Origin of the sequence: Streptomyces sp. Pv4-95 (genome assembly GCF_045782725.1) — a bacterium.
Lineage (GTDB): Bacteria > Actinomycetota > Actinomycetes > Streptomycetales > Streptomycetaceae > Streptomyces.
Genome location: NZ_CP127172.1, coordinates 5614270 through 5671940 on the forward strand (window position 1 = coordinate 5614270; position 57671 = coordinate 5671940).

Below are 57671 nucleotides of genomic sequence, written 5' to 3' on the forward strand. Positions count from 1 at the left end.
ACAGCGTCACCACCGCACCGCGACAGCAGGGGGTTACATGAGATCAAGCCGCTCCAGAACACTGCGCACCCGCGCCGGTCTGGCCTGGGCAGCCGCGCTGCCTCTGGTCGCCGGCGCGCTCGCGCTCGGCGCACCCGCCGCCGACGCCGCGGGACACGACGGCGGCCGGCACGCACTCCAGGGCACCAAGCCCCTGTGGGCCACCCGGCAGGCGGATCAGGGCGCCACCTCCGCCGCCACCGGCGTCACCGCCCGCGTGTACTTGGCCGGCCGTGACGCCAAGGGCCTCGCGGGCCATGCGCGTGCGGTCTCCGACCCGCACTCGGCGGCGTACGGGAAGTACCTGAGCCCTGCCCAGGTGCGCTCCCGCTACGGAGCCACCCGCGCACAGATAGCCGAGGTGACCCACTGGCTGAAAGCGTCCGGCCTGAAGGTCACCGGCACCACCAACCGCTATCTCGCGGTCAAGGGCGACGCAGCCGCTGCTGAGCGGGCCTTCGCCACGGACCTGCACAACTACCGCAAGAGCGGACACACCTACCACGCCCCGTCGGCCACCGCGTCCGCCCCGGCATCCCTGGCCGACGCGGTGCTGACGGTCACCGGTCTGGACAACGCGCCGCGGCTCGCCGAGCACCACTCCGACGAACTGCCGCCGCCGTCCGCGGTCTTCCGCAACTCCGGACCGTTCTCCTCGTACTACGGCTCCCGCACCGCCAAGGGCCTGCCCTCGGCCTACGGGAGCAAGGCGCCGTACGCCGTCAAGGGCTACACCGGCAAGCAACTGCGCGCGGCCTACGGGGCGAAGGGCTGGACCGGCAAGGGCGTCACCGTGGCGATCACGGACGCCTTCGCCTCGCCGACCATCGCCAAGGATGCCGGCAGGTACGCGGCCCGCAACGGTGACCCGAGCTACCGCAGCGGCCAGCTCTCCCAGGTGCTGCCGGAGAAGTACTCGCACATCGAGGAGTGCGACGCGGCCGGCTGGTACGGCGAGGAGACCCTCGACATCGAGGCCGTGCACGCCGTCGCACCCGCGTCCGACATCGTCTACGTCGGCGGCGCCTCCTGCATGGACGACGACCTGCTGGACTCCCTCGGCAAGATCGTCGACGGACACCTCGCCGACATCGTCTCCAATTCCTGGGGCGACATCGAGGCGAACGAGACCCCGGACGTGGCGGCCGCCTACGACCAGGTCTTCCAGCAGGGTGCCGTGCAGGGCATCGGCTTCTACTTCTCCTCCGGCGACAACGGCGACGAGGTCGCCAACACGGGTACCAAGCAGGTCGACACCCCCGCGAACTCCGCCTGGGTGACGGCCGTGGGCGGCACCTCGCTGGCGGTCGGCAAGCGCGACACGTACCGGTGGGAGACCGGCTGGGGCACCCGGAAGGCCGTCCTGTCCGAGGACGGCAACAGCTGGGACGGCTTCCCCGGCGCCTTCACCAGCGGTGCGGGCGGCGGCACCAGCAGGACCGTCGCGCAGCCGTACTACCAGCGCGGAGTCGTCCCGGACGGGCTCGCGAAGGCGGGCGGCGCGGGCGCGATGCGCACCGTCCCGGACATCGCGGCGGTCGCCGACCCCAACACCGGGTTCCTCGTCGGCCAGACCCAGACCCTGCCCGACGGATCGCTCGGCTACGACGAATACCGGATCGGCGGCACCTCGCTCGCCGCGCCGGTGATCGCCGGCGTCCAGGCGCTGGCCCAGCAGGCCCGGCACGGCGTCGCCATCGGCTTCGCCAACCCCGGCATCTACCAGCGCTACGGCACGGGCGCGTACCACGACGTCACCGACCACCCGCTGGGTGCGGGCCGTGATCTCGCCGTGGTCCGCGTCGACTACAACAACGGCATCGACGCAGGTGAGGGCACCACGACCTCCCTGCGCAGCCTGGGCAAGGACAGCAGCCTGCACGCGGTCGTCGGATACGACGACGTCACTGGTGTGGGCTCGCCGAGCACCGGATATGTGAGGTCCTACCGCCCCTGACGCGCGTCCGGGACGTCCCCGAGGCCGCTTGTCGGGGCCGTCCCGGAGCCGCGCCTGAGGCGCTCCGCCCCTCGTTCGCCGCTGCCGGGCCCGTGACAACCGGGCCCGCCGGCGGCGGACCGGGGCGAAGGTGCGGGCCCCGCCAGGGGGAGGAACCTGAGCGCGGGCGCCGCACGCCCTGCGGTACCCTGGCGCCATGCGTGCCGTACGCCTTCTGCTTAGCGGGCCGCGCTGATCAGTTCCGACCGGGCCATCCGCTGTGGCCGCCCGGGTCGGCATCGGCGCGGCGTCCCCTCCTGTGCGAGGGGCATTTTTGTTTCCGCAGAAACCGTGTCCGCAGCAGCCGCAGGCAGAGACGATCGATGGAGCTTTGAGGACGATGAGCGAGACGACCACCTCCCCCGCCGCTGACGGCGCGGGCGGTACCCCCACCGAGGTGGCGGCGCCGCACCGCTATACGGCGGCGCTGGCCGCAGACATCGAGGCACGCTGGCAGGACTTCTGGGAGTCGGCGGGGACGTACGAGGCCCCGAACCCCAGTGGTGACCTGGCCGGCGACGCCGCGCAGGTGGCCCGCCCCAAGAAGTTCATCATGGACATGTTCCCGTACCCCTCGGGTGCGGGCCTGCACGTCGGCCACCCGCTGGGCTTCATCGCCACCGACGTCTTCGCCCGCCACCAGCGCATGACGGGCCACAACGTCCTGCACACCCTGGGCTTCGACGCGTTCGGCCTGCCCGCCGAGCAGTACGCCGTGCAGACCGGCACCCACCCGCGGACCTCCACCGAGGCCAACATCGTCAACATGCGCCGCCAGCTGCGTCGCCTGGGCCTGGGGCACGACCAGCGCCGCTCGGTCGAGACGATCGACCCGGCGTACTACAAGTGGACGCAGTGGATCTTCCTGCAGATCTTCAACTCCTGGTACGACCCGGAGGCGGACGCCGCCCGCCCGATCGACACACTGATCGCGCAGTTCGAGGCCGGTAGGCGGCCGACCCCCGACGGCCGCCCCTGGGCCGAGCTGAGCAACGCCGAGCGGGCGGGTGTCCTGGGCGAGTACCGCCTGGCGTACGCCTCGGACGCGCCGGTCAACTGGTGCCCCGGGCTGGGCACGGTGCTGGCCAACGAGGAGGTCACCGCCGACGGCCGCTCCGAGCGCGGCAACTACCCGGTGTTCAAGGCCAAGCTGCGCCAGTGGAACATGCGGATCACCGCCTATGCCGACCGGCTGCTGAAGGACCTGGACGCGCTGGACTGGCCGGAAGCCATCAAGCTGCAGCAGCGCAACTGGATCGGCCGCTCCGAGGGCGCGCGGGTCGACTTCCCGGTCGGCGACGACAAGATCACCGTCTTCACCACGCGCCAGGACACCCTGTTCGGCGCGACGTACATGGTGCTGGCGCCCGAGCACGAGCTGGTCTCGGGCTCCGAGGACGGCAGCGGCTCCATCGTCCCGGCCGCCTGGCCCGAGGGCACCCACGACGTGTGGACCGGCGGGCACGCCACCCCGGGCGAGGCCGTCGCGGCGTACCGCAAGCAGGCCGCGTCCAAGTCGGACGTCGAGCGACAGGCCGAGGCCAAGGACAAGACCGGCGTCTTCACCGGCGCGTACGCGACCAACCCGGTCAGCGGCGAGCGGGTCCCGGTCTTCATCGCCGACTACGTGCTGATGGGCTACGGCACCGGCGCGATCATGGCCGTGCCGGCGCACGACAGCCGTGACTTCGCCTTCGCGCGAGCCTTCGAGCTGCCGATGCGCTGTGTCGTCGAGCCGTCGGACGACCGCAGCACCGACCCCTCCACCTGGGACGACGCCTTCGCCTCGTACGACGCGAAGATCGTCAACTCGTCCGGCGCGGAGATCTCGCTGGACGGGCTGGGCGTCACCGAGGCCAAGGCGAAGATCACCGAGTGGCTGGCCGCCGTGGCCATCGGCAGGGGAACCGTCAACTTCCGGCTGCGCGACTGGCTGTTCAGCCGGCAGCGCTACTGGGGCGAGCCGTTCCCGATCGTCTACGACGAGGACGGCGTGGCGCACGCGCTGCCCGAGTCGATGCTGCCGCTGGAGCTGCCCGAGGTCGAGGACTACTCGCCGCGCACCTTCGACGCCGACGACGCCGATACCCAGCCCGAGACGCCCCTGTCCCGTAACGAGGAATGGGTCAACGTCGACCTGGACCTGGGCGACGGCGCCGGGGTCAAGCGCTACCGCCGCGAGACCAACACCATGCCCAACTGGGCGGGTTCGTGCTGGTACGAGATGCGCTACCTGGACCCGAACAACGCCGACGCGCTGGTCGACCCGGGCATCGAGCAGTACTGGATGGGCCCGCGGGACGGACAGCCGGCCGGCGGTGTGGACCTGTACGTCGGTGGCGCCGAGCACGCGGTGCTGCACCTGCTGTATGCCCGTTTCTGGTCCAAGGTGCTGCACGACCTGGGGCACGTCTCGTCCTCCGAGCCGTTCCACAAGCTGTACAACCAGGGCATGATCCAGGCCTTCGTCTACCGGGACAGCCGCGGTATCGCGGTGCCGGCGGCCGAGGTCGAGGAGCGCGACGGCGCGTACTACTACCAGGGCGAGAAGGTCAGCCGCGTCCTGGGCAAGATGGGCAAGTCCCTGAAGAACGCCGTCACCCCGGACGAGATCTGCGCCGAATACGGCGCGGACACCCTGCGGCTGTACGAGATGGCGATGGGCCCGCTGGACGTCTCGCGCCCGTGGGACACCCGCGCGGTCGTCGGCCAGTACCGGCTGCTGCAGCGGCTGTGGCGCAACGTCGTGGACGAGGCGACCGGCGAGGTCACCGTCGTCGACACCGAGCCGGACGAGGCCACGCTGCGTGCCCTGCACAAGGCGATCGACGGTGTCACGCAGGACATGGAGAACCTGCGGTTCAACACCGCCATCGCCAAGGTCACCGAGCTGAACAACCACCTGACCAAGGTGGGCGGCCCGGTGTCCCGCACGGTCGCCGAGCGGCTGGTGCTGCTGGTCGCCCCGCTGGCCCCGCACATCGCCGAGGAGCTGTGGCGCAAGCTGGGCCACACCGACAGCGTGGTGCACGCGGACTTCCCCGTGGCCGACCCGGCGTACGTCGTGGACGAGACCGTGACCTGCGTCGTGCAGATCAAGGGCAAGGTCAAGGCCCGCCTGGAGGTCGCCCCGTCGATCTCCGACGCGGACCTGGAGGCCGCGGCGCTGGCCGAACCCGCCGTCGTCGCCGCGCTGGGTGACGCGGGCATCCGCAAGGTGATCGTCCGGGCGCCGAAGCTGGTCAACATCGTGCCGGCGTAACACCCGGGACATCGTGGTCCGCGGCCGCCCGCCACGCAGGTGGGGGGCGGTACGCACCGCATCGCGCACCTCAGCCATGGATGATTTCCATGGGTGCTTTCCCTTACGGGCAGGTTGGGGGTTCGAAGGGAACCCCTGACCTGCCCGAGCCGTTTACGGTGGAAGTACAGGGCACGGGCTGTGGACCGTGCCGCCGACACCTCTGGGGAGAGCCCATGGAAGCTGTTGTCGCCATCCTCGGGCTGCTCTTCGTGCTGTTCGTGGCGGCCGGGGTATTCGCCGCGGTCAAGGCGGTGCAGGTGACCAAGCGGGGCGTGGACAGAACCGTCGCCCAGGCTCGGAGAACCGTAGAGGACACCGGCCTGCGGGCGCGCACGCTCGCCCAGCCGGGTGTCGTCGGCGAGCTGGCGCAGTTGCGGCTGTCGCTGCGGACGTCCATGCGCGCCACCCAGGACATCCTGGCCACCGGCTCCCCGGAGGACGCTTCGCTCAGCGAGGCGGTCGGCCTCTTCGAGCGGCTCAGCGCACACGGCCATGAACTGGACGACGAGCTCAGGCGGCTGGAACGCGAGCCCGACAGGTCGACCATCGGCGCGAGGTTGCCGGACCTCCGGGAGCGCACCGAACAGATCACCCGCTCCGCGGAGGCGCTTCGGTGGGCGGCGCGCGACCGGGCGCGGAAGTTCGCCGAGGACGACCTCGCGGCGCTGAGCGACCAGATCGACGTCGAGGCCGGGGCGCTGCGCCACTGGACGCGGGATACGGCCGGGACGCCGATGGGGGAGCCGGGGGAGCCGTCGGTGGGCGGCGCCGCGGGCGTGAGCGATACCTTCGGCACCGGTGCCGGTGGCGGGGCTCGGCAGGGGGCGGCTTCCGGCGCGTCCGAGGGGCGCTCGTGGGGACCGTCGCCGGAGGAGCCGCAGGCGATCACCGCCCGCGATCCGCGCGCGGAGCGGTCCTACCCGTGGCAGAAGGCACGGCGGCCCGAGGAGACCACCTGAGAGTGCTCGGGAGCTACGGAGATCGGCGGAACGGGCAGCATTGTTCCGGCGTCCTTCCGGGTAGCGGTGGACGTTGGGGAGGGGCCGCGCTGTCGGGCTCCGGCAGCCCCGGATAATCTCCCAGTCATGTCCCGCCATGTCGCGATCGTCACCGATTCCACGGCCTACCTGCCACGGACGGCACTTGAGCGCCACCAGATCACGGCCGTGCCGCTGACCGTTGTCCTGGGGGACCAGGCCCTGGAAGAGGGCACCGAGATCTCCGCGAGATCGGTGGCGCAGGCGCTGCAGAAGCGCAGGCCGGTGACGACTTCCCGGCCGAGCCCGGCGACCTTCGCCGACACCTACCGGACGGTCGCGGAGTCCGGTGCGAGCGGCATCATTTCGCTCCACCTCTCCTCGGAGTTCTCCGGCACCTATGACGCGGCGGTCCTCGCGGCCAAGGAAGCCCCCGTTCCGGTGCGCGTCGTGGACACCGGCATGGTTGCCATGGCCCTCGGGTTCTGCGCCCTGGCGGCAGCGGAGACGGCGGAGGCCGGCGGGGACATGGACGAGGCCGTGGCGGCCGCGGAGAAGCGCGCGGCGGGCACCTCCACCTACTTCTACGTCGACACCCTGGACTATCTGCGGCGCGGCGGCCGGATCGGCGCGGCGCAGGCACTGCTCGGCTCGGCACTCGCCGTCAAACCCCTCCTTCAACTGACCGACGGCCGTATCGAACTGCTGGAGAAGGTCCGTACGGCGTCCAAGGCCATTGCCCGGCTGGAGGAGATCGCCGCGGAGCGTGCGGGGGAGGGGCCGGTCGACATCGCCGTGCACCATCTCGCGGCGGCCGAGCGGGCGGACGCGCTGGCCGAGCGCCTCCGGGAACGGGTCCCGGGGCTGCAGGAGCTGCATGTGAGCGAGGTGGGCGCGGTGATCGGCGCACACACCGGGCCCGGGCTGTTGGGGACAGTGATCTCACCGCGCTGAGCGGGGCGTGCGAGAGCCCTGTGAGTGACGGACTTATCCACAACTGGTCCGCTATCCACGGAATGTGACGCGGCTCAGCGGGATCCGGCCGGGGTGCCTAGCGTCGGGCGGTATGAACTCTGGGTTTCTTTCTTCGGGTGTATCAACTTCGGCTGATTCGGCTGATTCGGCTGATTCGGCGGCATCGGCGGCATCGGGGGATTCGGCGGGTGTAGCGGATTCAGCGGTGGGTTCGGCGAGTTCGGCGGGTTCGGTTGTGGGCGTGGGGGCCCGGCCCGGTCGGGCGGCGGGGTCCGGCCTGCGGAGCCGGGATCGCGGGCACAGTCTCAGGGAAGAACGCCTTCGAGACCGTGGGCGAGCGCGGTTGCTACGTCGGCAGCGTGCGGCGGGGCGTGCCGATTGCCTCCCGGACGCCGTTGCGGCGGTACGGGCACGGGCTGCCGCGCTTTTCGCCGACCCGGACACCGCGGGCCCGCCTCTTGGGCCGTTAGCACCGCCCGCCTCACCCGATCCTCCGCGTCCGGCTCCCGACCCGGCGGGACGGGGTTCGGATCCTGACCTGCCAGGACCTGGCTGCGACTCGGGCGGCCCAGGCTTCGAGTCGGAGGGCCTGAGCCCGGTTCTTGACCGGCCAAGTCCGGACTCCGACTTGGTGTATGCCGGCACTGGCACTGGCACTGGCACAGGTACAGGCACTGGCTATGACTCGGCGGCGCCGGCCTTTGGCACGACGAATCCGGACTCCGACCTGGCCGGCTCCGATCCCGATTCGGTGGGTCAGGCGAATCCGAACCGCCGTGTGGACTCGCGTCGCCGTTCGGACCCGAATCGCCGTTCGGACCCGAATCGCCGCGCGGACCCGCGTCGCCGTTCGGACCGGTATCGCCGTGCGGCCCCGTCACGCGCTGCGGACTCGTCACGCACTGCGGTCCTGTCACGCCGGGGCCGCGAACTGCCGTCCCCTGACGTACCGCACGGCTCGGGCGGCCGGTGGGAACGGGCGCGGCTGGCTGCGTCTGAACGGCTGCCGCTGTGGGTCCAATCGCGGTGCGGCACAGACCCGAGAGCGCTGGCTGCTCTGCTGCTGGTGCTCGTGGTGGGCGTGGGCTTCGCCGTCCAACACTTCTGGACCGGGCGACCCGAGCCGGTGCGGGCCCCAGCGGTCGAACGGGCCGAGGCGGCTCCCGGACCTCGCTCCGGGCCGCCACCGCTTGCGAAGTCTCCGCCTGCGACCTCTGCGGGGACGGGTGCCCCTGCCGGCACCGCGGGCCGGCAGCTGGTCGTCGATGTCGCGGGGAAGGTCCGGAATCCCGGTATTCACCGGCTGCCGATGGGATCGCGGGTGACCGATGCCCTCCGGGCCGCGGGAGGTGTGCTGCGCGGTGCGAGTACCCGTGGCCTGAACCAGGCCCGGCTGCTGGCCGACGGTGAACAGATCGTGGTCGGCGCTGAGGGTGCCCCAGGAAGTGCCGCGGGGTCTGGTGGTGCGGGTGGGGTAACCGGTGCCGGTGGAGCGGGAGTCGGTGCCGCCGGAGGCGGTGGCCAGGGGGCCGGCGGCGGCCCGAGTGCGCCGATCAGCCTCAGCACGGCGACCGAGGCGCAACTCGACACCCTCCCCGGTGTGGGCCCTGTGCTCGCTCGGCACATCATCGAATTCCGTAGCGCTCATGGTGGGTTCACCTCGGTGGATCAGCTCCGTCAGGTGACCGGGATCGGTGATCGCCGGTTCGCCGATCTGCGTCCGCTGGTGCAGCCATGACCGCCACCCGCGCCACGGTGCACGCCTCCGCGGCGTCCCCGCACGGCGCATCGGACCCTCGCCAGGAGGGCGCCGCCGATCTGCGCCTCGTGGCACCGGCTCTGGCGGCCTGGGCGGCCGCGGCGATCGCTCTGGGAGCCCCGGGCGGCGGAGTGGCAGCGGTCTGTGTCGTGGCTGTCGTCCTCGCAGCTGCGTCGTTACGAGCGGCCGTATGCAGGCGCAGGGCGGAGACCGGGGAGACGGACGCGACGGCAGCGGGTGCTCGGGTAACAAGACCACCGGGCGCCGGCGCGGCGGGAGTCACGACGCGGGGGCAGGCTGAGGCAGGCAGGGCGTCCCAGGCGGAGCTGTCGCAGGCCGAGCCGTCAGCGGGACGTGCCACGTCGGAGTCCTCACCAGGGCCTCATTCCCGTCCGCTACGCCTTTGGTCGGCGGGGACCCTAGTGGCTCTGGCGGCGCTGTTGTTGAGCGCTGCGGCCGGGGCGGCCTCGGCAGCGCTGCATGCGGCGGATCTGCGACGTGGGCCCCTCCCCGGCTGGGCGGAACGCTATGCACAGCTCACGGTCGAGCTGGAGGTGACCGGTGATCCGCGGGTGACCCGTCCCCGGGTGCGCGGATCCCAACGCACGCCTCCCGCCCTGGTCTTCACCGCCGACGCTCTCCGTGTCACGTCCCCTGACGGGACGATCCAGGCCGTACGGACGCCTGCCCTGGTCGTCGTTCAGCAGCACGGTGCCGGGGGCGAGGAGAGCGGCGGGAAGACAGGCAACACTGCAAGCCACGAGCCCTCCTCCGGCGACGCGCACTCCTCCGAAGACGAGCCCTCCTCCCGGAACGGACCGGGCAACGGGCCCAGTGCCGAGGTTCATGGTGGGTGGTCGCCGGCATGGCGTGGGCTGCTGCCGTCGACACGTATCCGAGTGGTGGCCCGGGCCGCGCCGCCGGCCTCGCCGGCAGACCCGGTCGCCGCGGTCCTACGGGTGACAGCTGACGCGCCGCCGCGCAAGGTCAGGCAGCCATCGGTCCTTCAACGGATGGCCGGAAGCCTGCGTGGGGGACTCCGCGAGGCCACCGACGGGCTGAGCCCGGACGCCCGTGCGCTGCTGCCCGGTCTCGTCGTCGGCGATACCTCCCGGGTGTCCCAGGAGCTGGACGATGCCTTTCACGCCACGGACCTGACGCATCTGCTCGCCGTATCCGGCAGCAACCTGACCATTGTCCTGGCTCTGCTGATCGGCCCGCCGCACCTGGCGGTACGCGCCGAACGCCGCGGACTGGCGCCACGCCTGGGCTTGTCGCTGCGGGGAACGGCTCTCGTCGGGGGTGCGCTCGCGCTCGGATTCGTGGTGGTGTGCCGGCCGGACCCGAGTGTGCTGAGAGCCGCCGCCTGCGGGCTGATCACACTTCTGGCGATCGGTACGGGGCGCCGCCGCTCCTTGCTCCCCGCGCTGGCTGCGGCGGTGCTGCTGCTGATCCTCTACGACCCTTGGCTCGCCCGTAGTTACGGCTTCCTGCTGTCCGTCCTGGCGACCGGCGCGCTGCTCCTCCTCGCCCCGCGCTGGAGCGCCGGGCTCCAGCGGCGTGGAGTGCCGCCCCGTCTCGCCGAGGTGCTCGCCGCTGCGGCCGCCGCGCAGGCCGTGTGCGCACCGGTCGTCGCGGTGCTCGCCTCCCGGGTCGGGCTGGTCGCCGTGCCCTGCAACCTGCTGGCCGAGCTGGCCGTGGCGCCCGCGACCGTCCTCGGCTTCGCCGCACTGGCCGCCGCTCCGCTCGCCCCACCGCTAGCCCACGCGCTGGCGTGGGGCGCCGGGTGGCCCACCGAGTGGATCGCCGGTGTCGCCCGCACCGGGGCGGCGCTGCCCGGAGCGGAGTTCGGCTGGCCCGGCGGCTGGGCGGGCGGTGTCCTGCTGGCGGCCGCCACAGTCGTGCTGGTACCGGTCGGGCGCAGACTCCTGCGCCGCCCCTGGGTGTGTGTGGTGTGCGCCCTGGCCCTGATCCTGGCGGTCTGGCGCCCGGCCCCGTTCACCCGTGTTCTGACGGGTTGGCCGCCGCCCGGGTGGCGCGCCGTGGTCTGCGATGTGGGGCAGGGGGACGGGCTGGTCCTCGCGGCCGGCGACGGCGCGGCGTTGGTGGTGGACACCGGCCCGGAGCCCCGCGCCATTGACCGCTGCCTGTCCGACCTGGGAATCCGCCGTATCCCCTTGCTGGTTCTGACGCATTTCCACGCCGATCACGTCGACGGTCTCCCGGGTGCGCTGCGCGGCCGTTCGGTTGGCGCGATCGAGACGACGACGCTCCAGGAGCCGCCGGGCCAGGCCGGATTCGTACGGAACAGGGCGGCGGCCGCAGGCGTGCCGGTGCTCCGCGCGGTACCGGGGGAGCGGCGCCGCCTGGGCCCTCTCACCTGGGAAGTTCTCTGGCCGCCCGCCCCCGTTGGCCCCTTCCCGGCGGGCCCAAGGGCTCTGGCCTCCCCTCCACCGCCCTTCACGGACGGCCCCAACGATTCCAGTGTCACCTTGCTCGTCAGGACGGGGGGACTCACGATCCTCCTGCTGGGTGATCTTGAACCTCCCGCACAGCAGGCATTGTTGACCGCTCACCCGGAGTTGGCAGCCGTGGACGTCCTCAAAGTGGCGCACCATGGCTCCGCCTACCAGGACCCGCAGTTGATGCGCCGGTTGGCGCCCCGCCTGGCGCTGATCTCCTGTGGCGCGGACAACCCGTACGGCCACCCGGCACCCCGCACGATCCGGGCGCTGCGTGCCCAAGGCGCCCGGGTCCTGCGTACCGACACCGATGGCGCCATCGCGGTCCTGGGCGCACGAGAGGAGCTGGCCGCTGCGCTGAAGGGCCGACGAGCCGTTACCCGGGCGGCAGGCAGGCACAGAGCAGGAAGCCCCCTGCCCGCCAGGGGACCAGCCAGAAGGCGCCCACGCGGGAGGCGTCTATCCGGGAGGCGTTCTGTCGGGGAGTGTCTGCCTGGAAGGCGGCTTCCCAGAGGCACTGCGTCCGAGAGGAGCGCACCCGCGAGGAGTGCGGCCGGGAGGAATGCACCCGCGAGGAGTGCGGCCGGGAGGAATGCACCCGCGAGGAATACGGCCGGGAGGAATGCACCTGCGAGGACTGCGGCCAGGAGGGCGCCCGCAAGGAGTCCTCCCAGGGGGCGTCGTCAGGGAGGGTGCCCGTCAGAGGGCCGTCGACCGGAAGGCGTCGAGCAGAGCCGGGGGGGAGGGGGCCAGGGCCTCCCGTACGAGCCCCTGTTCTGAGCACACCGGGGGCGCCGTGACCTGCTGACCCGCTGGCCTACTGGCCGGGCGTTGACCTGCACCGGAGCCTGCAAGCGCACATGCCCACGCCGCCCAGGTGTTGGTTCCTCTCCCCCACAATCAGGATATGTAGACTCCAGATTATGAGGATGAGTGAGGGCGTCGAGTGGGGGCTGCACTGCTGTGTGACCCTGGCTTGGCTGGATGGGGAAGGGCCCGTGTCGACAGCGCGACTCGCGGCTTCTCTCGACCTTCCGGCGGCTTACCTCAACAAGCGGCTGCAAGCGCTCGTACGCGCCGGCATCCTGAGCTCCACCCCTGGGGCACGCGGTGGATTCCGGCTGGCGCGGTCGCCGGAGCGGATCACCCTCATGGATGTCGTGGCGGCGATCGAGGGCACCGATGATGCCTTCCGCTGCGCGGAGATCCGCCGCCAGGGTGCCGGAGCCGACGCACCACGGAGGGAGTTCGCCCGGCCCTGCGGTATCGCCACGGCCATGAGCAGAGCCGAACTCGCCTGGCGCCGCGAGCTCGCCGCGCAGACCGTCGCCGACCTCATGACGGGCGTCCCCGCCTCGGCCGCCGACCGTACCCGCCGCTGGTTCGCCGCCGAGAGGACGCAGGGCTGATGGACTTCGCCGCCACCGAGGCATACCTCCGCCGCATCGATGCCGCCCGCCCGGCGTCGCCGGGCGCCGATGCGCTGCGCAGCCTGCACCTCAGCCATCTGCGTAGCGTCCCGTTCGAGAATCTCTCCATTCACCTCGGTGAGGAGATCGTGCTCGCCGAACAGCCGCTGCTGGACAAGCTGGTCGGTGCCCGACGCGGCGGTTTCTGCTACGAACTCAACGGAGCCTTCGCCGCCTTGCTCCGAGCGCTCGGCTACGAGGTCGAGCTGCTGTCCGCCCGTGTCTTCGGCCCTGAAGGGCCCGGAATCCCGTACGACCACATGGCGCTGCGCGTTCATACGCCCACCGGGCCATGGCTCGCCGACGTCGGCTTCGGCAGGCACAGTCACTATCCGCTGCGGCTGGGCGAGCGTGGCGAGCAGCCGGATCCCGGAGGCGTCTTCCGTATCGAGGAGACGTCCGAAGGCGATCTTGATGTCCTCCGGGACGGCGAGCCGCAGTACCGCATCGAACAGCGCCCGCGGGCACTTGCCGACTTCGAAGTCGGCTGCTGGTGGAATCGCACCTCTCCCACCTCCCACTTCACGCAGTCCCTGGTCTGCTCGCGGCTCACGGAAACCGGCCGGGTCACGCTCTCCGGCCGTACGCTCGTGATCACCGAAGCCGAAGCCGAAGCCGAAGCCAAGGCCGAGGCCGAATCCGAGGTGGGAGCGGGAGCCGGATCCGGAGCCGGCGGAGAGAGCGGATCCGGCGGTGTGCGTCATGAGCGCGAGTTGGAGGCGGCCGAGGTCCTTCCGGCGTACGCCACCCACTTCGGCATCACGCTGGACCGGGAGCCGACCGTGCGTCCCGTGCAGCACCGAGTGGGCCCACCGGCGGGCTCGTAGGAAGCGGCCCAGGGCCGAGTCGTAACGCCGCTACTCCGCCTCGCGCCAGCCCTCGTACTCCGCGGCGAGCCCGTCGAGCTGGGCCGGGTCGTGCGCGGCGTCCGGGTCCTCGAGGACGACCAGCCACTGGGCGTCCTCGGCATCGTCCTCGCCGGCCAGGGCGTCCCGGACGAGTTGCGGTTCCTCGGCGAGGCGGAAACGCTCTGCCAGCGCCTCGGCCACTTCCTCGGCAGCATCGCGGTCGGGCAGTACCAGTACGTGTCGCAGGTGTTGTGCATCATTCACAGGCCCCATTGTCCGGCAGCCGCCGACCCACCTCGCCGACGGGCCCCAGCCGCCGGTCTGCCGCCGCCCGTCGCCGGGCCCCTGTGCCGGCGCCGCCCACCGGTCCGGCCCACCGGTCCCGCCACCTGGTCCGTGCACCGTTCCGGCCGGCCGGCCGGGGCGCGGTGTCAGTGGCGCGTGGGATGCTGGACCGCGATGGCCAGGAAGACAGCTAACGACGACCCGCTCGCCCCCGTGACGCTCGCGGTGGGCCAGGAAGACCTGCTGCTGGATCGCGCCGTGCAGCAGGTGGTGGCGGCCGCCCGTGCGGCCGATGCGGACACCGACGTGCGCGACCTCACCTCCGATCAGCTGCAGCCCGGCACTCTCGCCGAGCTCACCAGCCCCTCGCTCTTCGCCGAGCGCAAGGTCGTGGTGGTGCGCAACGCCCAGGATCTCTCCGCGGACACCATCAAGGACGTCAAGGCCTATCTGGGCTCGCCCGCCGAGGAGATCACGCTCGTTCTGCTGCACGCCGGCGCGGCCAAGGGCAAGGGGCTGCTGGACGCGGCCCGCAAGGCGGGTGCGCGGGAGGTTGCCTGCCCCAAGATGACGAAGCCGGCCGACCGGCTGGCCTTTGTGCGGGGCGAGTTCCGCGCGGTGGGGCGCTCCGCGACCCCGGAGGCATGCCAGTCGCTGGTCGATGCGATCGGCAGCGATCTGCGCGAGCTGGCCTCTGCCTGTTCGCAGTTGACCGCCGATATCGAGGGCACGATCGACGAGGCGATCGTCGCGCGCTACTACACGGGCCGGGCCGAGGCTTCGAGCTTCACGGTCGCGGACCGTGCGGTGGAGGGCCGTGCCGCCGAGGCGTTGGAGGCGCTGCGCTGGGCGATGTCCACGGGCGTGGCGCCCGTGATGATCACGAGTGCGCTGGCCCAGGGCGTCCGGGCCATCGGCAAGCTGGCCTCCGCCCCGCGCAATGCCCGTCCCGGTGACCTCGCCCGTGATCTGGGCATGCCGCCCTGGAAGATCGATCGGGTGCGGCAGCAGATGCGCGGCTGGTCGGCGGACGGTGTCGCGACGGCGCTGCTGGCGGTGGCCGAGGCCGACGCCGGGGTGAAGGGCGGCGGGGACGATCCCGAGTACGCCCTGGAGAAGGCCGTCGTGACGATCGCCCGCGCGGCCCGCTCCCGCTGAAGGCCCTACTCGCGGTCGCGGTCGGCTCCGGGTGACCGTCGGCTCCCCTCACGGGGCGCACCCGTCGCACGCCTGCGTTCTCCCAACCATCGGCCATCGGCCATCGGCCCTCGGCGCCTGGTGACCGCCCGCGCCTCGCGCCACCTCGGGCAGCTCAGTGGTTGGCAGCAGGGAGAGGGCGTAGCGGTCGCCCCGGACCGACCAGCCGCCTGGTCGGCTGCCGGCTGCCAGATGGCAGGGCCGCAGCCCCAGCTACGGGGCCACGTTGGTCTCCGGCGTACGGCGCCCGCTCCCGCGCCCTCCGGCCCGCAACGGCGGCTCCGGCGGACCAGCAGAATCAAGCAACAGCAACAGCAACAGCAACAGCAACAGCAACAGCAACAGCAACAGCCGCAGTCACCCCACGGGCCGCAACCGCCGCTTAGGCTCACCCACCGTCATCCCTGTAGCAGCCGCTACCGCGAGAGGCGCCGCTGCCGCGACAGCCGCGCCGCCCTCGCAGTGGCTGCCGCTACCGCGAGCTCTTCAGCCGCTTGAGGGTTTCCGTGGCGCTGGTCTTCAGCATCGTCGCCACCTCGGTCGAGGTCGGCTGCTTGGTCGAGCTGCTGCTCGACGCGTAGCTCGACCACGTCGACTGATACGTCATCCAACCGTCCCGTACGCCGAGGATCACGTACGAGCCGCTGCTACTGCTGCCCTCGTCCTTGCGGGTCACCAGATACGCCTCGTCGCCGATGCCCTGGACCGACTCGACCCGGTAGCCGACGGAGCTGTCCTGCTTCTCGTACGAGCGGTAGCTGTCCGCGAACTCCGGGCCCGGGTCGGTCTTCTTGTGCAGGGCGGCGGTGTTGTAGATCCAGGTGGAGGAGTAGTCCGAGCTGCTCGCGTTCCTCTGCTCCAGCGCGGTGTTGCACCACATGGTGTCCATCGAGGTCTGCTGGGCGCCGCTGCGCTGCGGGTTGGTGCCCGTCGAGGACGAGCCGCTGTTTTCCTTGGTCTTGAAATCGGCGTTCTCGAAGGGCGTCATCGAGGTCGCCGCGCACAGATCGCTGGTGTAGGAGTAGCCCGCGAGATCGGGGCTGGGTTCGGATTCGCCGAAGCTGCCGGTCGCGAACATCACCGATGCCCAGATGGCCGAGGCGGCGACTGCCCCGCCGACCGCCCACCACCATCCGGACGCTCCCCTGCCCCCGCTACCACCCGGAGGGCTGGGCGGCGCTCCGACGGGGGCGGCGGGCACGCCCGTGCCTGGGTACCCGTAGCCGTTGGGCCCCTGGGGCGGGACGGGCTGAGCGTACGGATTCTGCTGCGCGGGTACCGGGCTCTGCGGCGCCGGCACCTGACCGTAGGGGTTCGGCTGCGGCTGCGGGTACGGACTGTTCTGATCCCCCGAGATGGACATGGCGGCAGCGTAGCGGACCCGCGGGTCGGTTAACCCTCGGTCGACAGCTGGTTACCCGCCGGTCGCAGGACTGGTCGAAGAGCCGGCCGTCCGGCCGCGCCGTGAGCCGGAACCGCCACCGGAACCAGAACCCGAAGGCAGGAAGCGGAGCGGACCCGGACCGCACGAGAACCGAAACGGGAACCGGAGCGCCGGAGCATGTCCCCGGCCGGATGGAAACCGGAACGGGAACGGAACGGGAACCGGAACCGGAACACCGAACCACGACCTGGCTGAACCAGACCGACCCGGACTGCCCCGGACCGACCCGGCCGACCGGCCCGTACCCGAGCCAGACCCCACCCGGACCCGGCCCCGGCCCCCGGCCCCGGCCCCCGGTCCCGGCCCCGGTCCCGCCTCCAGAGCCGAACGGCCCCGAGCCCGAACGGCCCCAAGCAAAAGCCCAAGGAGAGCACCCCCCCCAAACCAAAAGCCCAAGGAGAACACCCCCCCAAACCAAAAACCCCGCCTCCATCCCGGGGAAGGGGCGGAGGCGGGGCCTTCGTGTCGAGCTTGCGGCTGGTTCGGCGGAATCCGCCGGGTGAGCCGGGTGCGCCGCACCCGCGTGGCGAACGCAGGCCGTGTGCGGCGCTGTGGTGCACCGTTCAGGGAGCGGAGAGAGGGGCCGCTGGGTCCCTGACGGCAGGTGTCTTACGGGTACTGCGGTAGTCGAAGGTCAGCCCTGGAGGCCGGCAACCTTCTTGGCCAGCGCCGACTTCTTGTTGGCGGCAGCGTTCTTGTGGATGACACCCTTGCTGACAGCCTTGTCGAGCGTCTTGGCAGCGGCGGCCTGGGCGGCGGTGGCCTTCTGCAGGTCACCGGCCTCCACGGCCTCGCGGGTGCGACGGATCGCGGTCTTCAGAGTCGACTTGACAGCCTTGTTGCGCTGACGAGCCTTCTCGTTGGTCTTGATCCGCTTCATCTGGGACTTGATGTTCGCCACGAAAGAGCCTTTTCAGGTTCGTTGGAGTTTCGAGTTGCGCCGCGCACTTGAGAGGGCACGAAGCGCAGTGGACCAGGCTACCAGCAGGCTTCGCGGCGTCCCAAACCGGACCGAGGCCGCCGCTCATGGGACGATGGGGGAGACGTCACACCCGCGGGTGCGTCCTACGGACCACGGCGGGTCCGCGGCGTCCGGCACGGTACCTCGCGGCATCGTCGGAACTTTCCGGGCAGACCCCTTGCGCGGAAGGTCCGTCGCCGGCGACGTGCCGTACCGGACGACGCGGCCCGTTCCGCCCTGATCCGTAAGACCGCCCGAGTTCCGCTTACCTGCGTTCACTGAATGGACCCTGCGTGCCCGCGACCCCAACGAACGTGCCGGAGCCGAGCCGTACCGACCCGGCTCTCCTCCGTAACTTCTGCATCATCGCGCACATCGACCACGGCAAGTCGACGCTCGCCGACCGGATGCTTCAGCTCACCGGTGTCGTCGACCAGCGGCAGATGCGCGCGCAGTACCTCGACCGCATGGACATCGAGCGCGAGCGGGGCATCACGATCAAGTCCCAGGCGGTCCGTCTGCCCTGGGCCCCCGGTGAGGGGGAGGAGAAGAGTGGGACAACCCACATTCTCAACATGATCGACACCCCGGGCCACGTCGACTTCACCTACGAGGTCTCCCGCTCGCTCGCCGCGTGCGAGGGCTGCATTCTCCTGGTCGACGCCGCTCAGGGCATCGAGGCCCAGACGCTCGCCAACCTGTACCTCGCGATGGAGCACGACCTCACGATCATCCCGGTCCTCAACAAGATCGACCTGCCGGCCGCCCAGCCGGAGAAGTTCGCCGCCGAACTGGCGAACCTCGTCGGCTGTGAGCCCGAGGACGTGCTGCGGGTCTCCGCCAAGACCGGTGTCGGCGTGGGCGAGCTCCTGGACAAGGTGGTCCGCGAGGTGCCGGCCCCCGTCGGCGTCAAGGACGCCCCGGCCCGCGCGATGATCTTCGACTCGGTCTACGACGCCTACCGAGGCGTGGTGACGTACGTCAAGGTCGTCGACGGCACGCTCGGCAAGCGCGAGCGCATCAGGATGATGTCGACCGGCGCCACGCACGAGCTGCTGGAGATCGGCACGAACTCCCCCGAGATGAAGCCCGCCGACGGCCTGTCCGTCGGCGAGGTGGGCTATCTCATCACCGGTGTGAAGGACGTCCGCCAGTCCAAGGTCGGCGACACCATCACCCAGCTCAACAACGGTGCCACCGAGGCGCTGGGCGGCTACAAGGACCCCAAGCCGATGGTGTTCTCGGGGCTGTATCCGCTGGACGGCTCGGACTATCCGGAGCTGCGCGAGGCGCTGGACAAGCTCCAGCTCAACGATGCCGCGCTGGTCTACGAGCCGGAGACCTCCGCGGCCCTCGGCTTCGGTTTCCGCGTCGGCTTCCTCGGCCTGCTGCACCTGGAGGTCATCCGTGAGCGCCTGGAGCGGGAGTTCGGGCTCGACCTGATCGCCACCGCGCCCAACGTGGTCTACCGGGTGGACATGGAGGACGGCACCGAGCACATCGTCACCAACCCCAGCGAGTTCCCGACCGGCAAGATCGACAAGGTGCACGAGCCGGTCGTCCGGGCAACGCTCCTGGCGCCGAGCGAGTTCATCGGCTCGATCATGGAGCTGTGCCAGAACCGCCGCGGTGTGCTGCTCGGCATGGACTACCTCTCCGAGGACCGCGTCGAGATCCGCTACACCCTGCCGCTCGCCGAGGTCGTCTTCGACTTCTTCGACAGCCTCAAGTCCAAGACCCGCGGCTACGCCTCCCTGGACTACGAGCCCACCGGTGAGCAGATCGCCGACCTGGTGAAGGTCGACATCCTGCTGCACGGCGACAAGGTCGACGCGTTCTCCGCGATCACGCACAAGGACAAGGCGTACGCGTACGGCGTGCGGCTGGTCGCCAAGCTGCGCGAGCTGATCCCGCGGCAGGCGTTCGAGATCCCGGTCCAGGCCGCCATCGGCAGCCGGGTCATCTCCCGCGAGACCATCCGCGCCATCCGCAAGGACGTCCTCGCCAAGTGCTACGGCGGTGACATCTCCCGTAAGCGGAAGCTGCTGGAGAAGCAGAAGGAAGGCAAGAAGCGGATGAAGATGGTCGGCAGTGTGGAGGTCCCGCAGGAGGCCTTCATCGCGGTGCTGTCCTCGGACTCCGACGGTGACACCAAGGCGAAGAAGTAGTCCGCCGGGAAAGCATCGCCGTAGGGCATTTCGTCAGAGTTGAGCAGGGCGCAGGTCTCCGGTGGACCTGCGCCCTGTCGGCTGTAAGAGTGGGCTCCGGAAGAAATACGGAGCGTTACGTTCCGGCGACGCCGTCCCGGTGCTACCTGTCGTGACCTGCGGTTTCCCGGGAGGAGGGGCTCTCTGTCGAGCCTCAAGAATGCCCTGTACATCTATCGCACTGGTCACATCGTGAACGAGTCGGCCGTAGCCCCTTACGTGTCGGCGCAACGCGCTCTAGTCTGATCACTGCTCAAAGGTTACTCGCGAGTCACCAGCAACGAAGCGGGCCCCGGAGGATGCCGTGACGGACACCCACACGCTGATCGAAAACCGGCCGCCTTCGGTGGCGACCCTGTTCCTGGAACGGGTCGCGGCCACGCCCGATATCGAGGCCTATCGCTATCCGGTGCCGGCCGCCTCGGGCGAGGGGCCGGACGACTGGAAGACGATCACCTGGGCGCAGGCCGCCGAGCGGGTCCTCGCCACCGCCGCCGGTCTGATCGCCCTCGGCGTCAACCCCGAGGAGCGGGTGGCGCTCGCCTCCTCCACCCGGGTCGAATGGGTCCTGGCCGACCTGGGTGTGCTGTGCTCCGGCGCCGCCACCACCACGGTCTACCCCAGCACCAACACCGAGGAGACCGCCTACATCCTCGCCGACTCCGGCAGCCGGATCCTGATCGCGGAGGACGCGGGGCAGCTCGCCAAGGCCCGCGAGAAGCGGGCGGAGCTGCCCGACCTGGCCCATGTCATCGTCATCGAGGAGGCGGACGCACAGCCCGCCGAGGAGGACCCCGACGGCTGGGTGCTCTCCCTCGCCGACCTGGAGAAGCGCGGCGCCGCCTACCTCCAGGAGCACCCGGACTGTGTCACCGAGCAGGTCGCCGCGCTGCGCGCCGACCAGCTGGCGACCCTGATCTACACCTCCGGCACCACCGGCCGGCCCAAGGGCGTACGGCTGACGCACGACTGCTGGTCGTACATGGCCCGCGCGATCCAGTCGACCGGGATGGTCGCCGAGGAGGACGTGCAGTACCTGTGGCTGCCGCTGGCGCACGTCTTCGGCAAGGTGCTCACCGCCGGCCAGGTCGCGGTCGGTCACGTGATCGCCGTCGACGGCCGTGTGGACAAGATCATCGAGAATCTCCCGGTGGTGCAGCCGACGTACATGGCCGCCGTCCCCCGGATCTTCGAGAAGGTCTACAACGGCGTCGCGGCCAAGGCCCGGGAGGGCGGCGGCGCGAAGTACAAGATCTTCCAGTGGGCGGCCGGAGTGGCCCGCGAGTACGCCAAGGTCTCGCAGGACAACTTCCGCCGCACCGGCAGCGCCTCGGTGCCGTTCGCGCTCGGCGCCAAGCACAAGGTCGCCGACACCCTCGTCTACGGCAAGCTGCGGGAGGCCTTCGGTGGCCGGCTGCGCGCGGCGGTCTCCGGCTCGGCCGCGCTCGCCCCGGAGATCGGGTACTTCTTCGCCGGCGCCGGCATCCACATCCTGGAGGGCTACGGCCTGACGGAGTCCAGCGCCGCCAGCTTCGTCAACCCCGGTGAGGCGTACCGCACCGGCACCGTCGGCAAGCCGCTGCCCGGTACCGAGGTGCGGATCGCCGAGGACGGCGAGATCCTGCTGCGCGGCCCCGGCATCATGGAGGGCTACCACGGGCTGCCCGACAAGACCGCCGAGGTCCTGGAGTCCGACGGCTGGTTCCACACCGGCGACATCGGGGAGCTGTCCGACGACGGCTACCTGCGGATCACCGACCGCAAGAAGGACCTCATCAAGACCTCCGGCGGCAAGTACATCGCCCCGGCCGAGGTGGAGGGCCAGTTCAAGGCGGTCTGTCCGTTCGTCTCCAACGTGCTGGTGCACGGCGCCAACCGGAACTTCTGCACCGCGCTGATCGCCCTGGACGAGCCGACGATCATGGGCTGGGCGAAGGAGCACGGCCTGGAGGGCCGGACCTACGCCGAGGTCGTCGCCTCCGAGCAGGTCCGCGCACTGGTCGACGGTTATGTCGAGCGGGTCAACGAGGGTCTGCAGCGCTGGCAGCAGATCCGCAAGTTCCGCCTGCTGCCGCGGGACCTGGACATCGAGCACGGCGAGGTGACTCCCAGCCTCAAGGTCAAGCGGCCGGTGGTGGAGCGGACGTTCAAGGATCTGCTCGACGACATGTACGCGGGGTCGGTGGAGGCGTAGCGGCGCCCGACGATCTGCCGCGCGGGGCGGTGCGGGTGGCGGGAGCCGCTCCGCACCGCCCCGCGCCGTACCGGTGCCCGACTCCGCACCGCTGCGCCGAGCCCTGCCGGGACCCGTTCGGCGCTGCACATGCGCCCCGTCCACCCCGTCAGCCGCACACGCCCCGTCGCGGCAGTGGCCCGTACGAGTGGTTCGTCCTCGCCCCGCGGTCCCCCTCGCCCAGGCCCTCGGCACCCCCTGTGACCACGGACTTCGGTCACTCGGTGCTTATGGGTGCGCTCGTTCTGTCACTCTGTCGGTGGCGCATCCGGCGCCGTAGCGGAGCTGCTCGGGAGTTGCGCAATGCGGACGACAACTTCATCCCAGCGGGACGACGTCACAGGGACGGGTGCGGTGGCCGGCAGCGGCACCCGCGGGGCGCCGCCTGCGGAAGCCGCCGGTGCGGTCTTCCAGGGCCCTGTCGCGGGCGCCGCCCGTTCCCGGCGGGCCCGCCTCCCCGGGGATCCGAGGGCCGCGGCCGATGCCCGGCAGTTCATCAGGACCGCGTTCGACGACTGGGCCGCCCAAGGGCTGCCGAGCGCGGAGGGGCTCACGGGCCGGCTGGCGGACGAGGCGGTGCTGCTGGTCAGTGAGCTGGTCACGAACGCCGTGGTGCACGCCGGTACGGCCGTGGAGCTGCGCTGCCGCCTGGAACCCGGGGCGCCGGAGGAGCAGGCGGCGCCCGGGAGCCCTCAGGCGATCGGCGGGCCGGAGGACGGCGGATCGGCGGCGCACGCGGGCGCGCAGGCCACCGAGGGCGCGCTTCCCACGGACGACGCGGAAGAGGCCGACCACCCGGGCGTCGTCATCGAGGTGTCCGACCACCACCCGGCGCGGCCGGTGCGCGGCCGGGAGGACGGCGCGGCCCCGGAAGGCGACGGCCACGGCTTGCAGCTGGTCAGCGCGGTCGCCGAGTCCTGGGGCATCACCTACCGCCGCGCCATGAAGACCGTGTGGTTCCGCCTCCCGGTCGGGACGCCGGAGGGCGCGGCCCGGCCCGAGCCGGAGATCTTCTTCGACCACCAGATGCTGCAACGCGAGCTGCGGGCCGCCGAGCTGCTGGCCCCGGCGCCGCGCCGGACCGCCCGGCAGCACTCCGACGCGGAGTGGATCCACCACGGGGCGCTCTCCTTCCTCGCCGAGGCGTCCGACCTGCTCTCCGGCCAGCTGGACGCCGACCAGGTCGCCTCGCTCGCCGCCCAGTTGAGCGTGCCGCGGCTCGCCGACTGGTGCGCGGTGTGGCTGTACGACGGCGACGGCGGCGCCCCCGGGCGGGGCATCGACGCGGCGGGGGAGACGCAGCGGCTGGCCCGCGTCTGGCACTCCAACGAGAGCCGGACCGACGCGCTCCGCGCGGCTCTGGAGAAGGATCCGCCGCCTGCCGCGGCCCGCGGCGGCGCCCTCGACCAGCTGCCCACCGCGGTCCCCTGGCCGCACGAACCGTACGGCGAGGGCGGTGCGGCCCTGGCGTGCCCGCTGGTGGCCGGCGGACGGCGGCTCGGCACCCTGCTGCTCGGCCGCGGCGGCCTGCCACGGTTCCCCGACGAGGTGGTCGGCCTGATCGAGGATCTCTGCCGCCGGGTCGCCCGCGCCGTCGCCACGGCCCGCGCCTACAGCCGGCAGGAGCGCATCAGCCAGGTTCTGCAACGCCGCCTGCTGCCCCGTGGGCGCGCCCAGGTGCCCGGGGTGGAGTCGGCGGTCGTCTACGAACCGCGCGAGGGCGCCTGGGCGGGCGGGGACTTCTGGGACCTGTTCGACGCGGGCGACGGCCGCTGGTGCTTCGCGCTCGGTGACGTCTGCGGCAGCGGTCCCGAGGCGGCCGCCGTCACCGGGCTGGCGCGGCCGGTCCTGCGGCTGCTGGCCCGGGACGGCTTCGGCGTCGCCGAGGTGCTGGACCGGCTCAACAAGACCATGGCGCGGGAGGCCGCGGACTCGGTGGCGGCGGTCGCGGCGGCGGTCGCGGCGGCCGGTGCGGGCGCCGAGGCGCCGGTCGAGATCCGCGACGAGGGCGAGCAGGCGCGCTTCCTGTCGCTGCTCTACGGCGAGATCGTGCCGTACCGCAACGGCTCCGGCGGCGCCCGCTGCACCCTCGCCAGCGCCGGCCATCCGCTGCCGCTGGTGCTGGGTGCGGACGGCGCGGTACGCGTCGTCGCGGTGCCGCAGATGCTGCTGGGCGTGGTGGAGGACTCCTCGTATGTGAGCGAGTCGTTCGACCTGTGCCCCGGTGAGACGCTGCTGTGCGTCACCGACGGGGTGACCGAGCGCCGCTCGGGGCGGCGCCAGTTCGACGACGAGGAGGGTCTGACGACCGCCCTCGCGGCCTGTAGCGGCCTCGGCGCCGGTGCCATCGCCGAGCACATCCGCAGCACGGTCCACGCCTTCGCGCCGACACCGCCCGACGACGATCTGGCCCTGCTGGTCCTCCAGGCGGCGGCGGTCGGGCCGGCGTAGCAGGGCGCGCGGACCGAGCCCGGGTGCGGATGACGGACAATGGACTCCATGCCTTCCGCACTGCCTGATGGTGAGCCGATGCCCGAGGACGGGGCGCTGCCCGGTCATGCGCTGGCGGGGGCGGCCGGGCGGCCCCTCGGCTTCTATCTGCACGTGCCGTACTGCGCGACCCGCTGCGGCTACTGCGACTTCAACACCTACACCGCGAGCGAGCTGCGGGGCTCCGGCGGCGCCCTCGCCTCCCGCGACAACTACGCCGACCACGTCGTGGCGGAGATCCGGCTGGCCCGCAAGGTGCTGGGGGACGACCCCCGGCCGGTCGAGACGGTCTTCGTCGGCGGCGGCACCCCGACGCTGCTGCCCGCGGCCGACCTCGGAAAGATGCTGGCGGCCATCCGCGAGGAGTTCGGCCTCGCGCCGCACGCCGAGATCACCACCGAGGCCAACCCGGAATCCGTCGATCCGCGCTACCTCGCCGAGCTGCGGGAGGCCGGCTACAACCGGGTCTCCTTCGGCATGCAGAGCGCGCGGCAGCACGTACTGAAGGTCCTCGACCGCACGCACACCCCGGGCCGCCCCGAGGCATGCGTCGCCGAGGCGCGCGCGGCCGGCTTCGAGCACGTCAACCTCGATCTGATCTACGGCACGCCGGGCGAGAGCGACGACGACTGGCGGGCCTCGCTGGACGCCGCGATCGCCGCCGGCCCCGACCATGTCTCCGCCTACGCGCTGATCGTCGAGGAGGGCACGCAGCTGGCCCGCCGGATCCGCCGGGGCGAGGTCCCGATGACCGACGACGACGTGCACGCCGACCGCTATCTGATCGCCGAGGAACGCCTGGCCGCGGCCGGTTTCACCTGGTACGAGGTTTCCAACTGGGCGACCTCGGACGCCGGCCGGTGCCGGCACAACGAGCTGTACTGGACCGGCGCGGACTGGTGGGGCGCGGGCCCCGGGGCACACAGCCACGTCGGCGGCGTGCGCTGGTGGAACGTCAAGCACCCCGGCGCCTACGCGCAGGCTCTGGCCGAGGGCCGCTCCCCGGGCGCCGGGCGCGAGATCCTGCCCGACGAGGACCGCAGGGTGGAGCGCATCCTGCTCGAACTCCGGCTCTCCGACGGCTGCCCCCTGGACCTGCTCGCCCCCGCGGGCGCCCGCGCGGCCGCCCGTGCCCTGGCCGACGGCCTCCTGGAGTCCGGCCCGTACGAGCGCGGCCGCGCCGTGCTGACCCTGCGCGGCCGCCTGCTGGCGGACGCGGTGGTGCGCGACCTGGTCGACTGACCCGCGGGCGAGCAGGTCGCTACTCCCTCATCCCCGGTTCCGTCACGAAGTCGATCAGCTCCTCGACCCGCCCCAGGAGCGCCGGCTCGATGTCCTTGTACGAGCGGACGCAGGACAGGATCCGCTGCCAGGCGGCGCCGGTGTTGTCCGGCCAGCCCAGGGCGCGGCAGATCCCGGTCTTCCAGTCCTGGCCGCGGGGCACCGTCGGCCAGGCCGGGATGCCGACCGACGACGGCTTCACGGCCTCCCAGACGTCGATGTAGGGGTGGCCGGCGACGAGGGTGTCGGCGCCGGTGACCTCGGCGGCCAGGCGGGACTCCTTGGACCCCGGGACCAGGTGGTCGACGAGGACGCCGAGGCGGGCGTCGGGTCCTGGCGCGAAGCCGCGGACGATCGCCGGCAGATCGTCGATGCCCTCCAGATACTCCACGACGACGCCCTCGATGCGCAGATCGTCGCCCCAGACGCGCTCGACCAGCTCGGCGTCGTGCCGGCCCTCCACGTAGATCCGTCCCGCCCGCGCGACCCGGGCGCGGGCACCGGGGACGGCGACGGAGCCGGACGCGGTCCGTGCCGGGGCGCTCGCGGCGGGCCGCCCCTGGGGCCGTACGAGGGTGACGACCCGGCCCTCAAGCAGGAAGCCGCGCGGTTCCATGGGGAACACCCGGTGCTTGCCGAACCGGTCCTCCAGGGTCACCGTCGGGCCCTGGGAGGTCTTCTCGCAGCGGATCACCGCCCCGCAGAAGCCCGACGTGACCTCCTCGACCACCAGATCGGGCTCCGCGGGCACCTCGGGGGCGGGCCGCTGCTTCTTCCACGGCGGGGTGAGGTCGGGGCTGTAGCGCTTGCTCTGCATGAGGACCTGTTCTGTGACGCACGGCAGGTGAGGGGAAGGACGGGACGGAAGACAGAGGCCGCGGGCCGGTCAGCCGGGGGACACGCCGAAACGGGTTGCCAGCGCGTCACGTTGGTCACGGACGAACCCGGCATTCACCACGGCTCCGTGCCCCGGCACGTACACCGCGTCCTCGCCGCCGAGGGCGAGCAGCCGGTCCAGCGCGGCCGGCCACTGCGCGGGCAGCGCGTCCCGGCCCGCGGCCGGCTCACCGGACTCCTCGACGAGGTCGCCGCAGAAGACGACCTCGGGTTCGCCGCGGCCGCCGGGTGCCAGGACGGCCATGTCGTGGGCGGTGTGGCCGGGGCCGACGTTGGCGAGCAGCACCTGCCGGTCGCCCAGGTCGACGGTCAGTTCGCCGTGGACGTGGTGGTGCGGGGCGACGACGAGATCGGCGGCCTCGGCGGCGGCGTCCCGGTCGACGCCGTGGTGCACCGCGGACTGCCGCAGCTCATCGCGCTCGCGCCGCAGCAGGTCGGCCAGCCCGGCCGCGCCGAAGACCTCGACGCCGGCGAAGGCCGCGGTGCCCAGCACATGGTCGAAGTGCGGGTGGGTGAGAGCGACATGCGTCACTTCCCGGCCGAGCAGCCCGCGGATCGTACGGCGCAGGTCGGCGCCGTCGCGGAGCGTCGCGCCGGTGTCGACGATCATCACGCCGGTCGCACCGGCGATCACCCCGACCGTCTCGTCCCAGCCGGGCATGCGGCGTCGGGCAAGACCGTCACCGAGCCGTTCCCATCCGGCCTCTTCCCAATCAATGCGCATACCGAGACGCTAGCTCCATCGCGATAGCGTTGCCCGGCAGACCTGATGATCACCGCCCTGGGGTAGGGACTCGGTACGGCCGGCCTTGCCCAAGCCTTGCTACCCGGCCGTACACTGGCTCAGGGCCTGGCACTCGGCCCGTGTGAGTGCCAGGGAAGACGAAGCGGCAGGACGCCCGGACAGGAGGTGCGCGGGATGCTCAGTGAGCGCAGGCTCGAGGTGCTGCGCGCCATCGTTCAGGACTATGTCGGGACGGAGGAGCCGGTCGGCTCCAAGGCGCTCACCGAACGCCATCAGCTCGGGGTCTCCCCGGCCACGGTCCGCAACGACATGGCGGCCCTGGAGGACGAGGGATTCATCGCCCAGCCGCACACCAGCGCGGGGCGGATTCCCACCGACAAGGGGTACCGCCTGTTCGTCGACAAGCTGGCCGGCGTCAAGCCGCTGTCCTCCCCGGAGCGGCGGGCGATCCAGAATTTCCTCGACGGCGCCGTCGACCTCGACGACGTGGTGGGCCGCACGGTCCGGCTGCTGGCGCAGCTGACCCGGCAGGTCGCGGTCGTGCAGTACCCGTCGCTGACGCGGTCCACGGTGCGGCATGTCGAGCTGCTCTCGCTGGCGCCGGCCCGGCTGATGCTCGTCCTGATCACGGACACCGGCCGCGTCGAGCAGCGCCTGGTCGACTGCCCCTCGCCGTTCGGTGAGGCCTCGCTGGCGGATCTGCGGGCGCGGCTGAACAGCCGGGTCGTGGGGCGCCGATTCGCGGATGTGCCGCAGCTGGTGCAGGATCTCCCGGAATCCTTCGAGCAGGACGACCGCGGCACCGTCTCGACAGTGCTGTCGGTCTTGCTGGAGACTCTGGTGGAGGAGACCGAGGAGCGACTCGTGATCGGCGGAACCGCCAATCTCACGCGCTTCGGTCACGACTTCCCCCTGACCATCCGGCCGGTGCTCGAGGCCCTTGAGGAGCATGTCGTGCTCCTCAAGCTGCTCGGGGAGGCCAAGGACTCGGGCATGACCGTACGTATCGGGCATGAGAATGCCCATGAAGGCCTGGCGTCCACATCGGTCGTCGCGGTCGGCTACGGTTCGGGCGACGAGGCAGTCGCCAAACTCGGCGTGGTCGGACCGACCCGCATGGACTACCCCGGAACGATGGGAGCGGTACGCGCAGTGGCACGTTACGTCGGACAAATCCTCGCGGAGTCGTAAGTGGCCACGGATTATTACTCGGTCCTCGGTATCAGCCGTGACGCCTCGCAGGACCAGATCAAGAAAGCCTTCCGCCGGCTGGCGCGCGAGCTGCACCCGGACGTGAACCCGGATCCGAAGACCCAGGAGCGGTTCAAGGAGATCAACGCCGCTTACGAGGTGCTGTCGGACCCGCAGAAGAAGCAGGTCTACGACCTCGGCGGCGACCCGCTCTCGCAGGCGGGCGGCGGCGGTGCGGGAGCGGGCGGCTTCGGCGCCGGCTTCGGCAACTTCTCCGACATCATGGACGCCTTCTTCGGCACGGCCTCGCAGCGCGGACCGCGCTCGCGGACCCGCCGCGGCCAGGACGCCATGATCCGCCTGGACATCGACCTCAACGAAGCCGCCTTCGGCACGACCAAGGACATCCAGGTCGACACCGCCGTCGTCTGCACGACGTGCAGCGGCGAGGGCGCGGCGCCGGGGACCTCGGCGCAGACCTGCGACATGTGCCGCGGCCGCGGTGAGGTCTCGCAGGTCACCCGGTCCTTCCTCGGCCAGGTCATGACGTCCCGGCCGTGCCCGCAGTGCCAGGGCTTCGGCACGGTCGTACCGACGCCGTGCCCGGAGTGCGCGGGCGACGGGCGGATCCGCTCGCGCCGCACGCTCACCGTCAAGATCCCTGCCGGTGTCGACAACGGCACCCGCATCCAGCTCGCGGGGGAGGGCGAGGTCGGCCCCGGTGGCGGCCCCGCCGGCGACCTCTACGTCGAGATCCACGAGGTCTCGCACCCGGTCTTCCAGCGGCGCGGTGACGATCTGCACTGCACGGTCACCATCCCGATGACAGCGGCTGCTCTGGGCACCAAGTGTCCGTTGGAGACGCTGGACGGGATGGAGGAGATCGACGTACGGCCCGGGACGCAGTCCGGCCAGTCGATCCCGCTGCACCAACGCGGTGTGACCCATCTGCGCGGCGGCGGCCGCGGTGACCTCATCGTCCACGTCGAGGTGCAGACTCCCTCCAAGCTCGACCCCGAGCAGGAAGAGCTGCTGCGGCGGCTGGCCAAGCTCCGTGGTGAAGAGCGCCCCACGGGCACCTTTCAACCGGGGCAGCAGGGGCTTTTCTCGCGGCTGAAGGACGCCTTCAACGGCCGCTAGGCCGACGGCGCCGGACAGGCGAAGGACCGCGCCGGTTCCGGGGGGAAACCCCTCCGGGACCGGCGCGGACCCGGTTCTGGACGCGGTCGCGAGCGTGACACGATGTGGTCATGCCCACCGCGCTGACCGATCTTTGCCGCCATCCGATCGTGCAGGCCCCGATGGCGGGCGGCGTCGCTTGTCCGGACCTCGCCGCCGCTGTCTGTGAAGCCGGTGGTCTCGGCTTCCTTGCCGGCGGCTACAAGACCGCCGACGGCATGTATCAGGAGATCAAGCAGCTGCGCGGGCTGACCGACCGGCCCTTCGGCGTGAACCTCTTCATGCCGCAGCCGGCGCTGGCCGACATGGCGGCCGTCGAGGTCTACCGCGAGCAGCTCGCCGGCGAGGCGACCTGGTACGAGACGCCGTTGGGCGAGATCGACCCCTGCGGCGGTGTGGACGACGGCTACGACGCCAAGCTGGCGATACTGCGCGAGGACCCGGTGCCGGTGGTCTCCTTCCACTTCGGCTGCCCCTCCCGCGCCGTCTTCGACGCGTTCGCCGAGGTCGGCACGGTCACCGTCGTGACCGTCACCACCGCGGCCGAGGCGCAGGCCGCGCAGTGGTCGGGAGCGGACGCGGTCTGCGTGCAGGGCGTCGAGGCGGGCGGCCATCAGGGCACTCACCGCGACGACCCGCAGGCCGACGGGACCGGTGCCGGCATCGGGCTGCTCTCGCTGGTCGCGCAGGTCCACGAGGCGGTGCAGATCCCGGTCATCGCGGCGGGCGGGCTGATGCGCGGGTCGCAGATCGCCGCCGTGCTGGCCGCGGGCGCGGACATGGCGCAGCTCGGCACCGCCTTTCTCGTCACGCCCGAGTCGGGTGCCCACACCCTGCACAAGCAGGCGCTGACCAACCCGCTGTTCACCCGCACCGAGCTGACCCGCGCCTTCTCCGGACGCCCGGCCCGCGGCCTGGTGAACCGTTTCCTGCGCGAGCACGGCCCGTACGCCCCGGCTGCTTACCCCGCCGTGCACCACCTCACCTCCGATCTGCGCAAGGCCGCGGCCAAGGCGGGCGACGCCCAGGGCATGGCGCTGTGGGCGGGGCAGGGGCACCGGATGGCACGCGAGATGCCCGCCGGCCGTCTGGTGGAGGTGCTGGCGGACGAACTGGTCGCCGCGCGCGCCGGGTTGCCGCGTGGCGCTGCGGGGGCCGCGTCATGACGGCGCCGGTCTTCCTCGTCGACTCCCTCGCGGACGTACGGGCCGGCGGCACGCTGACCGTGGACGGGCCGGAGGGGCGGCACGCGGTGTCGGTTCGCCGGCTGAGGGTCGGCGAAGCGGTGGTGCTGACGGACGGCCGTGGGACCGGTGCCGAGGGCACGGTCACCGCCGTCGAGGGCAAGGACCGTCTCACCGTCGTGGTCGACGGCCTGCGCACCGAGACGCCCGCGGCGCCCCGGATCACCGTCGTCCAGGCCCTCCCCAAGGGCGACCGCGGCGAGCTGGCCGTCGAGACGATGACCGAGACCGGTGTGGACGTCATCGTGCCGTGGGCGGCGGCGCGTTGTGTCACGCAGTGGAAGGGCGAGCGGGCCGCCAAGGCCCTCGGCAAGTGGCGTACGACCGCGCGGGAGGCCGGCAAGCAGTCGCGGCGGCTGACGTTTCCCGAGGTCACGGACCCGCTGACGACCAAGCAGGTGGCCACGCTGCTCGCCGGTGCCGACTTCGCGGCCGTCCTCCACGAGGAGGGCAGCACGCCGCTGGCGACCGCCGAACTCCCCGCCACGGGCGGCATCGTGCTGGTCGTGGGCCCCGAAGGCGGTGTCTCCCCGGAGGAGCTCGCGGCGTTCGCGGAGGCCGGTGCCGCGCCGTACCGCCTCGGCAGGAGCGTGCTGCGGACCTCCACCGCCGGCACGGCCGCGACGGCGCTGCTGCTGGGGCGCACGGGGCGCTGGAGCTGAGCGGACGCCCAACGGCCCGCCGGCGCACCCCCGTTCCCGCGCGGCCTGCCCGGCTCCGCGCGGCGGGGCCGGGCACGCCCGTGAAACGGCCGGCCCGCCGCGTGACGGGCCGGCCGCCGGCTCAGACCAGCTGAGCGTTGAGCCGGATGTCCTTGACGCCCGTCAGCGCCTGGCTCACCGGGCAGTTGGCCTTGGCGTCCGCGGCGGCGGCCTGGAAGTCGCCCTCGGACAGGCCCGGCACGGTGGCCTTCACCGTCAGCACGATGGACGTGATGCCCTCGCCGGGCTTGAAGGTGACATCGGCCTGGGTGTCCAGGGACTGCACCGTGTACCCCTTGCCGGCCAGGCCGTGCGAGAAGGCCATGGAATAGCAGGAGGAGTGGGCGGCCGCGATGAGCTCCTCGGGGCTGGTGACGCCGTTCGGCTCCTCCGTACGGGCCGGCCAGCTGACGTCGTAGGTGCCGATCTTGGAGGAGTCGAGGGCGACGGTGCCCTTGCCCTCCAGGAGGTTGCCTTCCCAGTGGGTCTTGGCGGTGCGCGTGGTTGCCATGGTGCATAACTCCCGGTTGTGGGCGATAAGCGGTCTGCGGGACCCAGCTTAGTGATCCGCGGGGGCAGGTGGCCCGGGAGCCGTCCCGCCGGTCCGGCGCGGCGGACGCAGCGGCCGTCATCCCTGGTCGCTGCGACGCCCGGTGGGGGCCGCCCGGTAGCATCCAAGGCCGTACGCACCGTGCGTACGGCGCATGCCGCACAGGCCGCGACACGATCGTGCCGCGGCCCGAGGCGTAACTCGACACGGCCCGCCCCGCGCGACGCGGCGGCGGCCGAAGACCCGGGAGGAGCCCACCGGTGGCGGGAGAACCGCAGGCCGACTGCCTGTTCTGCAAGATCGTGGCGGGGGAGGTGCCGGCGACCATCGTCCGGGAGACCGAGACCACCGTCGCCTTCCGCGACATCAACCCCCAGGCCCCGACCCACGTCCTGGTGATCCCCAAGGTCCACTACGCCAACGCCCTGGAACTGGCCGCGGCGGAACCGGCGATCGCCGGCGACGTGCTGCGCGAGGCGGGGGTGGTGGCAGGCGAGGAGAAGGTCGACTCGACCGGCTACCGCATCGTCTTCAACACCGGCCCCGGCGCGGGGCAGACCGTCTTCCACGCCCATGCGCACGTGCTGGGCGGCCGCGACCTCCAGCGACTGGTCTGACGGGGCAGAGGGTCGACGTTGTCCGTACGTGAGCTGGTCGTCCTCGGCACCGCGAGTCAGGTGCCCACCCGGCACCGCAACCACAACGGCTATCTGCTGCGCTGGGACGGCCAGGGGCTGCTCTTCGACCCGGGGGAGGGCACGCAGCGGCAGATGCTGCGTGCCGGGGTCGCCGCGCACGACCTCAACCGGATCTGCATCACGCATTTCCACGGCGACCATTCGCTGGGGCTCGCCGGGGTGATCCAGCGGATCAACCTCGACCGGGTGCCGCACCCCATCACCGCTCATTACCCGGCGACCGGCGGGCACTTCTTCGACCGGCTGCGCCATGCCACCGCCTACCACGAGACGGTCGAACTGACGCAGCTCCCGGTGAGCGCCGACGGCGAGCTGGACCGGACGGCGTCCTACGTCCTGGAGGCGCACAGGCTCTCGCACCCGGTCGAGTCCTACGGCTACCGCCTCGTGGAGCCCGACGCCCGCCGGATGCTGCCGGAGCGGCTCGCCGCGCACGGCATCTCCGGGCCGGACGTCGGCCGCCTGCTGCGCGACGGCGAACTGAACGGCGTCACCCTCGACGAGGTCAGCGAGATCCGCACCGGCCAGCGGTTCGCGTTCGTGATGGACACCCGGCTGTGCCCGGGGGTCCACGCGCTCGCCGAGGGCGCGGACATGCTCGTCATCGAGTCCACGTTCCTCGACGAGGACGTGCAGCTGGCGGTCGACCACGGCCATCTGACCGCCGGCCAGGCCGCGGAGGCGGCGGCCGCGGCGGGCGTGCGGCATCTGGTGCTGACGCACTTCTCGCAGCGCTACTCCGACCCGCAGGAGTTCGAGCGGCAGGCACGCGCAGCGGGCTTCACCGGCGAACTCACCATCGCCCGTGACCTGATGCGCGTGCCGCTGCCCAAGAGGACCTGACCGGCCTCCGCCGGATCACGGCAGGTAGTACATCGGGTTGGGCAGCTTGAAGGTGCGGTCCGCGGCGCCGCCGCGCAGATCGCTGTACTGGTCCCCGAAGTTGGCGACGATGTCGTAGCCGAGGGACTCGATGTGCTTGCGGGTGCCGGACTTGAACTCGATGGTCGAGCAGGTGGCGCCGCAGGGCAGGTACGCGGGCGGGTTCTCCTTGTCCCGCAGGTACACGTGCGTACGGTCCAGGGGGACGTCGTAGCCGACGTTGTCGAGGTTGCGCACGCTCCACTCCCGCTGCGCTTCCTTGCGGCCGGTGAGGAAGAAGACCTCGGCGCCCTTGCCGCGGGCCCAGTTGACCAGCCGGTTCATGCCGAATACCGGGTCCATGTCGGTGTGGGCCAGGTACGTGTCCTGGCTCTCCGGGGTGAAGTGGAAGCCGACCTGGAGCTCGTAGTTGTAGGTCAGCAGGGTGGTGTCGTCCATGTCGAGGACGATGGCGGGCTTGGCGTGCTTCTTGCCGGCATGGTCCGCGGCCGGCCGCTGCCGGGCGAGCTGCTCGGACAGGTAGGCGCGGGCCTTCGCCTCGATGCCGTGCACCTGGCGGGCGTAGTTGCTGTCCGGGGAGGCGTAGTGCTCGCCGTCGGCCGTCACCGTGTCGCCGTAGTAAGCCTTGATCTTGTCCTGCACCTGCGTGAGGTTGGGGATCTCCTTGTCCGTGCGGGGCACGGAGTGTTCGGCGGTGGCCTGGCCGATACCGAACGCGGCGGTGCCGGCGACGAGGGCGGCGACCACCGAGGCGCCCAGGCGGACACGACGTGAGGGGGCGGGGACGGGCATGCGCGGCTCCTTCGGGAGGCGTGGGGGGACCCGGGGTGGCCGTCGGACGCGGCGCTCCCCAGGGGGTCCAACGGGGTCCCAGAAGGTCTAACAGAGCCTCATTTCCGTTATCTACGCGCGGAGATTCAATGCTTGGTAAAGGTTGCGGTCAGCGGCTCGGGGTGTGTGCCGCGGGTGAGCCGGGGTGAGGCGCGCGGTATCAGCGCCAGTCGGGGGTGCCCGGGCCCTGCGCGTGCGGCACGATCGCCTCGATCTTCGTCCGGATCTCCCGCATGACCGCGACGATCCGGCTCTCGTGCGCCGGGGTGAGCCGGGCGACCGGCACCGAGCAGCTGATGGCGTCGGTGGCGGGGGTGTCGCAGCGCAGGGCGAAGCCGAAGCCCGTGATGCCGGTGACGCCCTCCTCGCGGTCGATGGCGTAGCCCCGCTCGCGCACCGCCGCCAGATCCTCGGCGAGTGACGCCGGATCGGTGTGGGTGTTCTCCGTCAGCTGCTCCAGCGGCCCTGCCGGGAGCGGGAGTTCACCGGGGGTGCGGTCGGCCAGGAGTGCCTTGCCCAGGGCCCCGGCGTGGGCGGGCAGCCGGCGCCCGACGCGGCTGAAGGTGCGCAGGTACTCGTGCGATTCGCGGGTGGCGAGATAGACCACGTCCGCGCCGTCCAGGCGGGCGAGGTGGATGGTCTCGCCCAGCGTCTCGGACGCCTCGTCGAGGTACGGCCTGGCGGCCCGCACCCGCGGGTCGCTGTCCAGATAGCTGGTGCCGGTCAGCAGCGCGCGGATGCCGATGCCGTAGAGCGAGCCGGTCGCATCGGTGCGCACCCAGCCGCGGTCGATCAGGGTCTGCAGCAGCGCGTACATGGAGCTGCGGGGTACGCCCAGTTCCTCGGCGAGTTCGCGCAGGCGGGCCGGGCGGTCGCCGCGGGCGGCGAGCACCTCCAGCAGCTCGACGGTGCGCGCCGCCGACTTCACCTCGCGTACGCCACCGGTCTCCGTCATGGCCCGATCGTAAGCGCAGCCCGGGATCCGGGGCGGTCGTGGGTCTTGACGCCGGGAGGCGTGCTTCCTAGCCTCCATCTTCAAGTGTAGACATCATCTACATACGGAGACCGTGAGCGTGAGGTATCAGAGGCTTCCGACCGCTTCCCCCGTGCCGCCGTGCGCACCGCGTGACCGGATGCCCGGATACGCGGTTTCGCCGGTGAAGCCCACGGCCCGGCCGCGTGGTCTGCCCGTCCGCCCGGTCCGGGCGCCGCTCACCGTCCCGGGCCCCGACGACCTCACCGATCCGGCGGCCCGGCCCGACAGCCGCCTCGACCTCGTAGGAGCCACCCGATGAACCACCCCGCCGGCACCTCTGCCGCGGCGAACGCCGGCACCAAGGACCTCACCATCACCGAGGTCCGGCTCACCCCGGTCCTGGTCGCCGACCCGCCGCTGCTGAACACCCAGGGCGTACACCAGCCGTACACCCCGCGGCTGATCATCGAGGTGGTCACCGCGGGCGGCGCCACCGGGCTGGGCGAGACGTACGGGGACACCAAGTACCTGGAACTGGCCCGCCCGTTGGCCGGCGCGCTGACCGGCCGCGCGGTCACCGACCTGAACGGGCTGCCCGCTCTGGCCGCCGAGGTCTGCGGCGGTCCGGCCGCGACCGGCGCGGGGGCGGTGGACGTGGGCGGGCTGCGCGGTGTGCAGACCGCCGACAAGCTGCGGCTCTCGGTGCTCTCCGGTTTCGAGGTCGCCTGCCTGGACGCCTGGGGCCGGGCCACCGGCCTCCCGGTGCACGCCCTGCTCGGCGGCAAGGTCCGCGACCGCGTCGACTACAGCGCCTACCTCTTCTACCGGTGGGCCGAGCACCCCGGCGGGCGCGGCGAGCGCGACGACTGGGGCGCGGCCCTGGACCCGGCGGGCGTCGTGGCGCAGGCCCGCCGGTTTGCCGACACCTACGGCTTCACGTCCTTCAAGCTCAAGGGCGGCGTCTTCGAACCCGCGCGGGAGATCGCGGCGATCAGGGCGCTGGCCGTCGAGTTCCCGGGGCAGCCGCTGCGCCTGGACCCCAACGGCGCCTGGAGCGTTCCGACCTCGCTGGAGGTCGCGCACGAGCTGCGGGACGTCCTGGAGTATCTGGAGGACCCGGCGAGCGGTACCGCGCGGATGGCGGAGGTGGCGGCGGGCGCCGGGGTGCCGCTGGCGACCAACATGTGCGTCACGACGTTCGACGAGATCGCGGAGGCGTTCACCAGCGGCGCCGTACAGATCGTGCTCTGCGACCACCACTACTGGGGCGGCCTGCGCAACACCCGTGAACTGGCCGCCGTCTGCCGCACCTTCGGGGTCGGCCTGTCCATGCACTCCAACACCCACCTGGGCATCAGTCTCGCCGCCATGACCCAGGTCGCGGCGACCGTGCCCCACCTCGACCACGCCTGCGACAGCCACTACCCCTGGCAGACCGAGGACGTCCTCACCGAACGCCTCACCTTCCGCGACGGCCGGATCGACGTGGGCGACGCCCCCGGTCTGGGCGTCGAACTCGACCGTGACCGGCTCGCCGCGCTGCACCGCCGCTGGCTGGCCGACGACGGCACACACCACGACCGGGACGACGCCGCCGCCATGCGGGCGGCCGACCCCGACCGGGTCACCCCCGCGGTTCCGCGCTGGTGACCCCGGGCGGCCCGGACCCGGCCGTCGGGCCGGGCCGCCCACCCATCCGGCACGGCGCCCGCGGGGGCAGGGACGAGCCCTCGGACGCCGGGCCTCCTCAGCCGCCCGACGGCGGGCGGCCAGAAGACAACGGAGTCGCACGTGAGCCACGAGCCCGCGCACCCCGCACCACCGGACCCCTCGCACGACCCCCGGGCCCCTGAGGACCTTCGGGATCCGATGGTGCGCAGCGCCGTCGGCAAGATCTTCAAGCGGGTCGTGCCGCTCTTCTTCGTGATGTTCGTCGCCAACTACGTCGACCGCGTCAACATCGGCTTCGCGCAGGACCAGTTGCGGGCCGATGTCGGGATCTCGGCCGCCGCGTTCGGCTTCGGGGCGGGCCTGTTCTTCGTCGCCTACGCCCTGTTCGAAGTGCCGAGCAACATGCTGATGGAGCGCTTCGGGGCGAAGATCTGGCTCACCCGCATCATGATCACGTGGGGCCTGGTGGCCACCGCCATGGCGTTCGTGACCAGCACCGAGATGTTCTACGCGCTGCGCTTCCTGCTCGGCGTCGCCGAGGCCGGCTTCTTCCCCGCCGTCATCTACTACTTCACGCGCTGGCTGCCGGACGCCGACCGCGGCCGGGCCACCGCGGTCTTCCTGATGGGCTCGGGCACCGCGTCGGTCATCGCCGGGCCGCTGTCCGGCGCCCTGCTGGAGATGCACGGACTGCTCGGGCACAGCGGCTGGCAGTGGATGTTCTTCCTGGAGGGCCTGGCGTCGGTGCTGCTCGGGCTGGTCGTCTTCCGCTTCCTGGACAACCGGTTGGAGGACGCCACCTGGCTCACCGCGCCGGAGAAGACGGCCCTCGCGGCGGCCATCGACGCCGAGCAGGCGGCCCGCACCGCCGAGCGGGGCACCGCGAAGGTCTCCCGCACGAGGCTGCTCACCGACCCTCAGATGCTGCTGTTCTGCTGGCTCTACTTCGCCATCTCCCTCGCCCTGTACGCCGTCACCTTCTGGCTGCCGAGCATCGTCGACGACATCGGCGGGCTCTCGGAGTTCGAGGTCGGCCTGCTGGTCGCGGTGCCGTGGCTGTGCGCGATCGCCGCGGTGTACGTCACCGGGCGGGCGTCGGACCGTACCGGCCGCCGACGGCCCTTCCTGGTCGGCACGCTGCTGCTCGGCGCGCTCGGCACCCTGCTCGCCACCCTGGTCTCCCCGTGGTTCGCGCTGGTCGCGCTGTGTCTGGCGGCGATGGGCTTCAAGACGTCCTCACCCGTCTTCTGGACCATTCCGCAGAGCTATCTGGACGCCCGCGTCGCGGCGCCGGCCATCGCGCTGGTCAACTCCCTGGGAAATCTCGGCGGTTTCGTCTCGCCGACGGCGTTCGGGATCCTGCAGGACGCCACCGGGTCGACCCGCGGCGGGCTGATCGGGCTGTCGGTGGTGGGGGTGCTGGCGGCGCTGAGCGTCGCGCTGGTCCGCGGTGGCGGGCGCAACGACCGGCCGCGCGGCCGGCGCACCGCCACCGGGCCCGCTCCGGCCACCGTGAGCGCCACCGCCGGGGCGGGAGCCGCCGATCCACCGGCGGACGCGGCGCCCGGTTCCCCTGCTCACTGAACCGGCGGGCAGTAGCCGGTCTCCTCGCCGATGGTGTTGATCTCGGCGTTGGACCGGTTGTCGCCCGCGTAGTTGATCTGGTCGGTGCAGCTCGTGCCGGGCTTCTTGGGGGTGCCCTTGGGCTTGTCGCCCTTTTCCGGTGCCGGGCAGTTGCCGGTCTCCTCGCCGATGGTGTTGATCTCGGCGTTGGACCGGTTGTCGCCCGCGTAGTCGATCTGGTCGGTGCACTTCGTCCCGGACTTCGCGGGGGTGCCCGTCGGCGCCTCGCCGGCCGAGTCCTGGGCGGCCTTGGTCTCGGGGGAGGAGGACTTGGCGGCCGGTGCGGAGGCGGCGGATGAGGACGGGGCGGCGCCGCCGTCCTGGCAGGCGGTGAGCCCGAACGCGGCGACGGTGATCACCATGGCGGCGGCGGCCTTGCGGGCGAGGCGGAGGGTGGTCTGCGACATGGGTCTTCCCGTTCTCTGTGACTGGTGCTCGGTGTTCGTGGAACAAGACTGTCGGCCGTCGCTGATGATCTGTCGCCGTACGACTAACGTCCCGTTAACGTCCGAGGCGGACCGCCGGCCCGACCGTCCACCGGCCCGAGGGATCACGGCTGCGGCCGTGGTCCTGTGCGGGGTGGGTCCGCGCGCGTACGGTGTGGCACGGCTCAGTGGCAGCGCGCCACAGTGGTCCCGTAAGTGATCTTTGAGAGGGGCTGTACCGATGGCACAGGAAGTGCGCGGCGTCATCGCGCCGGGGAAGAACGAACCGGTCCGGCTGGAGACGATCCTGGTGCCGGACCCGGGGCCCGGCGAGGCCGTGGTGAAGGTCCAGGCGTGCGGGGTCTGTCACACCGATCTGCACTACAAGCAGGGCGGCATCAACGACGACTTCCCGTTCCTGCTCGGGCACGAGGCGGCAGGCGTCGTGGAGTCGGTCGGCGCGGGCGTCACCGACGTCGCGCCCGGCGACTTCGTCATCCTCAACTGGCGTGCGGTGTGCGGGCAGTGCCGGGCGTGTCTGCGCGGCCGCCCGCAGTACTGCTTCGACACGCACAACGCCGAGCAGAAGATGACGCTCAAGGACGGTACGGAGCTGAGCCCGGCGCTCGGCATCGGCGCGTTCGCCGACAAGACGCTCGTCGCCGCCGGGCAGTGCACCAAGGTCGACCCCGAGGTCTCGCCGGCGGTCGCCGGGCTGCTGGGCTGCGGTGTGATGGCCGGGATCGGTGCCGCCATCAACACCGGCAACGTGGGCCGCGGCGACTCCGTCGCGGTCATCGGCTGCGGTGGCGTGGGGGACGCCGCCGTGGTCGGGGCCCGGCTGGCCGGAGCCGCCAGGATCATCGCGGTGGACATCGACGACCGGAAGCTGGACACCGCCCGCTCCATGGGCGCCACCCACACCGTCAACTCCCGTACCGGCGACCCCGTCGAGGCGATCCGCGAGCTGACCGGCGGCTTCGGCGCCGACGTCGTCATCGAGGCGGTCGGCCGCCCGGAGACGTACAAGCAGGCGTTCTACGCACGGGACCTGGCCGGCACCGTCGTCCTGGTGGGCGTCCCCACCCCGGAAATGACCCTGGAACTTCCCCTGCTGGACGTCTTCGGACGCGGCGGCGCCCTGAAGTCCTCCTGGTACGGCGACTGCCTGCCCTCCCGGGACTTCCCGATGCTCGTCGACCTGCACCAGCAGGGCCGCATCGACCTCGGTGCGTTCGTCACCGAGACCATCGGCATCGACGGCGTCGAGGAAGCCTTCGAGCGGATGCACGCGGGCGACGTCCTGCGTTCGGTGGTGACGCTCTGATGGCGGCCCGCATCGACCACCTCGTCACCTCCGGCACCTTCTCCCTCGACGGCGGCACCTGGGACGTCGACAACAACGTCTGGATCGTCGGCAACGACGACGAGGCGATCGTCATCGACGCCGCGCACGACGCCGACGCGATCTTCGAAGCCCTCGGCGGCCGGACGCTGCGCGCCATCATCTGCACCCACGCCCACAACGATCACATCGACGCCGCCCCCGCGCTGGCCTCGCGTACCGGTGCCCGCATCCATCTGCACCCCGACGACCTGCCGCTGTGGAAGCAGACCCACCCCGGCACCCCGCCGGACGCGGAACTGGCGGACGGTCAGGTGCTGACCATCGCGGGAATCGATCTGACCGTGCTGCACACACCGGGCCACGCGCCGGGCGCGGTCTGCCTGTACGCGCCCGACCTGGGCACCGTCTTCACCGGCGACACCCTCTTCCAGGGCGGCCCGGGAGCCACCGGCCGGTCCTTCTCGGACTTCCCGACGATCGTCGCGTCGATCCGGGACCGGCTCCTGCCGCTGCCCCCGGAGACCGTGGTGCGCACCGGACACGGCGATCCGACGGCCATCGGGGAGGAGGCCCCGCACCTGGAGGAGTGGATCGCGCGCGGGCACTGAGCCGCCGCACTCAGTCCGTGGTGGCCGCCCGCTGCAGGATGCGGGCGGCCACCGCGGGGGAGTCGACCAGCGGATGCAGCGCGAGCGCCCGCAGCGCCGCGCCCCTGTCCTTGAACGTCGCCGCCTCCACGGCCGCCTTCTCGACCGCCTTGATCTGCAACATCAGCCCCAGCTGGTCCTCGCGCAGCGGCGCGCAGGGCAGCGGGCGGGCCCCCTTGGCGTCCACCTCGCAGACCGTCTCCACGATCGCGTCCGGCGCCAGCTGCGGCACCGTCGTGCCGTTGCGGACGTTCAGGATCAGCCGGGTGCCGCTGTCGCCCACGATCGCGTGCATCAGGGCCAGCGCCACCCGGTCGTAGCCACCGCCCTCCAGGTCATGGCTGTCGCGCTGCCAGCCGCCACCGGCCTCGCGGCTGTGCGCCATGTACGTCTCCTCGCGCTCCAGCCGGGTCCGCTCCCACAGCGCGTACGCCGCCTCCGGTCCGCCGGCCGCCGCGGCCCGCTCGAAGAACCCGCCCTGCTGCTGGTCGAGGAACTCCCCCCGGGTCTCCGGGGTGTCCCGTACGGAGTCCAGGGTCTCCCTGCGGAAGTAGTAGTAGTGCAGATACTCGTTGGGCAGTGCACCGATCGTGCGGAGCCAGTCGGCGCCGAACAGTCGGCCCTCCTCGAAGGAGCCCAGCGCCCGGTCGTCGGCGAGCAGCCGCGGCAGCAGTTCGGTGCCGTCGACGCTCAACGACCGCAGCCAGCCGAGGTGGTTGAGGCCCACGTAGTCGTACGCCGCCCGCTCCGGGGACGCGAGCGCCGAGAGATCCGCGCCGGCCGCGCGGGCCGCGCGCCGCACCAGCCCCACCGGCGAGTCGCAGATCCCGATGACGCGGTCGCCCAGCACCTGGGCCATCGCCTCGGTGACCATGCCCGCCGGGTTGGTGAAGTTGATGACCCAGGCCCGCGGCGCGAGGGCGGCGACCCGCTCGGCGATGTGCAGGGCCACCGGAATCGTCCGCAGGCCGTACAGCACACCCCCGGCGCCGACCGTTTCCTGGCCGAGCACCCCCTCCGACAGCGGGATCCGCTCGTCCCGGATGCGGCCGGCCGTGCCGCCCACCCGGATCGCCGAGAAGATGAAGTCGGCGCCGGTCAGCGCGTCGTCCAGACCGTCCGCGATCCGCACGGCAACCGGTGCGGGGTGCCCCTGCGCCAGCTCGGCGAGTACCTCGGCTATCACCGCCACCCGGCGCGCGTCGGTGTCGTGCAGCGTCACCTCGGAGACGGAGCGTGCCGGGTCGTCCAGGAGCGCGCGGTAGACCAGCGGCACCCGGAAACCGCCACCGCCGAGAATCGTGAGCCTCATGGGGCGGAACGTACCCCAGCATCAGGCACACTGGCCGCACGTGCCGGAACGAAAGGGGCGAGCACGGTGAACAGTGGCCGACGCGATGTCCGACCGCCCGCGGGCCCCGGTACCGGGTCGCCGGGCCTCGATCCGCTGGCCGCCGTGCGCGCCGACGGCGACCCCCGCACCGACGTCTACCTGACCGGCACGGTCTTCCTGGACATCATCTTCACCGGCCTGGACTCCGCACCCGTGCGCGGCACCGAGTCCTGGGCCCGCGGCATGGGCTCCAGCCCCGGCGGCGTGGCCAACATGGCCACCGCCCTGGCCCGCCTGGGACTGCGCACGTCCCTGGCCGCGGCCTTCGGCGACGACATGTACGGCGAGTACTGCTGGGAGGCCCTCGCCCAGGGCGAGGGCATCGACCTGGCTCTGTCGCGTACGGTCCCCGGCTGGCACTCCCCGGTCACCGTCTCCATGGCGTACGAGGGCGAGCGCACCATGGTCTCGCACGGCCACGAGGCGCCGCCGCCGGAATCCGCCTTCAACGGCCGGCACGCGCCGGGCTGCCCGCCGCCGTCCCGGGCCTGCATCGCCTCGCTCGTGCCCGGCAGGCGGGAGGGCTGGCTGGGCTGTGCGGCGGAGCGCGGCAGCCGCATCTTCGCCGATGTGGGCTGGGACGACACCGGCCGCTGGGATCCGGCCGACCTCGCCGACCTCGAACACTGCGAGGCGTTCCTGCCCAACGCCGAGGAGGCGATGCGCTACACCCGCACGAGCAACCCGCGCGCCGCGGCCCGCAAACTCGCCGAACGGGTCCCGCTGGCCGTCGTCACCATGGGCGCGGAGGGCGCCTGTGCGGTGGACGGGCGGACCGGGGAGAGCGCCGAGGTGCCCGCGATCGCCGTCGACGCGCTGGATCCCACCGGCGCGGGGGACGTCTTCGTCGCCGGGTTCGTCACCGGCACCCTCGCCGACTGGCCGCTCGCCGACCGGCTGGCCTTCGCGGGCCTGAGCGCCGCGCTGTCGGTGCAGGAGTTCGGCGGCTCGCTCTCCGCACCGGGATGGGCCGAGATCGCCGCCTGGTGGCAGCAGGTGCGGGCCTGCGAGGCGGGCGCGCCGGCCGCGCTGCGCCGCCAGTACGCCTTCCTCGACGAGGTGCTCCCCACCGCCGGGCGGCTCTCCCCGCTCGCCCGCGCCGTGCCGACGATCGGCTTCCGCCGCCCGGCCTGAGCAACGGCCCGCCGGGCGGGCGGCGGGCGGCGGCCGAGGGTTTTCCTGCGCCGCCCGGACCGCCACCCGGGCGGCGCAGGAAAACCCCTCGGGCCTGTCAGTGCACCGTCGTACCCTTGGTATCCCAAGGAGACGAGTCAGAGAGGGTTGAGCAGGCCACAGAGCCGGCCCATGACGCAGACACCTATGCAACCGCAGGCCAGCGCCCAGTTCACCGTCCCGGCCAAGCACCCGATGGTGACGGTGCTGGGATCCGGGGACTCGCTACTGCGCGTGATCGAGAATGCCTTCCCGGCGACCGACATCCATGTCCGGGGCAACGAAGTCAGCGCTGTCGGCGACGCTCACGAAGTCGCCCTCGTCCAGCGCCTGTTCGACGAGATGATGCTGGTGCTCCGCACCGGACAACCGATGACGGAGGACGCCGTGGAACGCTCCATCGCCATGCTGCGCTCGGCGGATGACGGTGAGGGCGTCGAGGGCGAGACACCCGCGGAGGTGCTCACCCAGAACATTCTCTCCAACCGCGGCCGGACCATCCGGCCCAAGACGCTCAACCAGAAGCGCTACGTCGACGCCATCGACCAGCACACCGTCGTCTTCGGCATCGGCCCGGCGGGCACCGGCAAGACCTACCTGGCGATGGCCAAGGCCGTGCAGGCGCTCCAGGCCAAGCAGGTCAACCGCATCATCCTGACCCGCCCCGCGGTCGAGGCGGGCGAGCGGCTTGGCTTCCTGCCCGGCACCCTCTACGAGAAGATCGACCCGTATCTGCGTCCGCTCTACGACGCGCTGCACGACATGCTCGACCCCGACTCCATCCCGCGCCTGATGGCCGCGGGCACCATCGAGGTCGCGCCGCTGGCGTACATGCGGGGCCGGACGCTCAACGACGCCTTCATCATTCTCGACGAGGCCCAGAACACCAATCCCGAGCAGATGAAGATGTTCCTCACCCGCCTCGGCTTCGAATCGAAGATCGTCATCACCGGTGACGTCACCCAGGTCGACCTGCCGGGCGGCACCAAGAGCGGTCTGCGCCAGGTCAGGGAGATCCTGGAGGGCGTCGATGACGTGCACTTCTCCTACCTCACCAGCCAGGATGTCGTCCGGCACAAGCTGGTCGGCCGTATCGTCGACGCATACGAGAAGTACGACAGCCGCAACGGCCAGTGAGCCGCACGGCCGCCCGACGCGGTCGTAGGCACCTGCCGGCAAGCCCAAGAAGCGAGAAGTAGCCCTCCCCATGTCGATCGACGTCAACAACGAGTCCGGCACGGACATCGACGAGCAGGCCGTCCTGGACGTCGCCCGCTACGCCGTCGCCCGGATGCGCATCCACCCGCTCTCCGAGCTGTCCGTCATCGTCGTGGACGCCGAGGCCATGGAGCAGCTCCACATCCAGTGGATGGACCTGCCGGGCCCGACCGATGTCATGTCCTTCCCGATGGACGAGCTGCGCCCCCCGGCCAAGGACGACGAGGAGCCCCCGCAGGGGCTCCTCGGTGACATCGTGCTGTGCCCCGAGGTCGCCAAGAAGCAGGGCGAGGAGGCGCCGACCGGGCACTCCATGGACGAGGAGCTGCAGCTGCTCACCGTCCACGGCGTCCTCCACCTCCTCGGCTACGACCACGAGGAGCCGGACGAGAAGGCCGAGATGTTCGGCCTGCAGGCGGCGATCATCGACGGCTGGCGCGCCGAGAAGGGCCTGACCGGCCCCTCGCCCGCCCCCACCGTGACCTGACCGGACGGCTCCTGATGACCACCCAGCTGATCGCGGTCGCGGTCCTGCTCGTCGTGATCGCCTGGCTCGCCGCCTGCGCCGAGGCCGGTCTCGCCCGCACGACGAGCTTCCGCGCCGAGGAGGCCGTCAGATCCGGCCGCCGCGGCAGTGCCAAGCTCGCCGCCGTCGCCGCCGACCCCACCCGCTATCTCAACGTCGCCCTCCTGGTGCGGGTCGGCTGCGAGATGGCCGCGGGTGTCCTGGTCACCTACGCCTGTCTGCGCTCCTTCGAGGAGACCTGGCAGGCCCTGACCGTCGCCATCGCCGTGATGGTGCTGGTCTCCTATGTCGCCGTCGGCGTCTCGCCGCGCACCATCGGCCGCCAGCACCCGCTGAACACCGCGACGGCCGCGGCGTACGTCCTGCTGCCGCTGGCCCGGGTGATGGGCCCGATCCCGCCGCTGCTGATCCTCCTCGGCAACGCCCTCACCCCCGGAAAGGGCTTCCGCAAGGGCCCGTTCGCCTCCGAGGCGGAGCTGCGCTCGCTGGTCGACCTGGCCGAGAAGGAGTCGCTGATCGAGGACGAGGAGCGCCGGATGGTGCACTCCGTCTTCCAGCTCGGCGACACCCTCGTGCGCGAGGTGATGGTGCCGCGCACGGACCTCGTGGCCGTCGAGCGCTACAAGACCATCCGCCAGGCGCTGACCCTCGCGCTGCGCTCGGGTTTCTCGCGCATCCCGGTCACCGGCGAGAACGAGGACGACGTCGTCGGTGTGGTCTACCTCAAGGACCTGGCCCGCAAGGTGCACATCAACCGCGATGCCGAGACCGAGCTGGTCTCCTCGGCGATGCGCCCGGCGGTCTTCGTGCCGGACACCAAGAACGCCGGTGATCTGCTGCGCGAGATGCAGCAGGACCGCAACCACGTCGCGGTGGTCATCGACGAGTACGGCGGCACGGCCGGCATCGTCACCATCGAGGACATCCTGGAGGAGATCGTCGGCGAGATCACCGACGAGTACGACCGTGAGCTGCCGCCCGTCGAGGACCTCGGCGACGGCCGCTACCGCGTCACCGCCCGGCTCGACATCGGCGACCTCGGCGAGCTGTACGGCCTGGCCGAGCTCGACGACGAGGACGTCGAGACGGTCGGCGGCCTGCTCGCCAAGCTCCTGGGCCGGGTCCCGATCGCCGGGGCGACCGCCGAGGTCGACCTCTTCGCCGACTCCTCGGCCGGGTCCGGGGGCGCCCCCGCCGATCCGGGCCTGACGGGGCTGCGGCTGACCGCGGAGTCGCCGGCCGGCCGCCGCAACAAGATCATCACGGTGCTGTGCGAACCGCTCCGCGCGACGGCGGACGCGGGACGCGGCCCGGACGAAGGCTGAGCGCGCGCCGCGAGCACGCCCGCAAGAGGGCCCCGGACGGATCGTCCGGGGCCCTCTTCGCGGTCAGCCGCGCCGCGTGCCGCGTGCCGCCCGCAGCCCGAACGCCACCAGCACCGCGACGACCGCCACCAGCGCCGCGTCCAGCCCCAGCGCGAGCTTGATACCGCCGAGCGTGGCCTCCGCGAAGCCACCGCCGTCGGCGCGCAGCGAGCCGATGCGGGCGGCGGCGACCGCGCTCAGCAGCGGGATGCCGATGGTGATGCCGACCTGCTGGGAGCTGGTCACCAGGCCGGTGGCCAGGCCCTGCTCCGCGTCCGGCACACCGGACGTGGCGGTCACGCCGTAGGAGATGATCGCCCAGAGGTGCCCGAGGCTGGCGAAGGTCACGCCGATCAGGGCCAGCCACATGCCGGACCCGGTGCCGAGCCCGAGCAGGGCGGCGGTGAACCCGGCCTGCAGCAGCAGGCCGACCAGCAGCGTGCGGCGGGCGCCGAGCCTGCCGATGACCTTCGGGGCGACGATCCCGGCCACCGCCGAGACGACTCCCTGCACGCCGAAGAGCAGACCGGTCTCGAAGGCCGACAGCCGCAGCACCTCCTGCAGATACAGCGTCAGCAGGAAGATCACGGTGCTCATCATCGAGAAGGTGGTCAGCCCCGCAAGATTGCCCCACGCGACCGTGGGGCGGCGCAGCATCGGCAGGGACACCAGCGGCTGGGCGGCCCGCGATTCCACCACCACGAACGCGACCAGCAGGGCGAGCCCGACGAGCAGCGTGACGAGCACGTCCGGGCGGCCGAAGCCCTCCTCGGCGGCGGTCGACAGGGCGTAGATCAGGCCGAGCAGTCCGCCGGTGACGGTGACCGCGCCGGGCACGTCGATCCGCGGGCGCTCCGGGTGCCTCGACTCCGACAGCAACACCGGGGCCGCGGCCAGCACCGCCACGCCGGCCAGGCTCAGCAGGCCCATGGTGGAGCGCCAGCCCAGCGCGTCGGTCATCACGCCGCCCAGCACCATGCCGATGGTGAAGCCCATCGACAGCACCGTTCCGCTGATGCCCAGGGCGCGTTCGCGCTGCGGCCCCTCGGCGAAGGTGGTGGTCAGCAAGGACATGCCGGTGGGCACGATGACCGCGGCGCCCAGGCCCTGCAGGGCCCGGCCGGCCAGGAAGGCGGCCGGTGACCAGGCGAGCGCGGCCAGCACCGAGGCGGCGGTGAACAGCGCCAGGCCGATCAGGAACAGCCTGCGCCGGCCGAAGAGATCGGCGATCCGGCCGAACAGCAGCAGGAAGCCGCCGGAGGGCAGGGCGAAGGCGGTGACCGCCCACTGGAGGTCGGCCTGGCCCATCCCCAGGTCCTTGCCGAGCACCGGCAGCGCGACGTTCAGGATGGAGAAGTCCAGCGCGATGATGAACTGCGCCGCGCACAGCAGCAGCAGGATGAGCTTGGCGCGGGTGGTCATCCGTGCGGTGTCCGGACCGGCGGGGGCGGTGGCGGCCGCGGTGGCCGGTGCCGGGGGAGCGGCCGGTGCGGCCGGCCGGGGTTCGGGGCGGAGCGAGGTGTCGGTTGGCATGCAAGGAGCTTGCGGCCGCGGAATACGCCGTGGGGAGCGGGAACTTATCGTGGTGTCCGGACCACCAGCCACGCCGACAGGGGGAGAAACGTGGCCGTGAGCAATGCCGTACCCGACACTTCGCGCCGCAGGCAGGAATTGCGCGAGTTCTTGATGAGCCGCCGGGCCCGGGTCACACCGGCCGAGGCGGGCCTGCCCGACGGCGGCCGCCGTCGCACGCCCGGCCTGCGCCGCGAGGAGGTCGCCGTCCTCGCCGGGGTCGGCGCGTCCTGGTACCAGTGGCTGGAGCAGGGCCGCGACATCACCGTCTCGCCGCAGGTGCTGGACTCCGTCGCCCGCGTACTGCGGCTCAGCGGTGCCGAGCGGCGCCATCTGTACGTCCTGGCTGGGCTCAATCCGCCGCGGCGGCAGGACTCCGAGGAACTGGAGATCAGGGATGTGTGCGCCGGTCTGCAGCGGCTGATCGACGCGTGGATGCCGTTCCCCGCGCACATCATGGACACCTACTGGAACACCATCGCCCACAACGAGGCGGCGCATCTCGTCCTCGGCCACGGCAGCCCCGGCGTCTCCCCGAACTGCCTGATCGCGTTCTTCACCGATCCCGTCTACCGCGCGCGGGCCGCCAGCTGGGAGGCGAACGCCCCCTTGGTGGTGGCGCAGTTCCGCGCCGCGTGCTCGGAGCGGCCCGGGGACGAGGGGTTCGACGAGGTCGTCCGTGAGGTCGCCGCGGCCAGCGAGGAGTTCGCCGCGCTGTGGGCGCTGGGCGATGTGCAGGACGGCGGCCAGCTGCACAAGGAGATGGACCACCCGCTGGTGGGCGCGCTGCTCTTCGAGACCACCCAACTCCGCGTTCCGGTACGGCCCGACCTGACCGTGGTGCTGCACAACCCGCGCCCGGAGACGGACACCGCCCAGAAGCTGGAGTGGCTCACCTCGCCGGAGGGGCGGCGGGGCGGGATGTCCTCGGTCGCGGGCTGAGCGCCCGTCGCGCTGTCTGTACGGGGCGCGGGCCCGGGCACCTGCCCTCGCAAGCCCGTGCCCCTTGAAGCCGTCGTGCGGTGCCCCGCATATGCTCGCCCGTATGAGCGAAGCCGCACCGCTGGACCCCGAAGACCGCAAGATCATCACGCTCGCGCGCTCGGCGCGGGCCCGTAACGGCGTGCCCGAGGGGGCCGCCGTACGCGACGAGACCGGACGCACCTACGTCGCCGGCACCGTCGCCCTGGACTCGCTGCAGCTCAGCGCGCTGCGTACGGCCGTGGCGATGGCCGTCGCCAGTGGCGCCACCTCTCTGGAGGCCGCGGCCGTGGTCACCGAGTCCGAGAGCGCCGACGACGCCGACCGCGCCGCCGTGCGGGACCTCGGCGGTCCCGGGACGCCGGTCCTGGTCGCCGGCATCGACGGCACCCTGCGCGCCACCGTCCCGGCGGGCACGCCGCAGGGCTGAGCGTGCGCGCCGACGGCCCGCCCGGGCCTTACCGGGGCGGCGCCGACGGACACCGCGTTCGACCGCGAAGGCCGTGATCGGCGACCGGGCCGAGGGGCCGCGCCCCGCCGGGTGCGGCCCCACGACCGGCCCGTGTGGTCGGAGGGGCCCCGGGGATCGGGGAGAATGGGCGCCATGAGCGTTCGTACAGACTCCTCCGCCCCGCACCGCGCCGGCTTCGCCTGCTTCGTCGGCCGCCCGAACGCGGGCAAGTCCACCCTCACGAACGCTCTCGTCGGCACGAAGGTGGCCATCACCTCCAACCGGCCGCAGACCACCCGCCACACCGTGCGCGGCATCGTGCACCGCCCCGAGGCCCAGCTCGTCCTGGTCGACACCCCGGGTCTGCACAAGCCCCGCACGCTGCTCGGCGAGCGGCTGAACGACGTCGTGCGGACCACCTGGTCCGAGGTCGATGTCATCGGCTTCTGCCTGCCCGCCGACCAGAAGCTCGGCCCCGGCGACCGCTACATCGCCGCCGAGCTCGCCGGCATCAAGAAGACCCCCAAGGTCGCCATCGTCACCAAGACCGACCTGGTCGACTCCAAGACCCTCGCCACCCAGCTGCTCGCCATCGACCAGCTCGGCAGGGACCTCGGCATCGAGTGGGCCGAGATCATCCCGGTCTCGGCCGTGGACGCCGAGGGCGCGGCACGCAACGCCTCGGGGGAGGACGGCGCGCGAGGGGCCGGACAGGTCTCGCTGCTGGCCGATCTGCTCGTCCCCATGCTGCCGGAGAGCCCGCCGCTCTACCCCGAGGGCGACCTCACCGACGAGCCCGAGCAGGTCATGGTCGCCGAGCTGATCCGTGAGGCCGCGCTGGAGGGCGTACGCGACGAGCTGCCGCACTCCATCGCCGTCGTCGTCGAGGAGATGCTGCCGCGCGAGGACCGGCCGGCCGACAAGCCGCTGCTGGACATCCACGCCAACGTCTACATCGAGCGTCCGAGCCAGAAGGGCATCATCATCGGCCCGAAGGGCAAGCGGCTGAAGGAGGTCGGCATGAAGTCGCGCAAGCACATCGAGGCGCTGCTCGGCACGCCGGTCTTCCTCGACCTGCACGTCAAGGTCGCCAAGGACTGGCAGCGCGACCCCAAGCAGCTGCGCAAGCTCGGCTTCTAGGTCCGCGGGCGGCGGCCTCAGGCCACGCCGCGGATCCGCCGCACCAGCAGCGCCCCCAGCAGCCCGATGGCGGCCGCGACGAGATACAGCGCCCGGTAGCCGCCGAGGTGGCTCACGAGCGGTGCGGCCAGCACCGGGGCGGCCACCTGCGGCAGCGAGTTGGCGATGTTGAGGATGCCGAGGTCCTTGCCGCGGTGCGCGGCGGCGGGCAGCACCTCCGTCATCAGCGCGAAGTCGACCGATGTGAAGACGCCGAAGCCGACGCCGAGCAGTGCCGCGGCGCACAGCGCGCCGGGCCAGGTCTGCCAGCCGGCGAGCAGCGCGGTGGCCATCGCCATGACGACGCCCGCTCCCAGCACGAACGGCTTCCTGCGGCCGGCCCGGTCCGAGCGGATCCCGCCGAGGACGACGGTGCCCAGGAGGGTCACGCCGTTGACGGCGGTGAGGATCAGCACCCCGCCCTCGGGGTCGGGATGGTGCAGGGCGTCCCGCAGGTAGTACAGGAGATACAGCAGCGCGAGGGCGTTGCCCAGGTTGATCAGGAAGCGGGTCAGCCAGGCCCAGCCGAGGTCGGGGTGGCGGCGGGGGCTGAGCCAGAAGCCCGCGAGGAAGGCCCGCCAGGTGAACGGCGGCCGGTGCGCGGCCGGCAGCGGCGGGTCCCTGTGCAGCAGCAGGTGGGGCAGGGTGGCCAGCACGGTGAAGCCGGCGCAGGCCAGATAGCCGGCGACGACTCCGCCGGCGAGGGTGGCGAGCCCGGTACCGGAGAGGACGCCGAGGATCTGCGCGGCGCCCAGCCAGCCGCCCACCGCGCCGCGCTGCGGCCGCGGCACCCGGTCGGGCACCGCGGCGGTGATCGCCGCGAAGGCCGCGTTGAGGGTGAGCTGCACCAGGCACCAGCCGAGCGCCATGGCCGGGACGGTGCGCGCCCCGGCCAGCAGCGCGAGGGCGGCGGCCCCGCCCAGCACCCCGGCGAGGATCCATGGCGTACGGCGCCCGAAGCGGGACACCGTACGGTCGGAGAGGGCGCCGAAGAGAGGATTGGCGACCAGCGAGACCGCGGCGCCCAGTCCGGTCACCCACGCCAGGACGGACTCCTTGGAGACGCCGGGCGGTGCGAGGGCGGCGGCCTGGAGGGCGAGCAGGATCTGGATCGGGCCGTACCAGCCGGCCCAGATCGCCCCGTTGGCCAGCGACAGCGACGCCGTCCAGCCGTGGCCCGCCCGCTGCTGCGGCTCGGCCGCATCGGCGGGCCCCGTCGCCGGCGCCGCCGCGGCTTCGCTCATCCCCGCGCCTGGTCGCGCAGCGCGTCCCGCAGCCACCGGTAGGAGCTCTTGGGCGTCCGCGCCAAGGTGGCACGGTCCACATGCACCAGCCCGAAGCGTCGCGCGTAGCCCTCCGCCCACTCGAAGTTGTCCAGCAGCGACCAGACGAAGTAGCCGCGGACGTCGAGGCCCGCCGCGAGCGCCTCGTGCAGGGCGCGCAGATGCCCGTCGAGGAAGGTGATCCGCTCGCCGTCGTCGAGGCCGTCGTACGAGCAGCCGTTCTCGGTGATCACGATCGGCGGCAGGCTCGCCCCGTACCGCTCGCGGAACGTCTCCAGCAGCTCGGTGAGCGCCCCGGGGACCACCGGCCAGCCGAAGTCGGTCCGCGGAAAGCCCTCGATCTCCCGTGGCGCGAAGGGGAGTTCGGGCGGCAGCAGGATGCCGCCGAAGTCGGCGGGGCCGGCCGCGTCCGGGTCGGGGGCGCCCACCCGGGTCGGCTGGTAGTAGTTGATCCCGTACCAGTCCAGCGGCTGGGAAATGATCTTCAGGTCGTCGGCGACGGGCCCCGGCAGCAGCGCCGCCAGCCCCTCGTCCGGGTAGCGGCCGAGCAGCAGCGGGTCCGCGAAGAGCCGGTTGAGCAGCAGGTCGTAGAGGTCCGCGGCGGTCGTGTCCGCCTCCGACGCGCTCGCCGCCCAGGTCGGCCCGTGCGAGTTCGCGATGCCGATGTTCCCCGCCCCGCGGGCCCGCAGCGCCTGCACCGCGAGGCCGTGGCCCAGCAGCTGGTGGTGTGCGGCGGGCAGGGCGTCGAAGACCAGCTGCCTGCCCGGGGCGTGCTGCCCCAGGCCGTAGCCCAGCAGCGTCAGCTCCGCCGGTTCGTTGAGGGTGATCCAGCGGTGCACGCGGTCCCCCAGCCGGGCCGCGACCGCGTCCGCGTACGCCGCGAAGTGCTCGGCGGTCTCCCGGACGAGCCAGCCGCCGCCCTCCTCAAGCGCCTGCGGCGTGTCCCAGTGGAACAGCGTGGGGACCGGGTCGACGCCCGCTGCCAGCAGCGCGTCCACCAGCCGGTCGTAGAAGTCGAGCCCCGCCGCGTTGACCGCGCCGCTGCCGTCCGGCACCACCCGCGGCCAGGCCACCGAGAAGCGGTACGCGCCGACCCCGAGGTCCTTGAGCAGCGCCACGTCCTCGGGATAGCGGTGGTAGTGATCGATCGCGACCCGCGCGTCCGACCCGTCCTTGATCCGCCCCGGCACCGCCGCGAACACATCCCACGCCGAGCGCCCTCGCCCGCCCTCCTCCACCGCGCCCTCGATCTGCGGGGCGGACGTCGACACCCCCCATACGAAGTCGCGGGGGAAGCGGGGCAGGGGCTTGGGGGAGACCGGCGCCGTTGTCATGAGGCGGATCTTCTTAACCGCCGGTAACAGTGTCAAGAGGCAGGTACGACAGGCCAGTTGGAGATCCGGGGATGCCGTTCCGGCCCGCTACGACCCTTCCTTCAGCACCTTTGTGATCAACTCCCGTTGCTCGTCGGACAGCCGGGGATCGGAGCAGTACACCGTCCGGTCGTCGACCGTGATGCGGTAGCTGAAGCCGTCCGGCACCCCCGCCGGAGGACTGTCGTGGGCGGCGGCGAGGCAGTTCTCGGCCAAGGTGTGCCAGTCGTCGGCATCGGGCCGCCCCGAGGTCTCGACCTCGGCGCGGCGCTCGATGCCCGCGAAGCCGCCGGTGCGACGGATCTCAATACGCATGACGGCTTCCTACCCCGTGGGGCGCGGGGAACAGCCCTGCCGCGCTACTTCGCCGTCACCCCGACCTGCGACCACGCCTTGACCAGCGCCTCGTGCTCGTCGCCCGCGCCGAAGCGGGCCCGGGCGGCGGCGATGGTGAGGGCGGCGAAGTCGGCGAACCGGGCGTCGGTGGCCAGATCGCCGCCGGTCAGCACGTCGTACCAGACCTGCCCTGCCCGCTCCCACGCCTTTCCGCCGAGCGCGGTGGCGGCCAGGTAGAAGGCGTGGTTGGGGATGCCGGAGTTGATGTGCACCCCGCCGTTGTCGTCGGACGTGTCGACGAAGTCCTTCATCGTCGCGGGCTGCGGGTCCTTGCCCAGCACGTCGTCGTCGTACGCCGTGCCGGGTGCCTTCATGGACCGCAGGGCCGTACCGGTGACGTTCGGTCCGAGCAGCCCCGCGCCGATCAGCCAGTCGGCCTGGTCGGTGGTCTGGCCGAGGGCGTGCTGCTTGATCAGGGCGCCGAAGACGTCCGAGATCGATTCGTTCAGCGCCCCGGACTGGTCCTTGTAGGCGAGGTTGGCGGTGTACTGGGTGACGCCGTGGGTGAGCTCGTGGCCGATGACGTCGACCGGGATGGTGAAGTCCAGGAACAGGTCGTTGTCCCCGTCGCCGAAGACCATCCGCTCGCCGTCCCAGAAGGCGTTGTCGTACTTCTCGCCGTAGTGGACCGTCGCGTCCAGCGGCAGGCCGGCGCCGTCGATCGACTTCCGGCCGTACGCCTTCAGATACAGCTCGAAGGTGGCGCCGAGACCGGCGTGGGCGCGGTTGACGGAGGCGTCGCGCGAGGGGCCGTCGGACTCGGAGTGGACCTTGGTGCCGGGCAGGTTCTCCTGGTGCTCGGCGTCGTAGATGGTGCGCTTGGGCTTGTCGGCCCCGGCCGCGGCCCGCGCCGGCGCGAAGGTGCGGGCGGCGTTCTCGCGGCGCCGGGTGCGCTGGACGGCGTCGTGCTCCAGGGTGCGGCGGGCGGGCTCGTGTCGCGCGGGGTCATCGGACTGCGCCAGCTTGTCGAGGACGTGCGGCGGGACGATGGTGCAGAAGACCGGGTGGGCCGGCGTGACCGGCGAAGGGGTGAGAGCCATGGGAAAACGGTCGCATTGCGTGACGCTCCTGTCACTGCCTGCCGCCGAGATTCCTGAAAACGTGTGGTTGCTCGCACTTCGACCGTTACGTCCATCCGGTCCCGCATACTGATACGGGCCAGCCATTCGCCGCGTTCCTCGGTTACGCTGCTGTGCATCATGCGTTTCGGGCTGCTTCTCCTTAGCTGCCGCGGCGAGGGCCTGTAGTCGTAGGCCGACCCCCTCCCCGCGGAGTTCGGTGTTGCGATTTTCGCCCCGTCGGCCTCTTCCCGCTCTTGAAGAGCAGGGTGGACCCCCATGCGGACACACGAGGAGCCCTACGCATCATGACGAACCCGTCGAGCCAGGCAGCGAATGCCGTCGGTCGCCCCACCCCGGTCACCAACGGAACGCAGGCCCAGAAGCCCTCGGGAATGCCGATCCGCAAGTACGGCAGCTACGAGGCCGTGGACATCCCCGACCGCACCTGGCCGGACCACCGCATCACCAAGGCCCCCCGCTGGCTGTCGACCGACCTGCGCGACGGCAACCAGGCGCTGATCGACCCGATGTCGCCGGCCCGCAAGCGCGAGATGTTCGACCTCCTGGTGAAGATGGGCTACAAGGAGATCGAGGTCGGGTTCCCCTCCTCCGGTGAGACCGACTTCCAGTTCGTACGCTCCATCATCGAAGAGGGCGCGATCCCCGAGGACGTGACGATCTCCGTCCTGACGCAGGCCCGCGAAGAGCTGATCGAGCGGACCGTCGAGTCGCTGCGCGGCGCCCACCGGGCCACGGTCCACCTGTACAACGCCACCGCCCCCACCTTCCGCCGGGTCGTCTTCCGCGGCTCGAAGGAAGAGGTCAAGCAGATCGCGGTGGACGGCACCCGGCTGGTCGTCGAGTACGCCGACAAGATCCTGGGCGACGAGACGATCTTCGGCTACCAGTACAGCCCCGAGATCTTCACCGACACCGAGCTGGACTTCGCCCTGGAGGTCTGCGAGGCGGTCATGGACGTCTGGCAGCCCGAAGAGGGCCGCGAGATCATCCTGAACCTGCCGGCCACCGTCGAGCGCTCCACGCCCAGCACCCACGCCGACCGCTTCGAGTGGATGTCGCGCAACCTCTCCCGGCGCGAGTTCGTCTGCCTGTCCACCCACCCGCACAACGACCGCGGCACCGCCGTCGCCGCCGCCGAGCTGGCCGTCATGGCGGGCGCGGACCGCGTCGAGGGCTGCCTGTTCGGGCAGGGCGAGCGCACCGGCAACGTCGACCTGGTGACGCTGGGGATGAACCTCTTCTCCCAGGGCGTCGACCCGATGATCGACTTCTCGCAGATCGACGAGATCCGTCGCACCAGCGAGTACTGCAACCAGATGGAGATCCACCCGCGCCACCCCTACGCGGGCGATTTGGTCTACACCGCCTTCTCCGGCTCCCACCAGGACGCCATCAAGAAGGGCTTCGACGCGATGGAGGCCGAGGCGGCCGCCGCCGGGAAGACCGTTGACGACATCGAGTGGGCGGTTCCGTACCTGCCCATCGACCCCAAGGACGTCGGCCGCTCCTACGAGGCCGTGATCCGCGTCAACTCCCAGTCCGGCAAGGGCGGTATCGCCTACGTCCTGAAGAACGACCACAAGCTGGACCTGCCGCGACGGATGCAGATCGAGTTCTCCCGGATCATCCAGGAGAAGACCGACTCCGAGGGCGGCGAGGTCACGCCGGGCGCCATCTGGTCCACCTTCCAGGACGAGTACCTGCCCACCCCCGAGAACGCCTGGGGCAGGATCGCGCTGCGCTCCGCGCAGACCTCGACGACGACCGAGGGCACCGACGCGCTGACCGTCGAAGCCGTGGTGGACGGCGTCGACACGGTGCTGACCGGCAGCGGCAACGGCCCCCTGGCCGCCTTCTTCGACGCGCTGCACGCCATCGACGTGGACGTGCGCCTGCTGGACTACAGCGAGCACACCCTGAGCGAGGGCGCCGGCGCCCAGGCCGCCGCGTACATCGAGTGCGCGATCGGTGACAAGGTGCTGTGGGGCGTCGGCGTCGACGCCAACATCGTCCGCGCCTCGATCAAGGCGATCGTCTCCGCGGTCAACCGCGCGGGCCGCTGATCGCGATCCGCTGACCGGCTCGCCGCCGGTCCGGCTCTCCCGGCGCCCCCGCCGCTCCCACCGAGCGGCGGGGGCGCCGTGC

At 71.8% G+C, this 57671-nt stretch carries 46 protein-coding genes; 31 read left to right on the top strand and 15 right to left on the bottom strand.

The window, feature by feature from the left end; genetic code table 11:
• The first annotated feature begins 37 nt into the window (after positions 1-37).
• The 8 genes from QOM21_RS24590 (at position 38) to QOM21_RS24625 (ending at position 13808) form a co-directional block, all read left to right on the top strand.
• Positions 38-1996 carry a protease pro-enzyme activation domain-containing protein gene (locus QOM21_RS24590; RefSeq protein WP_407553200.1) on the top strand — a complete coding sequence of 653 codons (1959 nt, stop codon included), beginning with the start codon at positions 38-40 and terminating at the stop codon, positions 1994-1996.
• Between the two features lie 379 nt (positions 1997-2375).
• Positions 2376-5297 (top strand): leucine--tRNA ligase, encoded by a 2922-nt coding sequence (locus QOM21_RS24595; RefSeq protein WP_407553201.1) that lies wholly within the window; start codon positions 2376-2378, stop codon positions 5295-5297.
• A 215-nt stretch (positions 5298-5512) separates the two neighbouring features.
• On the top strand, positions 5513-6298 hold the full coding sequence (locus QOM21_RS24600; protein ID WP_407553202.1) for a hypothetical protein: 786 nt from the start codon (positions 5513-5515) through the stop codon (positions 6296-6298).
• 126 nt (positions 6299-6424) lie between these two features.
• Positions 6425-7270: a DegV family protein gene (locus QOM21_RS24605; RefSeq protein ID WP_407553203.1), complete on the top strand. Its 846-nt coding sequence runs from the start codon at positions 6425-6427 to the stop codon at positions 7268-7270.
• Positions 7271-7382: 112 nt separating this feature from the next.
• On the top strand, positions 7383-9029 hold the full coding sequence (locus tag QOM21_RS24610) for a helix-hairpin-helix domain-containing protein (protein ID WP_407553204.1): 1647 nt from the start codon (positions 7383-7385) through the stop codon (positions 9027-9029).
• Between the two features lie 512 nt (positions 9030-9541).
• Positions 9542-12292, top strand: a complete 2751-nt coding sequence (locus tag QOM21_RS24615) for a ComEC/Rec2 family competence protein (RefSeq protein WP_407555786.1) — start codon at positions 9542-9544, stop codon at positions 12290-12292.
• Positions 12293-12435: 143 nt separating this feature from the next.
• The gene (locus QOM21_RS24620; protein ID WP_407553205.1) at positions 12436-12921 is read left to right on the top strand and encodes an RrF2 family transcriptional regulator; all 486 of its coding nucleotides are present in this window, start codon (positions 12436-12438) and stop codon (positions 12919-12921) included.
• Positions 12921-13808: an arylamine N-acetyltransferase family protein gene (locus QOM21_RS24625; protein WP_407553206.1), complete on the top strand. Its 888-nt coding sequence runs from the start codon at positions 12921-12923 to the stop codon at positions 13806-13808. Before QOM21_RS24620 ends, QOM21_RS24625 begins: the two co-directional genes overlap by 1 nt.
• Positions 13809-13838: 30 nt before the next feature.
• On the opposite strand, the gene QOM21_RS24630 is transcribed toward QOM21_RS24625, so the two are convergent.
• Positions 13839-14102: a hypothetical protein gene (locus QOM21_RS24630; RefSeq protein WP_407553207.1), complete on the bottom strand. Its 264-nt coding sequence runs from the start codon at positions 14100-14102 to the stop codon at positions 13839-13841.
• Positions 14103-14288: 186 nt separating this feature from the next.
• Here QOM21_RS24630 and holA point away from each other — a divergent pair, with 186 nt between their 5' ends.
• Positions 14289-15272: a DNA polymerase III subunit delta gene (gene holA, locus QOM21_RS24635; protein WP_393891857.1), complete on the top strand. Its 984-nt coding sequence runs from the start codon at positions 14289-14291 to the stop codon at positions 15270-15272.
• 511 nt (positions 15273-15783) lie between these two features.
• On the opposite strand, the gene QOM21_RS24640 is transcribed toward holA, so the two are convergent.
• A complete protein-coding gene (locus QOM21_RS24640) occupies positions 15784-16674 on the bottom strand; it encodes a hypothetical protein (RefSeq protein WP_407553208.1) in 891 nt (296 codons plus the stop codon).
• Positions 16675-17389: 715 nt separating this feature from the next.
• Positions 17390-17656 carry a 30S ribosomal protein S20 gene (rpsT, locus tag QOM21_RS24645; protein ID WP_393891859.1) on the bottom strand — a complete coding sequence of 89 codons (267 nt, stop codon included), beginning with the start codon at positions 17654-17656 and terminating at the stop codon, positions 17390-17392.
• A 353-nt stretch (positions 17657-18009) separates the two neighbouring features.
• Between rpsT and lepA the strand changes: the two genes are divergently transcribed.
• The 4 genes from lepA (at position 18010) to hemW (ending at position 25888) form a co-directional block, all read left to right on the top strand.
• Positions 18010-19884: a translation elongation factor 4 gene (lepA, locus tag QOM21_RS24650; RefSeq protein WP_407553209.1), complete on the top strand. Its 1875-nt coding sequence runs from the start codon at positions 18010-18012 to the stop codon at positions 19882-19884.
• 343 nt (positions 19885-20227) lie between these two features.
• Complete coding sequence (locus QOM21_RS24655; protein ID WP_407553210.1) at positions 20228-22117, top strand: AMP-dependent synthetase/ligase; 1890 nt, start codon at positions 20228-20230, stop codon at positions 22115-22117.
• Positions 22118-22459: 342 nt separating this feature from the next.
• Entirely contained in the window at positions 22460-24607 is a 2148-nt protein-coding gene (locus QOM21_RS24660; RefSeq protein ID WP_407553211.1) for a SpoIIE family protein phosphatase, read from the top strand.
• Between the two features lie 48 nt (positions 24608-24655).
• Positions 24656-25888: a radical SAM family heme chaperone HemW gene (hemW, locus tag QOM21_RS24665; protein WP_407553212.1), complete on the top strand. Its 1233-nt coding sequence runs from the start codon at positions 24656-24658 to the stop codon at positions 25886-25888.
• A 19-nt stretch (positions 25889-25907) separates the two neighbouring features.
• Here the strand turns inward: hemW and QOM21_RS24670 are convergent, their stop codons facing one another.
• Together QOM21_RS24670 and QOM21_RS24675 are read right to left on the bottom strand one after the other, a co-directional pair.
• On the bottom strand, positions 25908-26744 hold the full coding sequence (locus QOM21_RS24670) for a DUF3097 domain-containing protein (protein WP_407553213.1): 837 nt from the start codon (positions 26742-26744) through the stop codon (positions 25908-25910).
• 69 nt (positions 26745-26813) lie between these two features.
• A complete protein-coding gene (locus tag QOM21_RS24675) occupies positions 26814-27548 on the bottom strand; it encodes an MBL fold metallo-hydrolase (RefSeq protein WP_407553214.1) in 735 nt (244 codons plus the stop codon).
• A 195-nt stretch (positions 27549-27743) separates the two neighbouring features.
• Here QOM21_RS24675 and hrcA point away from each other — a divergent pair, with 195 nt between their 5' ends.
• The 4 genes from hrcA (at position 27744) to QOM21_RS24695 (ending at position 31845) form a co-directional block, all read left to right on the top strand.
• Complete coding sequence (gene hrcA, locus QOM21_RS24680) at positions 27744-28760, top strand: heat-inducible transcriptional repressor HrcA (RefSeq protein WP_393891866.1); 1017 nt, start codon at positions 27744-27746, stop codon at positions 28758-28760.
• Positions 28761-29900 (top strand): molecular chaperone DnaJ, encoded by a 1140-nt coding sequence (dnaJ, locus tag QOM21_RS24685; protein ID WP_393891867.1) that lies wholly within the window; start codon positions 28761-28763, stop codon positions 29898-29900.
• 110 nt (positions 29901-30010) lie between these two features.
• Entirely contained in the window at positions 30011-31105 is a 1095-nt protein-coding gene (locus QOM21_RS24690; RefSeq protein ID WP_407553215.1) for a nitronate monooxygenase, read from the top strand.
• Complete coding sequence (locus QOM21_RS24695) at positions 31102-31845, top strand: 16S rRNA (uracil(1498)-N(3))-methyltransferase (RefSeq protein WP_407553216.1); 744 nt, start codon at positions 31102-31104, stop codon at positions 31843-31845. Before QOM21_RS24690 ends, QOM21_RS24695 begins: the two co-directional genes overlap by 4 nt.
• A gap of 121 nt (positions 31846-31966) precedes the next feature.
• On the opposite strand, the gene QOM21_RS24700 is transcribed toward QOM21_RS24695, so the two are convergent.
• Positions 31967-32395, bottom strand: coding sequence for an OsmC family peroxiredoxin (locus tag QOM21_RS24700; RefSeq protein WP_407553217.1), 429 nt, complete (start codon positions 32393-32395; stop codon positions 31967-31969).
• 299 nt (positions 32396-32694) lie between these two features.
• Here QOM21_RS24700 and QOM21_RS24705 point away from each other — a divergent pair, with 299 nt between their 5' ends.
• Together QOM21_RS24705 and QOM21_RS24710 are read left to right on the top strand one after the other, a co-directional pair.
• Positions 32695-33051 (top strand): histidine triad nucleotide-binding protein, encoded by a 357-nt coding sequence (locus QOM21_RS24705; RefSeq protein ID WP_407553218.1) that lies wholly within the window; start codon positions 32695-32697, stop codon positions 33049-33051.
• Between the two features lie 18 nt (positions 33052-33069).
• Positions 33070-33975, top strand: coding sequence for a ribonuclease Z (locus tag QOM21_RS24710; protein ID WP_407553219.1), 906 nt, complete (start codon positions 33070-33072; stop codon positions 33973-33975).
• Positions 33976-33990: 15 nt separating this feature from the next.
• Here QOM21_RS24710 and QOM21_RS24715 read toward each other — a convergent pair whose 3' ends face one another.
• Positions 33991-34806, bottom strand: coding sequence for an HAD family acid phosphatase (locus tag QOM21_RS24715; protein ID WP_407553220.1), 816 nt, complete (start codon positions 34804-34806; stop codon positions 33991-33993).
• A gap of 199 nt (positions 34807-35005) precedes the next feature.
• Complete coding sequence (locus QOM21_RS24720; RefSeq protein ID WP_407553221.1) at positions 35006-35800, bottom strand: IclR family transcriptional regulator; 795 nt, start codon at positions 35798-35800, stop codon at positions 35006-35008.
• A gap of 336 nt (positions 35801-36136) precedes the next feature.
• On the opposite strand from QOM21_RS24720, the gene QOM21_RS24725 reads away from it, so the two are divergent.
• Both QOM21_RS24725 and QOM21_RS24730 read left to right on the top strand, forming a co-directional pair.
• On the top strand, positions 36137-37471 hold the full coding sequence (locus QOM21_RS24725) for a glucarate dehydratase family protein (protein WP_407553222.1): 1335 nt from the start codon (positions 36137-36139) through the stop codon (positions 37469-37471).
• Between the two features lie 219 nt (positions 37472-37690).
• Positions 37691-39076, top strand: a complete 1386-nt coding sequence (locus QOM21_RS24730; RefSeq protein WP_407555788.1) for an MFS transporter — start codon at positions 37691-37693, stop codon at positions 39074-39076.
• Here the strand turns inward: QOM21_RS24730 and QOM21_RS24735 are convergent.
• On the bottom strand, positions 39070-39522 hold the full coding sequence (locus QOM21_RS24735; RefSeq protein WP_407553223.1) for a hypothetical protein: 453 nt from the start codon (positions 39520-39522) through the stop codon (positions 39070-39072). The genes QOM21_RS24730 and QOM21_RS24735 overlap by 7 nt on opposite strands.
• A gap of 259 nt (positions 39523-39781) precedes the next feature.
• Here QOM21_RS24735 and QOM21_RS24740 point away from each other — a divergent pair, with 259 nt between their 5' ends.
• Together QOM21_RS24740 and QOM21_RS24745 are read left to right on the top strand one after the other, a co-directional pair.
• Positions 39782-40867 (top strand): S-(hydroxymethyl)mycothiol dehydrogenase, encoded by a 1086-nt coding sequence (locus tag QOM21_RS24740; protein WP_407553224.1) that lies wholly within the window; start codon positions 39782-39784, stop codon positions 40865-40867.
• A complete protein-coding gene (locus QOM21_RS24745; protein WP_407553225.1) occupies positions 40867-41496 on the top strand; it encodes an MBL fold metallo-hydrolase in 630 nt (209 codons plus the stop codon). The genes QOM21_RS24740 and QOM21_RS24745 overlap by 1 nt, the downstream gene beginning before the upstream one ends.
• A 10-nt stretch (positions 41497-41506) precedes the next feature.
• Here QOM21_RS24745 and QOM21_RS24750 read toward each other — a convergent pair whose 3' ends face one another.
• The gene (locus QOM21_RS24750; RefSeq protein ID WP_407553226.1) at positions 41507-42847 is read right to left on the bottom strand and encodes a 6-phospho-beta-glucosidase; all 1341 of its coding nucleotides are present in this window, start codon (positions 42845-42847) and stop codon (positions 41507-41509) included.
• A gap of 66 nt (positions 42848-42913) precedes the next feature.
• Here QOM21_RS24750 and QOM21_RS24755 point away from each other — a divergent pair, with 66 nt between their 5' ends.
• From QOM21_RS24755 to QOM21_RS24770, 4 genes are all read left to right on the top strand, one after another.
• Positions 42914-44062, top strand: a complete 1149-nt coding sequence (locus QOM21_RS24755; RefSeq protein WP_407553227.1) for a carbohydrate kinase family protein — start codon at positions 42914-42916, stop codon at positions 44060-44062.
• Positions 44063-44233: 171 nt separating this feature from the next.
• Positions 44234-45238 carry a PhoH family protein gene (locus tag QOM21_RS24760; RefSeq protein ID WP_393891882.1) on the top strand — a complete coding sequence of 335 codons (1005 nt, stop codon included), beginning with the start codon at positions 44234-44236 and terminating at the stop codon, positions 45236-45238.
• A gap of 70 nt (positions 45239-45308) precedes the next feature.
• Positions 45309-45806 carry an rRNA maturation RNase YbeY gene (gene ybeY, locus QOM21_RS24765; protein WP_136739573.1) on the top strand — a complete coding sequence of 166 codons (498 nt, stop codon included), beginning with the start codon at positions 45309-45311 and terminating at the stop codon, positions 45804-45806.
• Between the two features lie 14 nt (positions 45807-45820).
• Positions 45821-47170 carry a hemolysin family protein gene (locus QOM21_RS24770; RefSeq protein WP_407553228.1) on the top strand — a complete coding sequence of 450 codons (1350 nt, stop codon included), beginning with the start codon at positions 45821-45823 and terminating at the stop codon, positions 47168-47170.
• 63 nt (positions 47171-47233) lie between these two features.
• Here the strand turns inward: QOM21_RS24770 and QOM21_RS24775 are convergent, their stop codons facing one another.
• Positions 47234-48742 carry an MFS transporter gene (locus tag QOM21_RS24775; RefSeq protein ID WP_407553229.1) on the bottom strand — a complete coding sequence of 503 codons (1509 nt, stop codon included), beginning with the start codon at positions 48740-48742 and terminating at the stop codon, positions 47234-47236.
• Positions 48743-48895: 153 nt separating this feature from the next.
• Here QOM21_RS24775 and QOM21_RS24780 point away from each other — a divergent pair, with 153 nt between their 5' ends.
• From QOM21_RS24780 to era, 3 genes are all read left to right on the top strand, one after another.
• Positions 48896-49723: a helix-turn-helix transcriptional regulator gene (locus tag QOM21_RS24780; protein WP_407555789.1), complete on the top strand. Its 828-nt coding sequence runs from the start codon at positions 48896-48898 to the stop codon at positions 49721-49723.
• 103 nt (positions 49724-49826) lie between these two features.
• Positions 49827-50192 (top strand): cytidine deaminase, encoded by a 366-nt coding sequence (locus QOM21_RS24785; protein WP_407553230.1) that lies wholly within the window; start codon positions 49827-49829, stop codon positions 50190-50192.
• A 174-nt stretch (positions 50193-50366) separates the two neighbouring features.
• On the top strand, positions 50367-51353 hold the full coding sequence (gene era, locus QOM21_RS24790) for a GTPase Era (protein ID WP_407553231.1): 987 nt from the start codon (positions 50367-50369) through the stop codon (positions 51351-51353).
• Positions 51354-51370: 17 nt separating this feature from the next.
• On the opposite strand, the gene QOM21_RS24795 is transcribed toward era, so the two are convergent.
• The 4 genes from QOM21_RS24795 to QOM21_RS24810 form a co-directional block, all read right to left on the bottom strand.
• Positions 51371-52636 carry an MFS transporter gene (locus tag QOM21_RS24795; protein ID WP_407553232.1) on the bottom strand — a complete coding sequence of 422 codons (1266 nt, stop codon included), beginning with the start codon at positions 52634-52636 and terminating at the stop codon, positions 51371-51373.
• Positions 52633-54009 (bottom strand): GH1 family beta-glucosidase, encoded by a 1377-nt coding sequence (locus QOM21_RS24800; protein WP_407553233.1) that lies wholly within the window; start codon positions 54007-54009, stop codon positions 52633-52635. The genes QOM21_RS24795 and QOM21_RS24800 overlap by 4 nt, the downstream gene beginning before the upstream one ends.
• Positions 54010-54096: 87 nt before the next feature.
• Positions 54097-54363 carry a protealysin inhibitor emfourin gene (locus QOM21_RS24805; protein WP_407553234.1) on the bottom strand — a complete coding sequence of 89 codons (267 nt, stop codon included), beginning with the start codon at positions 54361-54363 and terminating at the stop codon, positions 54097-54099.
• A gap of 44 nt (positions 54364-54407) precedes the next feature.
• On the bottom strand, positions 54408-55484 hold the full coding sequence (locus QOM21_RS24810) for a M4 family metallopeptidase (RefSeq protein WP_407553235.1): 1077 nt from the start codon (positions 55482-55484) through the stop codon (positions 54408-54410).
• 326 nt (positions 55485-55810) lie between these two features.
• Here QOM21_RS24810 and leuA point away from each other — a divergent pair, with 326 nt between their 5' ends.
• Positions 55811-57589 carry a 2-isopropylmalate synthase gene (gene leuA, locus QOM21_RS24815; RefSeq protein ID WP_407553236.1) on the top strand — a complete coding sequence of 593 codons (1779 nt, stop codon included), beginning with the start codon at positions 55811-55813 and terminating at the stop codon, positions 57587-57589.
• Positions 57590-57671 lie beyond the last annotated feature (82 nt).

Coding starts and splice junctions, on each gene's coding strand:
- QOM21_RS24590 (WP_407553200.1), top strand. CDS start 38: ATGAGATCAAGCCGCTCCAGAACACTGCGCACCCGCGCCGGTCTGGCC.
- QOM21_RS24595 (WP_407553201.1), top strand. CDS start 2,376: ATGAGCGAGACGACCACCTCCCCCGCCGCTGACGGCGCGGGCGGTACC.
- QOM21_RS24600 (WP_407553202.1), top strand. CDS start 5,513: ATGGAAGCTGTTGTCGCCATCCTCGGGCTGCTCTTCGTGCTGTTCGTG.
- QOM21_RS24605 (WP_407553203.1), top strand. CDS start 6,425: ATGTCCCGCCATGTCGCGATCGTCACCGATTCCACGGCCTACCTGCCA.
- QOM21_RS24610 (WP_407553204.1), top strand. CDS start 7,383: ATGAACTCTGGGTTTCTTTCTTCGGGTGTATCAACTTCGGCTGATTCG.
- QOM21_RS24620 (WP_407553205.1), top strand. CDS start 12,436: ATGAGGATGAGTGAGGGCGTCGAGTGGGGGCTGCACTGCTGTGTGACC.
- QOM21_RS24625 (WP_407553206.1), top strand. CDS start 12,921: ATGGACTTCGCCGCCACCGAGGCATACCTCCGCCGCATCGATGCCGCC.
- QOM21_RS24630 (WP_407553207.1), bottom strand. CDS start 14,102: ATGGGGCCTGTGAATGATGCACAACACCTGCGACACGTACTGGTACTG.
- holA (WP_393891857.1), top strand. CDS start 14,289: ATGGCCAGGAAGACAGCTAACGACGACCCGCTCGCCCCCGTGACGCTC.
- QOM21_RS24640 (WP_407553208.1), bottom strand. CDS start 16,674: ATGTCCATCTCGGGGGATCAGAACAGTCCGTACCCGCAGCCGCAGCCG.
- QOM21_RS24660 (WP_407553211.1), top strand. CDS start 22,460: ATGCGGACGACAACTTCATCCCAGCGGGACGACGTCACAGGGACGGGT.
- hemW (WP_407553212.1), top strand. CDS start 24,656: ATGCCTTCCGCACTGCCTGATGGTGAGCCGATGCCCGAGGACGGGGCG.
- QOM21_RS24670 (WP_407553213.1), bottom strand. CDS start 26,744: ATGCAGAGCAAGCGCTACAGCCCCGACCTCACCCCGCCGTGGAAGAAG.
- QOM21_RS24675 (WP_407553214.1), bottom strand. CDS start 27,548: ATGCGCATTGATTGGGAAGAGGCCGGATGGGAACGGCTCGGTGACGGT.
- hrcA (WP_393891866.1), top strand. CDS start 27,744: ATGCTCAGTGAGCGCAGGCTCGAGGTGCTGCGCGCCATCGTTCAGGAC.
- QOM21_RS24690 (WP_407553215.1), top strand. CDS start 30,011: ATGCCCACCGCGCTGACCGATCTTTGCCGCCATCCGATCGTGCAGGCC.
- QOM21_RS24695 (WP_407553216.1), top strand. CDS start 31,102: ATGACGGCGCCGGTCTTCCTCGTCGACTCCCTCGCGGACGTACGGGCC.
- QOM21_RS24700 (WP_407553217.1), bottom strand. CDS start 32,395: ATGGCAACCACGCGCACCGCCAAGACCCACTGGGAAGGCAACCTCCTG.
- QOM21_RS24715 (WP_407553220.1), bottom strand. CDS start 34,806: ATGCCCGTCCCCGCCCCCTCACGTCGTGTCCGCCTGGGCGCCTCGGTG.
- QOM21_RS24720 (WP_407553221.1), bottom strand. CDS start 35,800: ATGACGGAGACCGGTGGCGTACGCGAGGTGAAGTCGGCGGCGCGCACC.
- QOM21_RS24725 (WP_407553222.1), top strand. CDS start 36,137: ATGAACCACCCCGCCGGCACCTCTGCCGCGGCGAACGCCGGCACCAAG.
- QOM21_RS24730 (WP_407555788.1), top strand. CDS start 37,691: ATGGTGCGCAGCGCCGTCGGCAAGATCTTCAAGCGGGTCGTGCCGCTC.
- QOM21_RS24735 (WP_407553223.1), bottom strand. CDS start 39,522: ATGTCGCAGACCACCCTCCGCCTCGCCCGCAAGGCCGCCGCCGCCATG.
- QOM21_RS24740 (WP_407553224.1), top strand. CDS start 39,782: ATGGCACAGGAAGTGCGCGGCGTCATCGCGCCGGGGAAGAACGAACCG.
- QOM21_RS24745 (WP_407553225.1), top strand. CDS start 40,867: ATGGCGGCCCGCATCGACCACCTCGTCACCTCCGGCACCTTCTCCCTC.
- QOM21_RS24750 (WP_407553226.1), bottom strand. CDS start 42,847: ATGAGGCTCACGATTCTCGGCGGTGGCGGTTTCCGGGTGCCGCTGGTC.
- QOM21_RS24760 (WP_393891882.1), top strand. CDS start 44,234: ATGACGCAGACACCTATGCAACCGCAGGCCAGCGCCCAGTTCACCGTC.
- ybeY (WP_136739573.1), top strand. CDS start 45,309: ATGTCGATCGACGTCAACAACGAGTCCGGCACGGACATCGACGAGCAG.
- QOM21_RS24770 (WP_407553228.1), top strand. CDS start 45,821: ATGACCACCCAGCTGATCGCGGTCGCGGTCCTGCTCGTCGTGATCGCC.
- QOM21_RS24775 (WP_407553229.1), bottom strand. CDS start 48,742: ATGCCAACCGACACCTCGCTCCGCCCCGAACCCCGGCCGGCCGCACCG.
- QOM21_RS24780 (WP_407555789.1), top strand. CDS start 48,896: ATGAGCCGCCGGGCCCGGGTCACACCGGCCGAGGCGGGCCTGCCCGAC.
- QOM21_RS24785 (WP_407553230.1), top strand. CDS start 49,827: ATGAGCGAAGCCGCACCGCTGGACCCCGAAGACCGCAAGATCATCACG.
- era (WP_407553231.1), top strand. CDS start 50,367: ATGAGCGTTCGTACAGACTCCTCCGCCCCGCACCGCGCCGGCTTCGCC.
- QOM21_RS24795 (WP_407553232.1), bottom strand. CDS start 52,636: ATGAGCGAAGCCGCGGCGGCGCCGGCGACGGGGCCCGCCGATGCGGCC.
- QOM21_RS24800 (WP_407553233.1), bottom strand. CDS start 54,009: ATGACAACGGCGCCGGTCTCCCCCAAGCCCCTGCCCCGCTTCCCCCGC.
- QOM21_RS24805 (WP_407553234.1), bottom strand. CDS start 54,363: ATGCGTATTGAGATCCGTCGCACCGGCGGCTTCGCGGGCATCGAGCGC.
- QOM21_RS24810 (WP_407553235.1), bottom strand. CDS start 55,484: ATGGCTCTCACCCCTTCGCCGGTCACGCCGGCCCACCCGGTCTTCTGC.
- leuA (WP_407553236.1), top strand. CDS start 55,811: ATGACGAACCCGTCGAGCCAGGCAGCGAATGCCGTCGGTCGCCCCACC.